The sequence below is a fragment of the Capnocytophaga sp. oral taxon 326 str. F0382 genome (assembly GCF_000318295.1).
Taxonomy (GTDB): domain Bacteria; phylum Bacteroidota; class Bacteroidia; order Flavobacteriales; family Flavobacteriaceae; genus Capnocytophaga; species Capnocytophaga periodontitidis.
In genome coordinates, this window is record NZ_KB291407.1 from 121,934 (window position 1) to 162,542 (window position 40,609).

Annotated in this window: 38 protein-coding genes; 11 read left to right on the plus strand and 27 right to left on the minus strand. The window is 39.9% G+C overall.

Annotated elements, in window-relative coordinates; genetic code table 11:
• Positions 1–61: 61 nt before the first annotated feature.
• The 8 genes from HMPREF9073_RS07460 to HMPREF9073_RS07495 form a co-directional block, all read right to left on the minus strand.
• A complete protein-coding gene (locus tag HMPREF9073_RS07460; RefSeq protein WP_009750856.1) occupies positions 62–1,015 on the minus strand; it encodes a hypothetical protein in 954 nt (317 codons plus the stop codon).
• Complete coding sequence (locus HMPREF9073_RS07465; protein ID WP_009750857.1) at positions 967–1,671, minus strand: YARHG domain-containing protein; 705 nt, start codon at positions 1,669–1,671, stop codon at positions 967–969. Before HMPREF9073_RS07465 ends, HMPREF9073_RS07460 begins: the two co-directional genes overlap by 49 nt.
• A 128-nt stretch (positions 1,672–1,799) precedes the next feature.
• On the minus strand, positions 1,800–2,783 hold the full coding sequence (locus tag HMPREF9073_RS07470) for an alpha/beta hydrolase (protein WP_009750858.1): 984 nt from the start codon (positions 2,781–2,783) through the stop codon (positions 1,800–1,802).
• A gap of 33 nt (positions 2,784–2,816) precedes the next feature.
• Positions 2,817–3,656 (minus strand): type II CAAX prenyl endopeptidase Rce1 family protein, encoded by an 840-nt coding sequence (locus HMPREF9073_RS07475; protein WP_009750859.1) that lies wholly within the window; start codon positions 3,654–3,656, stop codon positions 2,817–2,819.
• Positions 3,657–3,668: 12 nt separating this feature from the next.
• A complete protein-coding gene (locus HMPREF9073_RS07480) occupies positions 3,669–4,193 on the minus strand; it encodes a TetR/AcrR family transcriptional regulator (RefSeq protein WP_009750860.1) in 525 nt (174 codons plus the stop codon).
• A 118-nt stretch (positions 4,194–4,311) separates the two neighbouring features.
• Entirely contained in the window at positions 4,312–5,058 is a 747-nt protein-coding gene (locus HMPREF9073_RS07485) for an ABC transporter ATP-binding protein (protein WP_009750861.1), read from the minus strand.
• Positions 5,059–6,288, minus strand: coding sequence for an efflux RND transporter periplasmic adaptor subunit (locus HMPREF9073_RS07490; RefSeq protein WP_009750862.1), 1,230 nt, complete (start codon positions 6,286–6,288; stop codon positions 5,059–5,061).
• 71 nt (positions 6,289–6,359) lie between these two features.
• Positions 6,360–7,691 (minus strand): TolC family protein, encoded by a 1,332-nt coding sequence (locus tag HMPREF9073_RS07495; protein ID WP_009750863.1) that lies wholly within the window; start codon positions 7,689–7,691, stop codon positions 6,360–6,362.
• A gap of 291 nt (positions 7,692–7,982) precedes the next feature.
• Between HMPREF9073_RS07495 and hemC the strand changes: the two genes are divergently transcribed.
• Both hemC and asnS read left to right on the plus strand, forming a co-directional pair.
• Positions 7,983–8,864: a hydroxymethylbilane synthase gene (gene hemC / locus HMPREF9073_RS07500; protein ID WP_009750864.1), complete on the plus strand. Its 882-nt coding sequence runs from the start codon at positions 7,983–7,985 to the stop codon at positions 8,862–8,864.
• Between the two features lie 13 nt (positions 8,865–8,877).
• Complete coding sequence (asnS, locus tag HMPREF9073_RS07505) at positions 8,878–10,308, plus strand: asparagine--tRNA ligase (protein WP_034555604.1); 1,431 nt, start codon at positions 8,878–8,880, stop codon at positions 10,306–10,308.
• A 64-nt stretch (positions 10,309–10,372) separates the two neighbouring features.
• Here the strand turns inward: asnS and HMPREF9073_RS07510 are convergent, their stop codons facing one another.
• Entirely contained in the window at positions 10,373–10,954 is a 582-nt protein-coding gene (locus HMPREF9073_RS07510; protein ID WP_009750866.1) for a hypothetical protein, read from the minus strand.
• Positions 10,955–11,105: 151 nt separating this feature from the next.
• A complete protein-coding gene (locus tag HMPREF9073_RS07515) occupies positions 11,106–11,474 on the minus strand; it encodes a DUF1573 domain-containing protein (RefSeq protein ID WP_002681708.1) in 369 nt (122 codons plus the stop codon).
• Between the two features lie 168 nt (positions 11,475–11,642).
• On the opposite strand from HMPREF9073_RS07515, the gene HMPREF9073_RS07520 reads away from it, so the two are divergent.
• The 3 genes from HMPREF9073_RS07520 to HMPREF9073_RS07530 are packed head-to-tail and all read left to right on the plus strand — an operon-like array spanning position 11,643 to position 15,259.
• The gene (locus HMPREF9073_RS07520; RefSeq protein WP_034555605.1) at positions 11,643–12,497 is read left to right on the plus strand and encodes a hypothetical protein; all 855 of its coding nucleotides are present in this window, start codon (positions 11,643–11,645) and stop codon (positions 12,495–12,497) included.
• Positions 12,490–14,778: a DUF5682 family protein gene (locus tag HMPREF9073_RS07525; RefSeq protein ID WP_009750868.1), complete on the plus strand. Its 2,289-nt coding sequence runs from the start codon at positions 12,490–12,492 to the stop codon at positions 14,776–14,778. The genes HMPREF9073_RS07520 and HMPREF9073_RS07525 overlap by 8 nt, the downstream gene beginning before the upstream one ends.
• Positions 14,779–14,782: 4 nt before the next feature.
• Positions 14,783–15,259 (plus strand): DinB family protein, encoded by a 477-nt coding sequence (locus tag HMPREF9073_RS07530; protein WP_034555607.1) that lies wholly within the window; start codon positions 14,783–14,785, stop codon positions 15,257–15,259.
• Between the two features lie 109 nt (positions 15,260–15,368).
• On the opposite strand, the gene hisS is transcribed toward HMPREF9073_RS07530, so the two are convergent.
• The 9 genes from hisS to HMPREF9073_RS07575 form a co-directional block, all read right to left on the minus strand.
• Positions 15,369–16,745, minus strand: a complete 1,377-nt coding sequence (gene hisS / locus HMPREF9073_RS07535) for a histidine--tRNA ligase (protein WP_009750870.1) — start codon at positions 16,743–16,745, stop codon at positions 15,369–15,371.
• 5 nt (positions 16,746–16,750) lie between these two features.
• The gene (locus HMPREF9073_RS07540; RefSeq protein ID WP_034555610.1) at positions 16,751–17,416 is read right to left on the minus strand and encodes a nucleotidyl transferase AbiEii/AbiGii toxin family protein; all 666 of its coding nucleotides are present in this window, start codon (positions 17,414–17,416) and stop codon (positions 16,751–16,753) included.
• Positions 17,364–17,675 (minus strand): hypothetical protein, encoded by a 312-nt coding sequence (locus tag HMPREF9073_RS07545; RefSeq protein WP_034555612.1) that lies wholly within the window; start codon positions 17,673–17,675, stop codon positions 17,364–17,366. The genes HMPREF9073_RS07540 and HMPREF9073_RS07545 overlap by 53 nt, the downstream gene beginning before the upstream one ends.
• A gap of 12 nt (positions 17,676–17,687) precedes the next feature.
• Complete coding sequence (mazG, locus tag HMPREF9073_RS07550; protein WP_009750872.1) at positions 17,688–18,455, minus strand: nucleoside triphosphate pyrophosphohydrolase; 768 nt, start codon at positions 18,453–18,455, stop codon at positions 17,688–17,690.
• On the minus strand, positions 18,452–19,666 hold the full coding sequence (locus HMPREF9073_RS07555; RefSeq protein ID WP_009750873.1) for an ROK family transcriptional regulator: 1,215 nt from the start codon (positions 19,664–19,666) through the stop codon (positions 18,452–18,454). The genes mazG and HMPREF9073_RS07555 overlap by 4 nt, the downstream gene beginning before the upstream one ends.
• A 173-nt stretch (positions 19,667–19,839) precedes the next feature.
• Positions 19,840–21,084: an NAD(P)/FAD-dependent oxidoreductase gene (locus tag HMPREF9073_RS07560; protein WP_009750874.1), complete on the minus strand. Its 1,245-nt coding sequence runs from the start codon at positions 21,082–21,084 to the stop codon at positions 19,840–19,842.
• Between the two features lie 22 nt (positions 21,085–21,106).
• A complete protein-coding gene (locus tag HMPREF9073_RS07565; protein WP_009750875.1) occupies positions 21,107–21,541 on the minus strand; it encodes a PepSY-like domain-containing protein in 435 nt (144 codons plus the stop codon).
• A gap of 77 nt (positions 21,542–21,618) precedes the next feature.
• Positions 21,619–22,047, minus strand: coding sequence for a PepSY-like domain-containing protein (locus HMPREF9073_RS07570; RefSeq protein WP_009750876.1), 429 nt, complete (start codon positions 22,045–22,047; stop codon positions 21,619–21,621).
• 2 nt (positions 22,048–22,049) lie between these two features.
• Complete coding sequence (locus HMPREF9073_RS07575) at positions 22,050–22,496, minus strand: PepSY-like domain-containing protein (protein WP_009750877.1); 447 nt, start codon at positions 22,494–22,496, stop codon at positions 22,050–22,052.
• 136 nt (positions 22,497–22,632) lie between these two features.
• Here HMPREF9073_RS07575 and HMPREF9073_RS07580 point away from each other — a divergent pair, with 136 nt between their 5' ends.
• Positions 22,633–24,015 (plus strand): DUF5723 family protein, encoded by a 1,383-nt coding sequence (locus HMPREF9073_RS07580; RefSeq protein ID WP_009750879.1) that lies wholly within the window; start codon positions 22,633–22,635, stop codon positions 24,013–24,015.
• A 98-nt stretch (positions 24,016–24,113) separates the two neighbouring features.
• On the opposite strand, the gene groL is transcribed toward HMPREF9073_RS07580, so the two are convergent.
• The 8 genes from groL to HMPREF9073_RS07620 all read right to left on the minus strand — a co-directional run bounded on the left by groL (position 24,114) and on the right by HMPREF9073_RS07620 (position 32,354).
• Positions 24,114–25,748: a chaperonin GroEL gene (gene groL, locus HMPREF9073_RS07585; protein ID WP_009750880.1), complete on the minus strand. Its 1,635-nt coding sequence runs from the start codon at positions 25,746–25,748 to the stop codon at positions 24,114–24,116.
• 25 nt (positions 25,749–25,773) lie between these two features.
• Entirely contained in the window at positions 25,774–26,052 is a 279-nt protein-coding gene (gene groES / locus HMPREF9073_RS07590; RefSeq protein ID WP_002673428.1) for a co-chaperone GroES, read from the minus strand.
• A 201-nt stretch (positions 26,053–26,253) separates the two neighbouring features.
• Positions 26,254–26,637, minus strand: coding sequence for a preprotein translocase subunit SecG (gene secG / locus HMPREF9073_RS07595; RefSeq protein ID WP_009750881.1), 384 nt, complete (start codon positions 26,635–26,637; stop codon positions 26,254–26,256).
• Between the two features lie 5 nt (positions 26,638–26,642).
• Positions 26,643–27,482, minus strand: a complete 840-nt coding sequence (locus HMPREF9073_RS07600) for a hypothetical protein (RefSeq protein WP_034555630.1) — start codon at positions 27,480–27,482, stop codon at positions 26,643–26,645.
• 41 nt (positions 27,483–27,523) lie between these two features.
• Positions 27,524–28,015 carry an LptE family protein gene (locus HMPREF9073_RS07605; protein WP_009419020.1) on the minus strand — a complete coding sequence of 164 codons (492 nt, stop codon included), beginning with the start codon at positions 28,013–28,015 and terminating at the stop codon, positions 27,524–27,526.
• Positions 28,016–28,085: 70 nt separating this feature from the next.
• The gene (ruvA, locus tag HMPREF9073_RS07610; RefSeq protein ID WP_009750883.1) at positions 28,086–28,670 is read right to left on the minus strand and encodes a Holliday junction branch migration protein RuvA; all 585 of its coding nucleotides are present in this window, start codon (positions 28,668–28,670) and stop codon (positions 28,086–28,088) included.
• 677 nt (positions 28,671–29,347) lie between these two features.
• Entirely contained in the window at positions 29,348–31,711 is a 2,364-nt protein-coding gene (gene pbpC, locus HMPREF9073_RS07615) for a penicillin-binding protein 1C (RefSeq protein ID WP_009750885.1), read from the minus strand.
• Positions 31,712–31,739: 28 nt separating this feature from the next.
• Entirely contained in the window at positions 31,740–32,354 is a 615-nt protein-coding gene (locus tag HMPREF9073_RS07620; RefSeq protein ID WP_009750886.1) for an alpha/beta fold hydrolase, read from the minus strand.
• 269 nt (positions 32,355–32,623) lie between these two features.
• Here HMPREF9073_RS07620 and HMPREF9073_RS07625 point away from each other — a divergent pair, with 269 nt between their 5' ends.
• From HMPREF9073_RS07625 to HMPREF9073_RS07645, 5 genes are all read left to right on the plus strand, one after another.
• Positions 32,624–33,415: a hypothetical protein gene (locus HMPREF9073_RS07625; RefSeq protein ID WP_009750887.1), complete on the plus strand. Its 792-nt coding sequence runs from the start codon at positions 32,624–32,626 to the stop codon at positions 33,413–33,415.
• A 151-nt stretch (positions 33,416–33,566) separates the two neighbouring features.
• Positions 33,567–34,259, plus strand: a complete 693-nt coding sequence (locus tag HMPREF9073_RS07630; protein ID WP_157453505.1) for a hypothetical protein — start codon at positions 33,567–33,569, stop codon at positions 34,257–34,259.
• A 164-nt stretch (positions 34,260–34,423) separates the two neighbouring features.
• Positions 34,424–38,881: a DNA polymerase III subunit alpha gene (gene dnaE, locus HMPREF9073_RS07635; RefSeq protein WP_009750890.1), complete on the plus strand. Its 4,458-nt coding sequence runs from the start codon at positions 34,424–34,426 to the stop codon at positions 38,879–38,881.
• 72 nt (positions 38,882–38,953) lie between these two features.
• Positions 38,954–40,057, plus strand: a complete 1,104-nt coding sequence (carA, locus tag HMPREF9073_RS07640; protein ID WP_009750891.1) for a glutamine-hydrolyzing carbamoyl-phosphate synthase small subunit — start codon at positions 38,954–38,956, stop codon at positions 40,055–40,057.
• 2 nt (positions 40,058–40,059) lie between these two features.
• Positions 40,060–40,530, plus strand: a complete 471-nt coding sequence (locus tag HMPREF9073_RS07645; RefSeq protein WP_009750892.1) for a DinB family protein — start codon at positions 40,060–40,062, stop codon at positions 40,528–40,530.
• Positions 40,531–40,609: the final 79 nt, after the last annotated feature.

The following is a 40,609-nucleotide window of genomic DNA, read 5'->3' on the forward strand; positions in this document are numbered from 1 at the left end:
TTTTTTAACTTAGCTAAAGTTTTAAAGATGAGTTATATTGGGATATTTATATAAATACTCTCTACTCTTCCTCTGCTGCCCAATCATAAAAACCGCTTTCTCGCAATTGGGCTTCATACTGCTGAATAGTTTTCTCATCGTACTTTTCTCTTTGGATAAACTTTCCTATTTCAAAATAGATGTCTATTGGGTTCAGTCCATAAAGGTGAGCGATGAGGGTTGCTAAGTTTCTATCAGAGTAATGCTCATAAAGCACATAAGTCATTAGCCTAAAATCTGTTTCCTCTATCTTTGGGAAAGCCTTTTTGATAAACTGAAGTGATTTCTCAAACCACACTTTTTCAGGGGCTACTACCTTATTCAGCCAGTCGGTATACCACATCTCAAAGGTGAGTTTTTCTCCTTTTTCATTAAATTCAGGCGACAGTCCGCCATAATCCTGACGACTATCGAGCCATATATAGCCTTTTTCTTTACCATTCACCACCAAAAGATAAGAAGCGCCGTGCCCTATATGGCATATTTGCAAGCAACCGCTAATGCGCTTTGTATCCATATAGGATTCCACCTCCTCTGGCGTAGGGCGCTCACCACCGTCCCAATCAATACTATTAAGCCATTCCTCTTCATTCCAATGTTCGGTGTAAGGGAAAGGCGTAAAGAGGTCTATAGTCCGGTCTTTCCACATCAAATCTTCCGTTGCTTCTTTAAGGGAACGCAGTCCGTAATCGGGACCCACACAGCCATTGGCGATTTGGGTGATGAAAGTGCGATAATCTGCAGGGAGAGTGATACGATTTTCTTTCTCTATTTTGGCTACTTTTGCTTCTTCCAATACGGGATTCATATATATACCGCCAAATCGTTTTAGCTGAGGAACTTCTAAGATGATTTGTATTTTCTTTTTGATTTCTTCTATATTTATACTATGCTGAATTGTGTGAATAGTGCTCGCTGTTATTCTCTTTATCCTGCTACTCCAGACTCTATAAACACCAATTTTTGATTTTTCCATTTGAATCTCCAATAAGTAGCGCTTTCTATAACTTCGTATTCACCAATATCGTATACTTCTTTGATTTTATCTTCAGATACTTTTTCAGAATAGCCATCTTCAAACCACACAATCTCTATCTCATTGCCTTCTATAGATATAGAATATTTGTTACTCCCCTTAAAATTATCAACCTTTATACTATAATATCCTTGATTTTTAATCCAATGAATATCATCTATATCTATTTTAGCAATGGTTTTACTAAAATATTCATTATAGTTGTCTTTAGGAATAGGACTATTACCTTTTTGAGCTTCTGCTTTTAAACTTCGCAATGCCTCTAATAGTTTTTCTCTATCAGCTTTTAGTATTGCAGTGCGTTCTTGAAATAGCTTTACATTTTGTTCTTCCACTGCGTTGAGTTTCACCTTACTATTGTCACTCATAGGCTTATACCACGGTTTTTCATTAAAGTAATTGCTTATTTCGTAGTCTTTAAACTTATAGCCTTTGCGAGCGTAGAGGTCGTTGGTGAGGAAGCGCAATTCATCTATGCTCAATTTGCTGATTTGTTGTTCCTTAATCACTTTGGTGGCACAAGTGGCGCAATCTTTTAGCTGTGCCGTAGCGTTTAGTGAGAACAACACTATTGATAAGAAGTATAAGTGTTTCATTGTAAAGTAATTTTTCGCAAATATACTGATTTTTTTTAACTTAGCTAAAGTTTTAAAGATGAGTTGCGAGAAATGAGTTGAAGGCTATATATCAAAGACATTAGCTTGAGACTTGTTTTTTATACATTTTATTGAAGATGCTCACTAAAAAACGCCTCCAACTTATCAAACGGAATTACTCCAGCTTGATTGTCGTAAAAATCGGTGTGACGTGCATTAGGGACAATTAGCAGTTCTTTTTTCTCAGTTCCAATTAACTTGTAGGCATCTTCACTCATATAGCGAGAATGGGCTTTTTCTCCTGCAATCATAAGGGTTGGCACCTCAATTTCGTTGGCATACGACAGTAGTGGAAAATTCATAAATGAAAGCAGGGTAGTAGCTGTCCAAACGTGATTAGAAACTGAACGCTCGTGGAAACCTCGTGGCGTTTTGTAAAACTCAATATAATCATTCAAGAATTCAGGTACTTTATCCGATGGGGTGTCGGGCATAGGGTAACCTGGAGTAGGGGTTACTGCCTCGGCATCCTTCCAACGGATAGCATTGAGCGAACGTTTCATTTCCAAACGTATTTCGGGTGTATTGGCATCAAAATAACCTTTGCTAAAAACACGTGACATATCGTACATTACCATAGTGGCAACAGCCTTGATACGTGTATCGATAGCTGTAGCATTCAGTGCAAAGCCACCCCAACCACAAATGCCGATGATTCCTATTTTTTCTCTATCGACAAAAAGTTGAATTCCTAAGCAATCTACCGCTGCCGAAAAGTCTTCGGTATTGATATCAGGCGATGCTACATTGCGAGGTTTTCCACCACTTTCTCCCGTATAAGAAGGGTCGAAAGCTAAGGTTACAAAGCCTCTTTCAGCCATCGTTTGGGCGTAAAATCCTGAGGCTTGTTCTTTTACAGCTCCAAAACCACCGCAAACAGCAAGGGCAGCAAGTTTTTTATCTTCGCTGTTTTTCGGGAAATACAAGTCGCCAATAAGGGTGATACCATAGCGGTTTTTGAATGACACTTTTTTGTGTTCAACTTTATCGCTTTTAGGGAAAATCTTATCCCAAGAAGCAACATTTACAGGGTTTTCAGTGTTTGAACTCATATTATTGAAATTTTAGTTTATACGATTTATTTATTATGAATGAAGACACTCTTTACTTTTGCGTATTCTTCTTAAATACAAGCCTATAACCAAGTATATCAATGTTGGAATAAGACCAAAAAGAGGGGATACTAAAAGTGTTTTATCGGGTGAAATAACAGTAAATCCTTCTGAAATGAGAGGGTTAAGAGCGTCTTTCATTGAGTGCATCAAAACTACCAATAAAAGTGAACGCGAGAGAAAGAAAATTTCGGTGTACATTATTGTCCAAACAGCAATAACCACAAAACTCACAAAAACAAATAACACTTTGCTATAAGGGAAAAAGGTTGCCTGATAAGCATCGTCTAAGAATATGAGATTGTATGGCAGGTGCCATATTTGACAGACGAATGCCACCACTACATAAATCACCCATTCGTTTTTGGTGAGTTGTTCCATTTTTACAGTGAGATAACCTCGAAAAGCCGTCTCTTCTAAGATATTTTTGATAAAAATGGGTAAGAATGCAGTAGCAAAAACAGGGAGATAGGTAGCAACACTGAACTTGCTCACATCTACCCAACCTAATAGCTTACCAACAAACAGTGTTATACCAATAACCACGGGATAGACTGCAATAGCAAAGATATACCAGCGAGTGTTTTGCTTGAAACGAGGTTTTAAAGGGAAATCTTTCCAACCATCGCCACCCAAAAGGCGGAGCAAAATCATACACACAATAGGAGAAGCAATAAAAATCCCTGATCCCAAAGACTCTAAATTAGAAGGTTCGCCAAGCAACTGGTTTACTCCAACGCCTATCCATCCGCAAGAGATGGCTACCAAGCTAAATAGGATTACATTCCGAAGTGTTTTTTTATTGGTTCTCATATTAAGGCAGATTTATTTTAATATTTCTAAAATTTTATCTTCGTCGTAAACAAGCATACCCACTGCGACCAATGAAGCGATACCGTGTGCTAACATCCAACCTTTAGCAATGTCATTCTTCAGCTCTTCATCGGATAGATTTTTGCATTCCTCACTATTTTTCATTATTTCTACCACTCGCTCACTTTCTGGAAAAATGTCAGTAAGTTTTACATTGGTAACATTATCCATATAAAAAGCCTTGAATAGGGCAGGCTCGGTGTATGCCATCCGCACGTATCCAAGTCCTAAATCCAAAAGAGTATTGCCTGTTTTTGAGTAACTGAGTACTACACTTTGCAGGAAGGGCAGTGCCTTTTTGCAGATTTCGGCTTTAAGGTCATCCATATTTTTATAGCACCAATAGATGGGCTGAGTGGAACAACCTATTTGCTTAGCAATATTTCGGGCTGAAAGCACTGCAAAACCCTCTTTTCGCACCATCTCAAAAGCAGTTTCTATAATTATTTCCTGAGTTATTGTTGTTGATTTCGGCATAAAACTTTGTTATAACATCTGTAATATAACACCTGTTATTTTTTTTGCAAAAGTAGTACAAATTTTCAAACCTGCAAATTTTTAATCAAAAAAGATTTATCCTATACGGCTTGCACCGTCATTCGTCATTCGTATTTCGCAATTGCGCCAACTGTTCTTTGGCGTTTAGCCTATTAGTTACTTCCTTATCACTGATGATATGTCCGTCTTTCAGCACTACGGTGCGTTTGCTAAATTGGGCAATATCATCTTCGTGGGTTACGAAGCCTATGGTGCTACCTTGGTCGTTGAGGCGTTGAAAAAGCTCCATTACTTCATAGGAAGTTTTGGTATCGAGGTTTCCAGTTGCCTCATCGGCGAGAAGGATTACGGGGTGATTTACAAGGGAGCGCGCAATGGCTACCCGTTGTTGCTGTCCCCCTGAGAGCTCACTGGGCAAGTGGTTCAATCGGCTTTCTAACCCCACACTGATAAGGGCTTCGATAGCGCGCTCACGGCGTTCTTTGGCTGATACTTTAGGGTTGTACATCAGCGGGAGTTCTACATTCTCAATGGCTGAGGTACGGGCTAATAGGTTATACGACTGAAAGATAAAACCTATTTTCGTGTTGCGTATATGTGCCAAATCGTTCTTGCTCATATCTTTCACCGAGATACCATCTAAAATGTAATCACCAGAAGAGGGGCGGTCTAAGCACCCTAATATGTTGAGCAAAGTTGATTTACCCGACCCACTCGGTCCCATAATGGTTACAAACTCGCCTTCTCTGATGGTCAGGTTGATGCCTTTCAGGGCGTGTACCGTCTCGTTGCCCATCTGGAAGTTGCGCTTCATATCGCGTATATCTATAATGGCTTTTTTCATCTATTTAGCTTTTGAATTGTTTCTATTAGGGCGTTTTGGCATAAACGGACTGCTGCTATCGCTGTTCTTACTGTCGCCTCCAGCCACTTGCGGGCGGTCGCCTTGCAGGTTAGTGGCTACTTTCTCACCAACGTTGAGTCCACTCACTACTTGTACGTTGATACCATCATTACTACCTATGGCTATGGCTTTTTGGGCAAGACTACCATCGGTGTTCACTACCCATACGTATTTTTGTTTGCCCTTGCCGTGTTGTACTTTAGGAACTTCAGCTGTAATACCTTTTTGAGCGTAATATTGTAGTAACACATCGGTATCAGGAGTGAAGTTGATAGCTTTGGCAGGGACAATAGTTACGCCTTTCAGTTCATTAGTATAAATAGCAATGGTCGCGGTAAGTCCTGGTTTGAGCTTTTCATCAGGGTTTTCAGCCTCTACTATCACTGTATAAGTTACTACGTTTGATGAGGTGGTAGGCGATAAGCGCACTTGGGTTACCTTCCCCAAAAACTCCTCTTGAGGGTAAGCATCTACGGTGAAACTCACGCGTTGTCCTACTTTCACTTGTCCTATATCGGCTTCATCTACATTCACCTCCACCTGCATACGCTTGATGTCTTTGGCTATTTTGAAGAGCGTAGGCGCACTCATTGAGGCGGCTACAGTTTGTCCTTCTTCAACTTCTTTGCTGAGGATAATTCCATTGATAGGCGAATAAATATTGGCATACCCCAAATTGGTTTTCGCCTGATTGAGGGTCGTAAGGCGTTGTGCTACATTGCTCTTCGCATTGTTAAACTGATACAACGCTTGCTCGTAGTCCGATTTGCTAATCACTTGGGCATTGTACATTTTTTGCTGACGCTCGTAATTCTGACGGTAATAATTCAGCTCATTGAGTGCTGAATTGTAGTTAGCCGTAGCATTGATAACGTTCTCTTGTAGATTGGTCTTGTCGAGTTCCGCTAATAGCTGTCCTTTCTTTACTTGGCTGTTGTAATCCACATAGATTTTGCTCACCAACCCTGATACTTGCGTACCTACTTCTACCTCGTCTACCGGTTGCACACTACCCGTAGCAGTTACTTCGGTAGTAACATCACCTTGGGTAACCTCATCGGTTTGGAGGAGAATAAGGGTAGGTTTTTCCTTCATAAAAAATTGATATGCCGCAAAAGCCACTACCGCTAATAGCGCAATAATAATAATTTTTTTGATGTGTTTTTTCATTGTATTTAGTTGTTAGTCATTAGTTGTTAGACAAAGTTCTTTAGATTATTTTTTCAGAAATATGAGCATCGCTACATTCCCTCTCCTTGGGAGGGGGTTAGGGGGAGGACTCCCATATAAAACTTCAGCAACTGTACATATAATGCCGACATATATTTGTTTTGCAAATACGTTTGTTCGGCAGTGAGGTAGGCGTTTTGGCTCACGAGAAGTTCAGTATTAGTGAGTCCGCCGAAATCGTGTTTTTTCACTGCCAAATCGTAAGCTAATTTAGCATTATCGCGAGCCGTACGCGAGGCTGCTTGTTGCGCTTGGTGAGTGGTGGCATTCTGCCAAGCAGTTTCTATCTTGGCATACAATTCTTTTTCAGCTTGTTGTTCTTCCAAAATAGCTTGTTGCTGGGTAATCTTGGCGAGTTTCACATTGTTCTTGTTTTTGTTTTGTGAAAAGATAGGAATATTAAGTGTAGCTCCTATCGTCTGACCGAAATTACTATCTAATTGCGTGCGATAACTCAAATCGTTGAGGTTTGAATAACCAGTGTTTACGCCTGCTTGTAGCGATAGGGTAGGGGCATAACCCGCTTTAGCTATTTTGATATCCTTTTTAGCTATCTTTTGCTGTGATTGATAGATTTTTAAGTTAGGGAGCGTTTCTTTGGCTTGAGCAAATACCTCGTCTTTATTAGGGATAATCGTTGTATCCTCATCGTTAGGAAGGTCGAGAGCAATAGCAAAGTCGCTATTAGGAGGGAGCTCTAAAAGTTGTTTGAGCGTTAGCACACGGTTAGCATACTGATTCTCCGCCTGAATGATAGCGTATTCATTGTTGGCGTGACGCGTTTCTATCTCTGCTAAACTGAGTTTAGCTATCGAGCCATTGGCGAACTTAGTTTGTGCTTGCTTGAGTTCTTCAGCCGAGGAGAGCGCTGTGTTTTTGGCTACTGCAATCCCTTCATAGCTGTAAAGCACTTGCAAGTAGGCTTCCAGCACACTCAGGGTGATGTTGTTCTTCGCTTCTTGCACATAGAGTTCGTTCTGCTCAAGCAACAGCTTGCTGCGGTCTATTTGTAGATTCAGTTTATTCCCTTGATAGAGAGGCACAGAGGCTGATACCCCAAAGTTGTTGGAGAACGTACGGCGCGATACCCGTTCGTTAGAAATCTGGTTGATTGCAGACCCGTTGTTGAGGTTTGCCGATGCCGACCCGCTCACCGTAGGTAAGCGGTTATCCTTTGCCTGACTGAGGTTGATTTCAGCCGTTTGCTGGTTGAGTTCTGTTTTCTTTACAGAGATGTTGTGCTGTACCGCATAGTTGATACAATCATTTAGCGACCATTGTTTGGATTGCGCTGTTGTCCATAAAGGGAGAAATAAGAGAGATATGTATAAAATTCTTTTCATAGTCTTTAGTTTTTTTAGATGAAAGAAGAAGGTGAAAAAGATATTAGGATAGTACGATGAAAATTATCACCCTCTTCTTTACAGTTTAATAACCATTTTTTATCATTTAGCTGATGCAAAGATAGCTTGTAAAGATAGGGGAAAACAAACTTTATCGACGAAAAGGTTAATTTTGTCGACGAAAAGGTGAAATCTCTCTATCTCGAAAAAATCTCTTATGTAATTTGCTAATTATCAAATTGGCTAATTGACAAATTATTGCTACCTTTGCCCCCGATAAAGAAATATGTAATGAAAACAATTCGTATAGGTACGCGTGATAGTGAGTTGGCTCTTTGGCAAGCTAAAACCGTACAACACCAATTAGAAGTTTTAGGATACTCCACTGAAATAGTTAGTACTAAGTCTCACGGCGATATAGAACTCAGCAAACCACTCTACGAAATGGGAGTTACAGGTATCTTCACTAAAGCCTTGGATATTGCCCTGCTCAACGGTGAGATAGATATAGCAGTACATAGTATGAAGGATGTGCCTACAGCTTTACCCAGCGGGATTGTAGTAGGAGCAGTACTCAAGCGCGGGAATCCTCACGATGTGTTGGTCTACAAAGGTGATCTTTCGTTTTTAGATGCCGAAATAGCAACCATCGCTACCAGCAGTTTGCGACGCAAAGCACAATGGTTGTACCGCTATCCACATCACAATATAGAAAACTTGCGCGGCAATGTGAATACTCGCTTGCAAAAACTCTCCGATAACCCTTGGAATGGGGCTATCTTTGCAGCAGCAGGCTTGGAACGCATTAATAAACTACCTGAAAATCACTTGCGACTCAATTGGATGCTTCCCGCTCCCGCACAAGGGGCTATAATGGTGGTTGCACGCGAAGACAGCGTGCCGTTGCAAAATATACTCTTACGCATTCACGATGGTAATACATATACAGCAACACAGGTGGAACGCGCTTTCCTCCGCGCTTTAGAAGGCGGTTGTACAGCACCTATCGGAGCTTTTGCTCAGTACGACGGACAACAAAAAGTGTATTTTAAAGGCGGATTGTGGAGTGAAGATGGTAAAAAAGCGGCTGTAATAGAAGAAATTCTCACTCAAATAAACGAACATACGGGTGAGCAACTCGCCGAAAAAGTAAAATCCAAATTTGAAAATTGATAAATTAATTATTATGTTATATATCAAACAATTATTACAAAACGGAAAAAGCATACACGAGGAAATTACCCTCAAAGGTTGGGTGCGTACCTTTCGCAGCAACCGATTTATAGCCCTCAACGATGGCTCTACTATCGATAACCTCCAAGTAGTAGTAGATTTTGAAAATACAAACCCCGATATACTCAAACGCATTACCACAGGGGCAGCTATTGAAGTAAAAGGGAAATTAGTAGAAAGTCAAGGTAAAGGTCAATCGGTAGAGTTACAAGCTACCGAGGTAGTGATTTTAGGTGATAGCAATCCCGAAGAATATCCTATCCAGCCTAAAAAACACTCATTGGAGTTCTTGCGCGAAAATGCTCACTTGCGTGTGCGCTCTAATACTTTTAGTGCTGTGATGCGCGTGCGTTCTACTTTGGCTTTTGCTATACATAAATACTTTCAGGACAACGGATTTTTCTATGTGAATACACCTATTATCACCGGTAGTGATGCCGAAGGTGCTGGAGAGATGTTCCGTGTAACTACTTTGGATGCTAAAAATCCACCACTTACCGAAAATGGTGAAGTAGATTATAAAAAAGATTTCTTTGGTCGTGAAACAAACCTCACTGTATCTGGTCAGTTAGAGGGAGAAACCTTTGCAATGGCGCTCGGCAAGATTTATACTTTTGGTCCTACTTTCCGTGCCGAAAATTCTAATACTTCACGTCACTTAGCTGAATTCTGGATGATAGAACCCGAAATGGCGTTCTACGATCTTATTGACAATATGAATTTAGCTGAAGATTTTATCAAATACGTACTCAAATATACTTTAGAAGTGCGTCGTGACGACCTTGAGTTTCTCGATAAACGTTTCTTAGAAGAAGAAAAAACCAAACCGCAAAACGAGCGCAGTTCTATGTCGCTTATTGAAAAACTCGAATTTGTAATTCACAATGAGTTTAAACGTGTGAGCTATACTGAAGCAATTGATATTCTCAAAAATAGCAATCACAACAAAAAGAAGAAATTCCAATATCCTGTAAACGAATGGGGAGTAGATTTGCAAAGCGAACACGAGCGTTACTTAGTAGAAAAACACTTCGAGTGCCCTGTAATTCTCTACGATTATCCAGCGAATATCAAAGCGTTCTATATGCGCTTGAATGAAGATGGTAAAACAGTACGCGCTATGGATATCCTCTTCCCTGGTATTGGTGAAATAGTTGGAGGTTCGCAACGTGAAGAGCGTTACGATGTACTCAAACAAAAAATCGCCGACCTCAATATGGATGAGCAAACGCTCTGGTGGTATCTCGACCTTCGCAAATTTGGTACAGCTGTACACAGTGGTTTTGGTCTTGGTTTTGAACGTTTGGTACTCTTTGCTACAGGAATGACTAACATTCGAGATGTGATTCCTTACCCACGTACTCCACAAAGCGCCGAGTTTTAAAAAATGATTATAATAAAAAAGAGGGTTATCGCTGCGATAACCCTCTTTTTTAGTAAAAAATATCTTACATAGAGTATTTGTTTACTTTTTCTTTAGCTTTGATAAGATCAAGACCAAGACTGTTGATTTTTTGCTGTTTGTCAAGCAATTTACCTTTTAGCTTAGCTTCGTCTTGAGGAGAAAGAGTACCTTTAGCTTTCTTCATATCAAATTTAGATTGCTCTTTCGCTAAATCAGTTTTAGCTTTTGCTATTTTAGTTTCTACTTTAGCAACTTCACTGTTAGCTTTGTTCAAATTTTCTTTTTTCTTTTGAGCTTCTTTTTCTGCCTTAGCTTTAGCTTTTTCAGCTTTTTCTTGTTCTCTTTTAGCTTTTTCTTGAGCTTTTTTAGCTTCTTTTTCAGCTTTTTCTTTTTCTTTAGCAGCTTTTTCTTCAGCTTTTAGCGCTTTTTCTTGTTCTTTTTGTAATTTTTGTTGTGCTTTAAGCTGTTCTTTTTGAGTTTTAAGGTCTGCTTCAGAAGTTGTTTGCTCAACATTGGTTACTACTGGAATAGTAGTATCGGTCATAGTGCCCATTTCGTCTACTTGGGCTAAAGATACCTGAGCTACTAAAAGCCCAGCAAATAAAGTGATTGTACGTAATTTCATATTTGATAATATTATTTAGTTTTACAGTGCAAAAGTAAATAAAAAATATTTACAATTGTCTTTTTTACAAAAGTTTAACACAAAAAAAGTCGCCTACTAATGAGGAGTGGCAGGCGACTTAGGGAGTAATTAAAATATAAATAGTTATGGATTATTGAACATTTCCTCTGATACGCAAACCTTTTACAGGCTCTTTTTTAGCGTTAGAAGTTACAGTAATCGTTTTGCTGATTGGGCCAACACGATTAGTGTCGTATTTTACTTCAATTTTCCCTTTAGCTCCAGGTGCTACAGGTTGATTTGTCCAAGAAGGAACAGTGCAACCGCAAGAAGAAGCTACGTTAGTAATTACGAGCGGTGCTTTACCAGTGTTAGTAAATTCGAACACACGCACGCCGTCGGCACCTTGTTTGATGTTACCGTAGTCAATTTCTTCAGATTTGAAAGAAATCTCAGCGTCTTGGGCATAAGCCATTACACCAAAAAATGCTAAAAATACAAATGTTAAAAACTTTTTCATAGTATAAAAATTAAAATAAATAAGTTTGTTTTACGAATAAAATAGTCACAATAACCGTGCCAAAACACTATCTTCTAAATCCTATTACCTAAATTATATCTCCTAAATCCTTATTTGCATAATAATAAATTAATTTGTACCTTTGCACAACTAAAAACTAAAAAACTGATGAAATATCTAATAACTTCTATGCTATTGGTAGCTACAGCTACTCTCTTTGCTCAACAGCAAAACCCTACCGATTGGGAACTCTCAGGACTCAAAGCTAAGGTGAAAACGATGCGAAGTATTCCTTATTTAGTAACTGCTCAAGGGAAATCTTTTGTCAAATCTGCTGTCGATGCCGATTTGGATACGGTAAACAAAATCGCTAACCTCGAAAACCTTCAAAAAGATTTTAACCCTAAAGGTTTCCTCTCCCAAACTCGTTTCTTCTTCAAGAACGGTGACCTTTATAGCCGTATGGACTACTACTATAATCCTCAAGGTCAATTGTTTGAAACTCGCTACAACTCCGATAAAACCCTTTATGTCTACAACCCTCAAGGCTACCTCATCAAAGATGCTACCTACTCTCCTGGGGGCTTCCTCAAATCACATTACACTTATCAGGTAAATGCTGAAGGACAAATACTCAAAGAAGAAACTTATCGCGCTAATCAGTTAGAATCTGTGGTAACTTATACTTATAACAAACAAGGTGATCCTCTGGAAATGCGCTATAGCGATGCGCAAGGTAACTTGTTGCAAATAGTAAAGAATAAGTTTAACAAACAACACCAACTCTTGAGCAATCGTGTGTATGATAAAGATAATAACTTAGTGAGTACCACTACAAAAAAATACAACGCCAAAGGAGATTGTGTGAAACTACAAGCAGAAACCAAACTGCCTAAAAAACAGAAAAATGTAGCAACTTATGAGTATAAATACGATACTCAAGGTAATTGGATTGCCAAAACGACCTTCATCAATGGCGACCCCCGACAAATTATAGAACGTACTTTCACTTATTATGAATAATCTTCACTTCTTCGGTGTACGACACTTGTCGCCATCAGCTGCCTATCACCTCTTGGATTTCTTAGAAAAAAATAAACCTAAATGTATCCTTATCGAAGGTCCTGCTGATGCCACCCCTCTGATGCCTCAAATCGCTCAGAAAGGGGTGAAACCGCCTATCGCAATGTTGGGGTATACCACCGAACTACCCATAGAAACGGTGCTTTATCCTTTTGCTACTTATTCTCCTGAGTACCAAGCGATATGCTGGGGCGTAAAAAAGAAAGTCACCCTTAGGTTTATCGACTTGCCTACCGAAAATATGCTCAAACTCCGCCAAGAACAACCCTCCGACGAGGAAGGCGAAAAAGCACGTGAGTTCTATAAGTATCACAATACACTCTACAAACAACTCGCCGAACAGGTTGACGAAACCGATTACGAAAACTATTGGGAACGCCATTACGAACACAATCTCAATACCGATACTTTCGCCCCCGCTTTGGCATTGCAGTCGGGCGAAATGCGCCAAATGGTAGTAGATAAAGAATGCGAAGAAGCACCGTTTGACTTTTCGTATAACCTTATTCGCGAGGCGTATATGAAACGCGAAATTGCCAAAGCTTGCACCGAGTTCAAACCCGAAGAAATAGTAGTGATCGTTGGAGCTTACCATTTGTTAGGTATCCAAAATAACCTACCTCTAATGACCGACGACGAGCTTAAAAAACTCCCCAAAGCTACTGCTCAACTTACTCTAATGCCTTATTCCTACCTCCGCCTCAGCAACCGTACGGGGTACGGAGCAGGCAATATGGCGCCTTACTACTTTGAACTGATGTGGTGCGCGATGCAAACCAATACAATGGATAAACTCGCGGCAACCTATCTTACCAAGGTAGCCAAAATACTCCGCAATCAAGGACAAAATGCCTCTTCTGCCAGCGTAATTGAAGCCGTGCGACTCGCCAATGTGCTCTCCGCGATGAAAGGCGGTACTTATCCCGTACTCGAAGACCTCCACGATGCAGTAGTAACTTGCTTTGGTGGCGGTGGACTCTCCTTGGTAGCCGAAGCTATCAACAAAGTAGATATAGGTACAGCTATCGGGGCATTGCCTGAAGGGGTGAGCCAAACGCCCGTGCAGGAGGATATGAATCAGGAGCTGAAACGCTTGAAACTCACCAACTACAAATCGGCAGTAGCACAAGACCTCTCTCTTGACCTCCGCGAAAACCTCAAAGTAAAAACCAAATACGCTGCTTTCATCGACCTAAATCGCTCTACTTTCCTCCACCGTTTGGAAGTCTTGGGAATTCACTTTGCTACCCAACAACGCATACAACAAGACAAAGCCTCGTGGGCAGAGAAATGGGTGTTGCAATGGAGTCCTGAAGTAGAAATAGAAATCGTTGAAGCTAACCTCAAAGGTGAAACACTTGAAATTGCAGCTGCCTTTATACTCAAAGAACAACTGAGCGAAGCAACCGATCTTTCGGTAGTAGCCAAAATCATCAGGCAGGCTTGCGAATGTCAGCTTACGCATATTTTTGGCAATGCACTCAGCACTTTGCAAAGCCTTTTGGTAGATAGTAATAATTTTGCCGAAACTGCTTTTGCTGCTCACGAACTCTCAATGCTCATTCAGTATGGCGATTTGCGTCAGTTTAACCTCGAACCGCTGAAACCTATCTTGCAACAACTCTTTTTGCGCGCTTCTCTATTATTGATAGATGCTTCATCTTGTGATGATAAAGCCTCTAAACCAATCGTAGAAGCGATAAATACAATGGAGTTCATCTCCGAACAACAATACGAGCTTGTAGATACCGAAACGTGGCAAAAAGAACTTACTCACCTTGCGTGGCGCGACGATGTAAATACCAAATTATCAGGGGTAGCCTTTGCAATATTGTTAGAACACAATTTAACAACTGAAGAAGAATGCGCACGTGAGGTATCACGCCGCCTTTCAGCAGGTGTTCCCGCCGATTTAGGAGCATCGTGGTTTGAAGGATTTTCTGGAAGAAATAGATACGCATTGTTATCGCGTACAATTATATGGCAAGAGTTAGATAATTATGTACGCCAATTAGACGAAGAACAGTTTATGCGCTCAGTAGTGTTCTTGCGCCGTGCTTTCGCCGATTTTGAGCCTAACCAAAAGAATAGTATAGCTGAATTATTAGGAGACCTTTGGGGGACTGGAAAAGAAGCAACAGCCGAACTTTTGCAAGAAGTGCTTACGGAAGAAGAAAATACCAAATTAGACGAACTTAACGACTTTGATTTTGATTTTTAAATATATGAAAGAAGTATTTACCTTATACCGAAAATTGCGTGAGCGACAACTCAAATTGCTCAATAGCTTTACCCCAGAAGAATTGGCAATCATTCCTGCGGGCTTTAAAAATAATATCTTGTGGAATCTCGCTCACTGCGTAGTTACCCAGCAAAATTATTGTTATGCCAATAGCGACCTGCCTACTTATCTCACCCCTGAATTTGTAGAGCGTTATCGCAAAGGCACCATCCCCGATGGGCATATTCCTACTGCTGCCGAGATAGAGGAACTACAGCAACTCCTCATCCGCACTGTAGATTTACTCGAAACGGATTATCACAAAGGAATTTTTAAGCATTATAACCATTATGTAACAGGTATAGAGTATGAACTCAATACCATTGAAGAAGCGATTTACTTCAATATTTCGCACGAAGGGGTACATTTGGGAAGCGTATTAGCTTTAAAATGTGCCATCAATACAATGAAAAATAAATAAAATTAGTCTGTGCGACTTACACAAAAAAAACTTTGTCAAAGTCCTTAAAGCCTACCGAGCTACGGTCTTTGACAAAGTCTATAAAATTTTCTAATTGTTTGTCGTACTACTACTGAAATAAAGCATTGCTTACTTCATTGAGGCTACATTCTTTTTGAGTGCCCTCTAACATATTTTTCAGTACAAAAGTACCTTTAGCGAGTTCGCTTTCGCCTATAATCACCACATAAGGAATATTACGCTTGTTAGCATACTCCATCTGTTTCTTTATCTTGGCGGCATCGGGGTAGAGCTCTGCAGTTTTGCCAAGTTGACGCAATGCTTTAAGCAGTTTCATACTCTGTAGCGCTTCAGCATCGCCAAAGTTGATACAAAGCACCTCTACAGTACTGTTGAGCGATTCAGGGAAAAGATTCAGATCTTCCATCACCAACCCGATGCGGTCTAACCCGAAAGAAATACCTATCCCACTGATACCTTTGAGTCCAAAAATACTGGTGAGGTCGTCGTAGCGTCCACCGCCACCAATAGAGCCCATTTGCACACCTGCAGGAGCTCCAATTTCAAAGATAGCTCCCGTGTAGTAATTGAGTCCGCGAGCGAGGGTAACATCGAGGTCTAAGATAGCTGTTTGTAAACCGAGTTGGGCTATTTGTTGGGCTATAAACTCTAATTCTTCTACACCTTTCAAACCTGTTTCCGAGCTTTTGAGAATCTCTTTTAGGGCAGATAGTTTTTTGGTAACTGTTCCTTTGAGAGTGAAGATAGGTTGCAATTTTGCAATAGCTTCCTCACTAATACCTCTTTCTTTCATTTCTTTGATCACACCCTCTTCGCCTATTTTATCAAGTTTGTCGAGAGCAACCGTAAAATCGGTGAGTTTATCGCTTTCACCTATCATTTCGGCAAAGCCACTAAGGATTTTTCGGTTGTTCATTTTGATAGTTACCCCTTTGAGATTGAGGGCTGTGAATACAGTGTCGTAGAGTTGTACGAACTCCACTTCCTGCCACAAACTGGTGCTGCCTACTACATCGGCATCACATTGGTAGAACTCTCTAAAACGTCCTTTTTGTGGACGGTCAGCACGCCATACAGGTTGTATTTGATAGCGTTTGAAAGGGAAAGTTAGTTCGCTTTGGTGTTGTACTACATAGCGAGCAAAAGGAACTGTAAGATCATAGCGAAGGGCTTTTTCGGAGAGTTGAGGAGTGAGTTTTTGAGGGTTTTTAGCCTCCCAATCTTCTTGGTTTACTCCTTGTGTAAAATCGCCTGAATTGAGTATCTTGAAGATAAGACGGTCACCTTCTTCGCCATATTTGCCCATTAGGGTATTGTAGTTTTCAAAACTTGGGGTTTCTATAGGTTGAAATCCAAAGGTATTGAAAGCATTTTTGATAGTGTTAATAATAAAGTTGCGTTTAGCTACTTCAGTAGGTGAAAAGTCGCGAGTACCTTTCGGTATGCTTGGTTTTTGTATTGCCATTATAATTATATTAGTGGAGTGCTTTTTTTTAGTAATTTGTTATAGACGGTTCTTATATTTTTTTTGATAATATTCCAAGTTTCTTTCTGAAGACTAATGACATTATTGTTTTCAAATTCTTCATTATCGGCATCATCAAAATAAATAAGAGAACGCATTATCATTTGCATATTATTGATGTTATACTTCCTTTTATATAATTCAAGTATTTCATCAAGATTATATTCTTTTAATAGTTGATGTAAATCATAAAAGTCTTTTTTAGACCCCCTACCTACGATAGCATTCATTTTCATTGCACAAATATCTTCTTTAGAAGCTAAACGAATTCCATCAATAGTTTCAATATTGAAAAAAGAGTAAGGATATTCTATAATATCAACTTTGATATGATCAATATACATAAAAACTCCTATTTTAGAAATACTATTTAAATAAACATTATCTCCAAAAATATTTTTAATCTCTCCAAAAAGAGCAGTATTAGCATCTTTACTTGAATTTTTGTTGTATCTAAAGATGTCTAAGTCAACTGAAATACGATGTTCATATCGAAAAGCTAAATTAGTACCCCCCACTAAACAATAATCAGAGAGAAGTTCTAACTCCATCAGTTTTCTAAGCAGTTTTTTTTGAGGCTCTTCTATGGCTTTGCTGTCTTTTAGTAACATAATTATAAATATATCTGTAATAATTTCTACATACAGCATCAACTTCAGGAGAGCGTTCTACTGCTTTTAGAATATCATCTAGAGAAAAAAGACTTTCGATGAAATGTATTTCCTTATCAGTGCCACGCATTAGGGTGCGAGCAATCATAAAGTACTTGTTTTTTTTTAAGCTAAGATCTTCAAAGCGGCAGTCCCAAAATACACGGGGATGAATATTGGCTTTGAACTCTTTGTCTAAGATGTCTAAATCTGTGGTCATAGTTTTGTTGTTTTATAGGTTTTTGGCTTCTTGCCAATAGGTCTCCATTTCTTGCAAGGTCATATCTTTGAGCGATTTGCCTTGTGCCGTAGCTTTTTCTTCTAAGTACTGAAAACGTGCAATAAACTTGCGATTGGTGCGCTCTAAGGCATCTTCGGGGTTTACCTTTAAAAAACGAGCATAGTTGATGAGGCTAAACAGCACATCGCCAAACTCACTTTCTATATTGCTTTGCTGTTGGGCTTTTACTTCAGAGTGTAGCTCATCTATTTCTTCTTTTATTTTTGCAAAAACATCGTCGATATTGTCCCAATCAAAACCTACACCAGCAGCTTTATCTTGTATGCGAGTGGCTTTTACTAAGGCAGGCAGACTCTTGGGAACACCACCCAAAACACTCTTGTTGCCTTCTTTGAGTTTTATTTTTTCCCAATTGCGCTTTACATCCTCCTCGTTGTTTACTTGCACATCGCCGTAGATGTGGGGGTGTCGCTCAATGAGTTTTTCGCATACGCCATTAGCTACATCGGCGATGTTGAAACTGTTGGTTTCACTACCGATTTTGGCATAGAAAACGATGTGCAAGAGCAAGTCGCCTAATTCTTTTTTTACTTCTTGGAGGTCGTTGCTAAGGATAGCATCGCCTAATTCGTAAGTTTCTTCAATAGTGAGATGGCGCAAACTCTGCATTGTTTGCTTTTTGTCCCACGGACATTTAGCGCGTAGGTCGTCCATTATGTTGAGGAGTCGCTCGAAAGCTACTAATCGTTCGTCTTTCATATCAATCCGATGAATTTACTTCGGGCGAGGAGGCTGGCGCCTAAAAGTCCTGCTTTTTCACCCAATTTAGATACTTTAATAGTGGAATCTTGACTTACTAAGTTTAATGAATATTTTCTAATGGCACTTCGCAAGGGGAGCATTAGGTAGTCGCCGGCGTAGGCGAGTGTTCCTCCAATAACAACCAATTCGGGGTTGAAAAGGTTGATGAGCCCCGCGATATGTTTGCCTAAAGAGTTTCCTATTTCTTCAATCAGCTCAATGGCGAGCATATCTTCTTGTAGGGCAACCTCTATGATGTCGTTCAAACTTACGGGTGCTTTGGGGTCGTATCCGTTTTTTTGAGTAAGCAAAGAGGAGTGTCCGCTGTGCAGTTTTTCCAAGAACTTGCGGTGTAAGGCTAAGCCAGAAGCTTCTGTTTCTAAACAACCTTTTTTGCCACAATGGCAGAGTATTTCGTTGCCAAAGGCTGGAATATGTCCAAACTCTCCTGAAAATCCTGATTTTCCATAGTATAGCTGTCCGCCTACGATAATGCCGAGCCCTAAGCCCCAACTAACGTTTACATACAAGATGTTTTTCTCGCCGTTTACACATCCTTTGATATATTCACCGTAAGTCATTGCACGAGAATCATTATCGATAGAAACATTGATATTCAGTTCGTTCTCAAACATTTCGGTAAGAGGGCGTTCATCGAAATAGAAACTGCTATAACTATGCCCCGTGAGGGTGTTTACACGTCCGGAGATATTGATACCCATACTGAGGATTTTGTGTTTGGGTACTTTTGATTTGTGAATAAATTGATTGATGATTTCACAGAGTCTTTGAAATCGTTCTTGAGGCTGAGATTCGGTGAAAGGAATAGAGAGTTCTTCACAGATGAGTTCACCTTTGAAGTCGGTGACACCTATATTTACGTGAGAATGGCATATATCTATCCCGATGAAGTAGCCAGAGCTTTGGTTGAGCCCATAGATATTGGGGCGACGACCTCCAGAGGTTTCTATTTTACCAAAATCCATTACGATGCCGTCGTCAATGAGTTCACCTACCATTTTGGTAACGGTGGGCACGCTGAGATCTAATTCTTTACCAAGGTCGGCAAGAGTGTTGTCGCCATTGTTGATGTAGTAGCAAATGATATCCTTTTTAAGGGAAGCACTGCGAATGCCTGCTTTTATATCATCTAAAAATTTAAGTCCCATAATTTGCTATTTTATTATATATTAATTACGATGGCAAAGTTAAGGATATTTTTTTGAATTGAAGCAAGAATTAGAGATTATTTTTTTGTGTTGAGAATTGATTATAAGTTAATTTTACTTTGCAAAAGTCTTTAAACTTTGATAAAGTTTGTGATACAAAGATGATTTTGAGTCTATTTACTGTTTTTTACTACAAAATTTTCAGCGATGATATAGCCTCCCGTCCAAGCGTTTTGAAAGTTGAAGCCTCCTGTAATAGCATCGATATCGAGTACTTCGCCAGCTAAATAGAGATGAGGGTGCAGCTTGCTCTCATAGGTTTTGAAGTTGATTTCGGAGAGTTTTACCCCTCCAGCTGTTACAAATTCTTCTTTGAAAGTAGCTTTACCTTCTATAGGAAAACGGCATTGGGTAAGTATTTTGGCAAGATGGTGCAGTTGCGATTTGTTGAGCTCTGCCCATAGTTGTGCAGGAGCAATACCAGCGCTATCTAAAAGGGAATTCCACAAGCGTTTAGGGAGTTCAAACAATGTGAAATTTTGCATCGTTTTGCGTCCGTTTTGTTGTTTGCAATCTTGTAAAAAGAGAAGCGTTTCGTCGTAAGTAAGTGTCTCGCTGTTGTGAGCAGTGAAGTTCACTTCCATCAGGCATTGGTAGTTACATTCTGCTAATATGCGAGCTCCCCAAGCTGAGGCGCGCAACACCGCAGGGCCACTAAAACCATTGTGTGTGAAGAGCAGTGGAGCGGTTTCGGTGATTTTGAGCGATTTACCTCCTTGGCTAAACAAGTGTACTGTAGCATTTACTGCAATTCCTGAGAGCTCTTTTGCCCATTGAGTAGAAGTGTTAAAAGTGAAAAGTGAGGGAACAGGGGGGATAATTGTATGCCCTAAAGAAGCTAACAGTTGCCATATTTTAGGGTTGCTGCCCGTGCTAATTACCAAATTACGAGTCTTATAGGTTGAGTTAGATGTAGTGATTTTCCAACTTTCGGAAGTAGGGGAAAGGGCTTGTACGTTCTGTTGAGTGAAGACTTGAATGTGGTGTTTTTTGATTGCGTTGAGAAAGCAGTTTACAACGCTTTCCGAAGAATTAGAAGCGGGAAATACACGACCGTCTGGTTCTGTTTTGAGAGAAACACCGTGTGCTTCAAACCATTCCATAGTATCACCGCACATAAAGCGATGAAACGGACTAAGGAGTTCCTTACTGCCTCGCGGATAGTTCTTTACGAGTTCTTGAGGGGTAAAAATAGCATTGGTGAGATTGCAACGCCCCCCACCCGAAATTTGCACTTTGTGGAGCACATTTTTACTTTTTTCGAGGATAGCAATTTTAAAATCAGGACGGTTTTCGGCGGTATTAATAGCGGTGAAGAAGCCTGCAGCTCCTCCACCGATAATGATTAGGTCATACATTCAATTAATAATTAATGGGAGATTATTTTACTCCAATAAAATTGAATTTATCGTCGAATTTGAGTTCTTGATCGTCAGTAAGTTCGGCTTCGTATCTCTTTTTGGTGAGATTGCGGGATACTTCTTTGATAGATTCAAAAGGGAAGGTGGCGCGTACGTGAGCCAATATTTTTTCGGGTACTACGTGATCAGGTACTTTGCCGTGACGCGCTTTGAGTTCTTTCCAATCGCCGTTGCCATTGAACTCTATTTCAAGTCCGTCGCGGAAGATAACAGTGTACTCCTCGTCGTTGTAATCAGTATCTTTCCAAACAGAAGCGATATGGTCTACCAGAAAATGTTCACGCACGAAGTTGATAGCATCGGCAGGAAGGTCGTTAAAAGTTACTTTAGAGTCTTGAGCAGATGCAGCGCTAAAGCTAAGTGTAGCAGCGATGAGTAATAAAAAACGTTTCATTTGAGTTGTCTATTTTTTAAGTGTTTAACTGTTTAGTTTTAAGAAAGTCAATAGGGATTGAACAATCAATAGAGAAATTATCTAGCTTTAACAAAATTGAAATTTTCGTCAAAATTAAGTTCTTTTTTATTAGAAAGTTCAGTTTTGTACCCTTTTTTATCGAGATTGCGTGATACTTTTCTGACAGACTCAAGAGGGTAATTAGCTTGTATATAGCCTAATACTTTTTCAGGAACTAAGAATACTGAAAATTTTTCATTGTTTATTTTAGCTTCTTTCCATTCGCCGTTGTTATTAAACTCGATTTCAGTTCCATCATTAAAAATAACAGTGTATATGTTGTCATTGGTGTTTTTCCATACTGAAGTAATATCATTAGCTAAGGAGCGATTATCTATATAGTTGATAGCTTCAGACGGAAGATCGTTAAAAGTTATTTTTTTGTTTTGAGCAGAGGCTGCACTAAAAGTAAGTGTAGCAACGATGAGTAATAAAAAGTATTTCATATTTAGTCGTCAATTTTTAAGAAATTACCATTTAAGTTAAAGAGAAGTTCTACGTTGTTAGTAAGGTCGATTTCGTATTTGGTACGCCCTTTTTTGATTTCTTTAATCATTGCTTTAGGGAACTTTTTGTGTACGTATTTAGCTATTTTAACAGGAACGATTTTAGGTGATACTTGTCCGTTACGGGCTTTTACTTCTTTCCAGTTGCCATCAGCGTGAAATTCTACTTCAGTGCCGTCGGCAAAAAGTACAGTATATTCTTCTACTTTACCTTTTTCAGTATCTTGCCATACCGAAACGATATCGTTAGCAGAAAAATATTGATTTACAAAAGTTTGTGCGTTGGCAGGCAAGGCGCTGGCAGGCACAAGTCCTTCGTCCTGAGCAGTAGCTATTCCAAAAACTAATAATGAAAAAGCTATTGTTGATAGTGTTTTAAGTGTATTCATCTTTTTTAGAATTAAAATGTTTATGGCGACAAAAGTAGATAAAAATATTAAGAGAGCAAAATGAATTACATTTTTTATTTTTTATTTGATAAAAAGTTGTACATTTGCGCACAAATTTTAATGTTCTTTTTATACAATGAAAAAAGTAATTTTATCAGCTTTGTTTTTAACGACAATAGCGATGGAAGCTCAGCAATCGTTTGCAGGGCTTAGAGAGAGTTATTACTCTGGAGTGATACAAACCACAGCAAATCCTGCTTATATGATTAGCAGTAAGCGCCCTTGGGATGCTAGTTTGTTTTTGGTAAATTTTGGTTTGGCGAATAATGCTATCAAAATGGATACCGACATTACTAAAAGTTTTAATGACTTTACACGTAATGATGCAAATAATCCTTTGCTTAGAGAGCGTATTGATGCTAAAGTAAATGTAGATGTGATGGGGCCTTCACTTTATGTGAAAATCAACGACCAACACACTGTGGGAGTTTTTTCTCGTGTACGTGCATTAGGTAACGTGAGAAACTTTGATGCTAAACTGTTGCAGTCAATCTTTACTGATGCTGAAAAATTAGACTTGGATCAGTCTTATCAGTTAAATTTGAACAACCAAGAAATAGCAGCGCATATTTTTTCAGAAATAGGATTTTCTTGGGCAGGTGAGCTCTATTTTGATGGGCATAATGCTATCAAAGCAGGAGCAAGTTTAAAAATAATACAAGGCTCAGGTAATGTGTATGCAGGTTTTAGAAACTTTGAAGGGGCTACGGCTTCACTTACAGTGGATAGATCTACTAAAAGTACCATACTTAATATCCAGTCTCACAATGGGGTAGTAGAAATACTTAATGGAGGAACAAGTTTAGTAGATACTGATAATATCAATGCGAGCGATTTGTACTTTAAGTCTAAAGCGTCTACTGTAGGATTTGATTTAGGGGCTACTTATGAGTATAAAAAGGATGGTTGTCCTCGTTGTCATAACAATTCTCACGATTTGAGAGTAGGGGTTTCTATAATGGATATTGGAAGATTGCAATATACACCTACTAAAGATTCACAACGTTATCGTATGCCAGCTTCTGGTGTAGCTAGCCTCACAATGGATGACTTATCAGAAGAAAAACTAAAAAATACCTTTGGAGATAACGCTGCAGTTACCGAGAAGATAAAAGTATCTTTACCTACTTCTTTGAACTTGAGTGTAGATTACCGTATAGCGCAACCTTTCTTTGTGAATTTAGCTACCCGTTTCAATCTTACTAATAAAAGCAATGCTTATACAGCGGCTTATGCTAATGAAGTTTCGCTTACACCACGTGTAGAAACAGAGTACTTAGGGGCTTATTTACCTCTTTCGTATAACCAAATTTCAAAAACAAATATCGGTCTTGCTTTGCGTTTAGGTCCTTTTGTAATAGGTTCTAACACTATATTGAGTAATCTTACTAAATCAGCTAAAGATTTGAATTTCTTCTTTGGAGTGAGATTTGGACACAGAGCTTATCAAAGTATTTAATCATTTGATATCAATTATAAAATCGGGGAGAGTTTCTTGTGAAACTCTCCCCGATTTTCGTGTTAATAAAATATGATAATAATGCTATGAATTTATAATTACATCATTCCTGGCATTCCGCCGCCCATTGGAGGCATAGCCATTGCTTTATCGTCTTTGATATCAACTAAAGCGCATTCGGTAGTGAGAATCATACCAGCTACTGAGGCAGCGTTTTCAAGGGCAACACGAGTTACCTTTTTAGGGTCGATGATACCAGCTTTGAACATATCGGTATAAGTACCTGTTTTGGCATTGTATCCGTAAGCATCTCTTGAAGCATCGAGTACGCGAGCTACGATTACAGAACCTTCAACACCAGCGTTTTCTACGATAGTGCGCAAAGGAGCTTCCAATGCTTTGAGGATGATTTTAATACCAGTTTCTTCATCGGCGTTAGCAGGTTTAAGTTTTGCTAAAGCGTTTTTAGCACGGAGAAGAGCAATACCACCCCCTGCTACGATACCTTCTTCAACAGCGGCACGAGTAGCGTGAAGCGCATCGTCTACGCGGTCTTTTTTCTCTTTCATTTCTACTTCTGAAGCAGCACCTATATATAATACAGCTACTCCGCCAGAAAGTTTAGCTAAACGTTCTTGTAGTTTTTCACGATCGTAATCGGAAGTTGTATTTTCGATTTGAGCTTTGATTTGGGCTGCGCGTGCTTTGATATCTTCAGATTTACCAGCTCCATTTACAATGGTAGTGTTATCTTTGTCGATGCTTACTCTTTCGGCAGTACCGAGCATATCAATAGTAGCATTTTCGAGAGTAAATCCTCTTTCTTCAGCGATTACAGTACCCCCCGTAAGGATAGCGATATCTTCGAGCATAGCTTTGCGACGGTCGCCAAAACCAGGAGCTTTTACAGCAGCGATGCGAAGAGTACCGCGCAATTTGTTCACTACTAAGGTAGCCAAAGCTTCCCCATCGATATCTTCAGCGATAATCAAAAGTGGTTTGCCAGATTGTGCTACAGGCTCTAATACAGGAAGCAAGTCCTTCATAGTGGAGATTTTCTTGTCGTACAACAAGATGTAAGGGTGATCGAGTTCAGCTACCATCTTTTCAGAATCGGTAACGAAGTAAGGAGAGAGGTAACCGCGATCAAACTGCATACCTTCTACTACGTCTACGTAAGTATCAGTACCTTTAGCTTCTTCTACGGTGATAACCCCTTCTTTACCAACTTTCTCGAATGCTTGAGCGATAAGTTCTCCGATAGTATCATCGTTGTTAGCTGAGATAGAAGCTACTTGTCTAATTTTTTCAGAAGAAGAACCTACTTCTTTAGCTTGTTTAGCCAAGTGTTCTACGATTTTTACAACAGCTTTGTCGATACCGCGTTTCAAATCCATTGGGTTAGCGCCAGAAGCTACGTTTTTGAGTCCTTCTTTTACGATGGCTTGAGCCAAAACAGTAGCGGTAGTAGTACCATCACCAGCGAGGTCGTTAGTTTTAGAAGCTACTTCTTTTACCATTTGAGCGCCCATATTTTCGAGAGCGTCTTCTAATTCAATTTCTTTAGCAACGCTCACCCCATCTTTAGTTACTTGAGGAGAACCGAATGATTTGCTAATAATTACGTTACGTCCTTTAGGACCTAAGGTTACTTTTACTGCATTAGCTAATGCATCAACGCCGCGTTTAAGACCTTCGCGAGCGTCTATATCAAATTTAATGTCTTTTGCCATTTTTTCTAATTTTTAATGTTTAAGATTAGATAACTGCTAATACGTCGTTTTCACGCATAATGAGGTAGTCTTTACCTTCTAATTTGAGTTCAGTACCAGCATATTTGCCATAGAGTACAGTATCACCTACTTTTAGGGTAACAGGGTTATCTTTAGTACCTGCACCTACGGCTACAACGGTACCTTTTTGAGGTTTTTCTTTTGCAGTATCAGGGATGATAATACCTGATGCAGTAGTAGTTTCGGCCACTGCGGGCTCAATCACTACTCTATCAGCTAAAGGTTTGATATTCAATTTTGCCATTATTGTTTAGTTTTTAAATATTTGTTTACTTAGAAAGTTAGGGATAAGAAGTTAGGTGTTAGAAAACTTTGACAAAGTTTTAAAAACCTTGTCAAAGTTCTGTTTTCAACCTTTTGTTTAGTATTTTAATTCCCTTTATAAAAAATCGAAGAGGATATTTCAGAAAGTGTGCCAATCTGAAATAACTGACTTTTTGTCAGTTTAGTTTCCTGTATTAGAAGATGTGGCAGGAGTAGCAGGCACTTGTTGAGTAGCGTTGTTGTTAGCGGGTGCTTGCTGATTGAGTTGGTTTACTGGAGCAGCGGGGGTGCTGCCATCTAATAATTTAGAGTCGCCAGTCACACCATTATTATTGTTGGCTATTAAGGTGTTAGCAATAAGGATAAGCACAGCTAAAGCAGTAGCAAAAGTCCAAGTACTGCGTTCGAGGAAGTCGCCTGTTTTCTTTACGCCTCCTACTACTTGGGTGTTACCTCCAAAAGTAGAAGAAAGTCCGCCTCCTTTAGGGTTTTGTACCATAATAACCAAAGCGAGTAGTAAACATACTATCACAATGAGCACTAAAAAGATGTTAAATGTTGTCATTTTTCTTATAAATTATTTTGCTGTAATTTTTTAATATTTTCTATTTGGGCTGCAAAGTAAGCACTTTTTTTTGGATTTTTCAAAATTAATATTTCATAAGCCTGAATAGCTTGTTTGAATTTGCGCTGATTTACATATACTTGCGCCAATGTTTCGGTCATTAATTGTTTAGGGTCAGACTTTACTTCATCGGCTAAATTTACGTTGGATACATAATCTCTTGAGGCTTCAATCTTGGGATTGCTTTCTAAGAACTTATCGATGAGTTTAAATTTCTCGGCTACTTTATCGTCTTTGTAGGCGACTTCATTATGCTCTTCAGAGATGTTTTCTAACCATTGAGAGATGTTGTCAGCATCGGTTTTTGGTTTTTCTTCAGGTTCTTTAGCGATAAAAACATCAGCTAATTCTTGGTGATTTACCAAATCTTCAGGGAAGATAGGTTCTTCAAAAATTGATTTATTGGGTAAGTCGGGGCGGTAAGATCGTGGTTCGTGGTCGATATAACTTACTTTTGGTGGGGTGTTTTCAGTTTCTTCAGCTTCTTTGCGTTCACGGGCTTTGCGAATGCGCTCAAAATCACGGCGCAATGCTGAAAAATCAGGAATAATAGTTTTAGAGTTGATAAAATCAAACAATACTGATCGGTCGGTTACGTGTACAGCAGCGAGTTTTAGAGCTTTGTTGTATTTGTAATTTCCTTCAGAATGCAATATTTTGAGTTGTAACACCCTTGCTGCTTGAAAATAGGGATATTCCTTCACTATTTCATCGAGTTCATATACTTGATCATCGTTGATAGTGTAGGGATGTCTAATAATCTCTATGAATTCCTTTACAGTCAATGTGCTAATTTGTCGATTTATCAATATGCCGATTTGTTGATTTACCAATCTGCTAATGAGGCGTTGAAAATATCTTGGGTGATACGCTCGAATATCTGTGGGATAGCTTCGCCTTTTACTGAGTTGAATTGCGTAGCAGCAGGATAATCATAGTAAAAAGAAAAGCGTTTTTCAAAGTCTTTTTTATCTTCTTTATGATTAGTAAAGCGCACATTTACGCCTATGGTTACACGGTTTTGGGCAGCGGTTTGTCCTGCGGTAGCCGTCATAGGGGTAATGTTAAACTCTACGATTTCGCCTTCGTACACCAGGTCGCCATTGCGATCGGTAAGGCTGAGGTTGGTTTGGTTGTTAATCAAATCTTGTAGGGCGATGGTAAAATCGCGGTCGAGGCCAGGTTCTACCAAGGGAGCATCGTTGCGAAAGAAGTTTACTTGAAAAGTCTTTGCATCGCCTGTACTTCCTCCTGTAAAGTTGTAGATGCCACAACTTATAGCGGTGAAAGCCAAGAGTATATATAAGATATATTTCATTTTACCAATCAATTAGCGGGCAAAGATACGAAAATAATTACGAATGACAAATTACGAATGATGAATTTTTTTACAAGCGTTTGAGGGCTTGCTTGATAATTTCTTCTACTGAAAGCTCTTCGCTACTCGATTTGATAATGATATCGACTACTTTTTCGGCTTGTTTGCGCATAAAGCCCAATACTTCTAAGGCAGCAAGCGCTTCTTCTTTGTGGGAGCTTACAGCGTTCATCGGCACCTCTTCAAAGTCTTGGAGCTTGAGCATTTTATCTTTTAAGTCTAATATTACCCGTTGGGCTGTTTTAGCACCTATACCTTTTACTGCTTGAATGGTAGCAACCTCGCCATTGATGATAGCACTGCGCACTTGTGCAGCGGTAAGTGCTGAGAGCATCGTACGGGCAGTGCTAGCACCTACTCCCGATACCGAAAGAAGCAATACAAACACTTCGCGTTCGGCTTTGGTGAGGAAACCATAGAGTGTATGGGCATCTTCTTTTATTTGCAGATAAGTGTATAGCTTAATGGCTTCGCCTTCGGGTAGCGCTGAATAAGTATTCAGACTGATATTTACAAAATAGCCCACCCCGTGGCAGTCGATCACTACGTGAGTAGGGTTCTTTTCTACGAGTTTTCCTTGTAATTGTGTAATCATTAGTTCAAATTGTCGATTGAGTAGTGCAAAAGTACAAATAATTAGAGAATTAGCAAATTAGAAAATGAGAGAATTAGAAAATTAGCAAATGGGGTGCGAGTTACAAGCTTGAACTAGAAGAGATTAACTTTGCCAAAGGTGCGAGCCGCACAGGCAGTGTGAGCCACACGGGCTGTTAAATTAGCAGATTAGCAAATGTAGAGGGTTGAGGGATTCGGAAGATATCGGAGAAGTTCGGAAGAAGGGAGGGAGAGTTTTTAATAAAAAAAGGCTATGAGAAGGGTGGGGGTAGCTTATAGAGAGCTTATAGGAAGCTTATACGAATCTTGGACGATTGGTATAGGAAGGGTATATAAAAGGTTGATTCATAATATGATACAACAGTGCAAAAAATGTTAAAAACGGGGTTTCGAGGCGAAAGAAAGAGAATCCTCACCCCGTCCCTCTCCCAAGGAGAGGGGGAATGTAGTGATGAAAAAGTCGAAGGTAATGTGGTGAAAATATCTTCCTTCTCACATACTCAGCTGTTGCTGGTTATCTTCAAAGGGGGAATTAGTGACGGAAAGGTTAAATGTATTTAACTTTGCCAAAGGTTGTAGGACAACAGGCAATTAAGGAAAGACGGATATAAATTGGTAAATTGATAAATTAGCAAATTAGAAAATTAGTAAATTGGGCTATCGGCATATAATGGTAATGGCTCTTTCTTCGCCTTTTTCGTTGATGATACGCAGGGTGTGATTGCCTTTGGGGGCAAAGATATTCATTTCGTGAAAGGTTTCGGTGGTGCCGAGAAAAGCATCGTCTAAATACCAAAAAACCTTGCCTTCGCGATTGGCAGCCTTCGCTATAAAGGGTTGTTGCTCGCCTCCAAAAGTTTTAGTGGTGTAGAGTACGCTTTGGTGTTTGGGGTAAACGAAATCCAAGCCCCTTTGCAGATTGCCTTGTGTGCAATCGGGACGTAGGGGAGGAAGTGGCTTGTAGTGAATGTGTTGCTGTTTGTAATACCATTCCATTACGGGAGGTAACACGAACCACGCTTTGTTTACAATGTTTTGTGGAGACTCACACGAGGTGTTTACTTGGTACTGCTCGTCACGGTCGAGGTGTACGAGCTTATGATAAGGACATTGTCCTACTTCCTTAGGAGCGAGATTGCTGAGTACTGTTTGCTTAGTGCATTCGGGTTTGGCAAGGAAACCAGAATTGGCACAGACGGATACCTCGCGCAGGTCGTCTAAGGGTTCTGAAAACCACGAAGTAGGAGGGAGGGCGTTGAAGATACTGAACATTACCGGAGCGGCATAGGTAGCCCCTGTGAGGGTGGGACGTCCTTCGCCTGTGGCATTGCCTACCCACACAGCCACCACATATTGAGGTGTAGCTCCAATCGCCCACGCATCTTTATTGCCAAAGCTGGTACCCGTTTTCCACGCTATCTTGCGCGACGACTCGTAGTAGCGCCACGCTATATCATCGGTAGGGCGGTTCACTTCCTTCATTGCACTAAACATCTTGTAGAGCGCTCCCGCCCTGAGTGTAGGTAGTTCGCGAGTGTTTTTTCCGAAATCTAAGGGGGCAGTATCGGTATAACGCAAGTGCTGAAATTCCTTAGTACGATAGTGCTGGGTGCGCGCAAAGACTTCCGTTTCCGAAGCTAAATTGGTATACGCCTGTGCCAAATCCCACAGATTGCTCTCGGCACCTCCGAGGATAATGGAAAGACCATAATGGTCGGGGTGGCGGTTGATGTTTTTCAGTTGCAAGTGTTGTAACACATCGTAGAAACGATAGGTAGTAAACTGCTTTAAGAGCCATACAAATGGAATGTTTAGCGATTTGGCTAAAGCCATATCGGCAGAGACAGCACCTTCAAAACTATTGCTAAAATTCTGAGGTGAATAACCTCCTATTTGAGTAGGAACATCGGGTACTAACTGGGTGGGGAGGAGTTCTCCCTCGTGCAACATCGCTGCATAGAGAAAAGGTTTGAGCACACTACCCGTACTGCGAGGTGCGTGCACGATATCCACATCTTTTTGATGGTCGGTATCGGTAGGGGTATTGCCTACGTAGGCGAGCACTTTTCGTGTTTTCACTTCTACCACCAAAGCTGCCATATTATAGATTTCGGATTGCGAGTAGTGGGTGTAATACCCTGCTACAAGGCTGTTTACCTTCTCTTGCAAGTTTAACGACACCGTAGAGCTAATACGCTCGCCTTCTTGGGTTTTAGAAGCAAAAATAAGCAGGTGAGGCGCAAGTTGTGGAATAGGGTGAGGTTCAGCAGGAAGAGGTTCGAGAAGTGCCAAATCGTATGTTTCTTTATCGATGATATTTTTAAGGAGGAGTTTGTAAAGCAACGCATTGCGTTTCTGCAAGAGACGTTCTTGGTTCTTACCAGGAAAGATAAGGCTGGGTGCATTAGGGAGGACTGCCAATGTAGCCGATTGTGCCCACGAGAGCTGATGAGGAGCGACACCAAAGTAACGCCAGGCTGCCATATCGAGTCCCACAACGTTGCCACCAAAGGGAGCGTGAGAGGCGTAGAGTTTGAGAATGCTCTCCTTAGAATAGCGGAACTCCAACCGGGTAGCCCATATCATTTCAATGAGTTTCTCGAAATAAGTGCGCTGTTGGTGCTCACGAGCGATGCGTATCACCTGCTGGGTGAGCGTACTGCCCCCGCGCTGTACTTTACCACTGCTCACATTGCGATAGAGAGCCTTGACTACCGATATGGGATTTACCCCCCAATGGTAATAAAAATGAGCATCTTCGAACTGCAATACCGACATTTTAAAGCGGTAGGGCACACTGTCTACTTCAGGAAAACGCCATTGTCCGTCGTTTGCAATCTTAGCCCCAAGTAATTTACCCTCGCTACTTTCCAACACCGTGGCATAAGGTTGTGGGAAGAGCTGACGAGGTAGACAGAAAGCATACCAGACAAGGCAGCATAACAGTATTGCTGTTTTGATAGGGTGCTTGCGGACTTTTTGTTTTAGAAAATGAAAGGTATGTAAAAGACGTTTTTTCATAAAATCGCGCAAATATAAGGAAAAGTTTTTATATTTTGCACAAAGAGAGCACCATTGAGTGTCCGCCACCTACCACTTGCTGTGCGTTTTTAATATATCTAAAAGGAAGTATATGGTCGTTATCGCCGTGGTAGTGAACAAAATTCGTAGGGATTTCAGTATTTTGCCATCCTATAATAGCATTTATCGCCCAACGCAAAAAAGAAGTAGGAGTCTCTTCTAAAATACTTTTTAGCAGGGCTTTATCTTCAGGAATATCTACTCCAAACAGCCAATAAGTGAATGCATTAGCTCTTTTCATCAGTGAATAAGGCAAAAATTTGTGTAAGCGCAGTTTTCCTAAAAAACGGTACGATGGAGGCAATTCATCACGTGTTTTTGCTGAGGAAATCAAAATCACTTTTTTCACGGGTAATATTTTAGCGATTTCTACAGCCACCATCCCCCCGAAAGAGAGTCCTACAAGCACAGGATGAGGATACGTAATTCGTTGAGCGATGCGCTGGGCGTATTGAGCAAGTGTTTCAGTAGCCAAAGGCGGTATCCATTGGATATGTTCTACTTCAGCATCGCCGAAAGATAGGTTTTTAAAAACTCTTTCATCAGCACCCAAACCACTGAAAACATAATATTTTTGAGCCATAGAAAAACGATTTAGATAGGCAAAGGTAAAGAAAAGTTTGGTAATATCTTATTTATCTAATAATCTCTTCTTACTTTTATTGTTAAAAATATATAAGAGAGAAAATGTATATTGATAATGAAGTAGTTAATTTTCATATGTAAAAATAAATATCAAAATATTTGTGTAGTGTGAAAAAATGTTGTAATCTTGCCCTAAAATTAAGCAATTGTTCCACACTCTTATATTTAAAAAATTGATTCAGTAACTCATTTTAATTCTTATATACAATGAAAGTAAAATATTTTATAATTCTTATACCCCTTATAGGACTAATATCTCGTTGTTCCTCTCAAAATAAGGGTAATATTATTTTTTACGATACTGAAACGCTTTTTAAAGAAAGAACCTATTTGTCAGACAGTGCTTATGCTTATTATGCACATCACTATTATCTACTTCCCTACGTAGAAGAAGTTCACAAGTACAACACCAAAGTTCCTAAAGAAGAAATACTAAAGGTGATGAAAAGTATTGTTCCTAACACATTCGACCCTCAATATATAAAAAAACTCCAAAATGCATCAAGCAAAAATGAATTTGAACAGCTTTTAAAAGAAGCTATTAGTATAGAGGATTCTGAATATCAGTTTGAAAAATGCTATAGTGGAGAAAAAACTATAAACACACGCTTTTACGAAGTGGTAAATACAATGGGAAGTAGTGGATATGCCGAAGAATTTCCTTTTGAGCTAAAAAACGGGAAGCTTATTGCTTTAGAAAATTTAGAAGTTGTTGCCAATGCTATAGAAAAAAACTTAACTCAGCTTTTTAAACAAAGAGTAGCTCGTTCTCTAAGTTCTAAATACGGAGCTACTTTTATTAAAGGTAAAGAGTATCTATTGTTTAGTTATTGTAGGAATAGTAATAATTGTCCTGGTTATCAATTTGATATTGCAGTTGCTTATGATGTGGATTCTGGAGATCTATATTATGCGATAGGTGATTTTGGAGGAGAAAAAACTTCAGTACCAGCAGGAAATATATTTTGGAAGTATTTAGGGGTGTATTCTAAATCCTAAACTTTTATTGTTTAACTAAAAATTTATTTAAAAAATGAAATATTACATTACACTATTAATCTTTTTATCTATTTCACTATGTCTTGCTCAGAGCGATTGTAAAGCTATTTTAAAAAGTGTAAATACTTTGCAAAATCAAACAATTGCTCAAATGAAAAAGAATACAAATAAGGCTAAAAATGATACTTTGTTTGAACAATTTTACAAAGAAGCATATAACAAATTATCAGCAATAAGTACTGGAGATACTTATGAATTACCAACTTGTTTACAACCTTATGTAGATGAGAATACAAATACCTTTACTCCTGAATTTCAAAAATTATTAGATAATTATGGTTTGACGGATGTTTGGAACGGAGGATTTATAGGGTTTTATTTCCAAAAGGATTATTTGAATAATACTTTTAAAAACTATCTTTCAGAAGAAATGTTACTCTATTTGAAAACTACACAAATACGTCCGTTTATGTATGCCGATGCAGCTCTAATAATGAGTTGGAAAGAATTAGGTGTTTTAGTTTTCAACGAAAGTACTTTTATTAAGAAATTCCCTAATAGTAAGAAGATAGCAGAGGTAAAAGAAAATTACACTTCTGATGTAACAACTTTTATATTTGGCATAGATAACACTCCTTCTTCTGAAATTCCCGAAGCAAGAAAGGCAATGAAAACTTTTGTCAAGCAATATCCACAAGCTTTAGCAACTCCTATTGTAAACTTGTACTTAGAAAAAACAAAGAACTTGGTAAACAAACAAGGTAATATTGTAAAGCACGATGAATACCAAAAATTGGGTTTGCAAGAATTAATAACAAAGCAAATAAAAAAACAAGTACAATAGTTGTCAATCTCTTTATTCCACTTTGCCAAAGATTGTAGTTCAATACACTACAGCCTTTGGCAAAGTTTTTATTACACCTCATTTGCTATCCATAATTATTTTGTACCTTTGCCCTCACAAAATAAACTCTTATCTCTTATCTCTTATCTCTTATCTAAACGAAAATGTATTTAATATTCGATACTGAAACCACGGGTTTACCCCGCCGTTGGGATGCTCCCCTTACCGATAGTGACAACTGGCCTCGTGCCGTGCAGATTGCTTGGCAATTGCACGATGAGTGGGGCGCACTCATAGAACATCAGGACTTTTTGATAAAGCCCGATGGCTTTGATGTGCCTTATGATGCCGAAAAAGTACACGGTATCTCTACCCAATTAGCAGAAGCACAAGGGGTACCCATCGCCGAGGTGTTCAAAGCCTTCAACGAGGCACTCAGCAAAGCGCAATATGTGGTGGGACAAAATATAGGTTTTGATATCAATATTATGGGGGCTGAGTTTTACCGTTATGGGGTGGAGAGTCCGCTTACGCAGATGCCCGTAATCGACACTTGTACTGAGGCAACTGCCAACCTCTGTCAGATAGCTGGCGGAAAAGGAGGTCGTTATAAGTTGCCCACCCTCACCGAGTTGCACTCTTTCCTCTTTGGCGTACCCTTTGCCGAGGCACACAATGCCACTGCCGATGTAGAGGCAACCACCCGCTGTTTCTTTGAATTGATACGACGCGGTGAAGGCTTTCAAGAAGGTACTTTTAGCAACGACTATATCAAAGAATTTCAAGGACATCACACCTCACCTATAGGGCTTATCGGACTCAAGCACGTGAACCTCAAAGAGGCTTCCGATGCCTTGCGAAAAAGCAGTAGCACTGCGCAAACTACCGAACCTCACGCCGATGCTTCATTGTTAGAAAATGCGGTGTTTGCCCACCTCCATAACCATACACAACACTCTATATTACAATCTACTACCTCTATAAAAGACCTCGTAAAAATCACCGCTAAAGAAAAGATGCCTGCCGTAGCACTTACCGATAGTGGCAATATGATGGCTGCCTTCCACTTTGTGCAAGCCGTACAAGGGCATAACAAAGAGGCGGACGCTAAAAACAAAGAGGCTCAAGAAAAGGGCGAAACCCCTACCGAAACACTCATCAAGCCTATTATAGGTTGTGAGTTCAATATCTGTGAAAATCACTTAGATAAAAGCCGACAAGATAACGGCTACCAAGTGGTGATTTTAGCTAAAAACAAACAAGGCTATCACAATCTTACCAAAATGGCTTCTATCGCTTCTACCAAAGGCTTTTACTATGTACCTCGTATAGATAAGGCGATTGTAGAGCAGTACAAAAGCGACTTAATGGTACTCTCAGGGGGTATGAATGGAGAAATTCCTTCTAAAATACTGAATATAGGTACCAAGCAAGCTGAAGAGGCGCTCTTGTGGTGGAAAGAACAGTTTGGCGATGACTTCTATCTGGAGGTGATGCGCCACAACCAAGAAGATGAAAACCGCGTGAACGAAACCCTTGTAGAGTTTTCTAAGAAATATGGGGTGAAACTCATCGCTACTAATAATACCTTTTATCTCCATAAAAAAGATGCCAATGCCCACGATATTCTGTTGTGTGTGAAAGATGGCGAAAAGCAGAAAACACCTATCGGGCGCGGTCGTGGCTATCGTTTTGGAATGCCTAACAACGAGTATTATTTCAAAACTTCAGCCGAAATGAAGGCGCTTTTTAGGGATATCCCCGAAGCAATTCTCAATATTCAAGAAATTATTGACAAGGTAGAACCCTATGGCTTGGCGCGTGATATCCTCTTGCCTAAGTTTGATATCCCCGAAGAATTTCAGGTGGAAGACGACCCTACAGGCAAAAAAGGAGAAAACAACTATTTGCGTCATCTCACTTATGAAGGAGCTAAACGCAAATACCCTGAAATTACCGATGAAGTGCGCGAGCGTTTGGATTTCGAGCTTTCCATTATCGAAAAAACGGGGTACCCAGGGTACTTCCTTATTGTACAAGACTTTATCGCAGCAGCGCGACGTATGGGGGTATCAGTAGGGCCTGGTCGTGGGTCGGCTGCAGGCTCGGCAGTGGCGTTCTGTTTGGATATTACCAATATGGATCCTATTAAGTACGATCTCCTCTTTGAGCGTTTCCTCAACCCCGACCGTGTGTCTATGCCCGATATCGATATTGACTTTGAGGACTCTGGTCGCCAAGATGTCATCAACTATGTGATTGATAAGTATGGCGAGAGTCAGGTCGCACGGATTATTACCTATGGTAAAATGGCTGCCAAATCGGCTATCAAAGATACGGCTCGCGTGCTGGATGTACCTCTACAAGAGTCAAATAGATTAGCGGGCTTGGTGCCTAATGGAGTGTCGTCTTTAGGGAAGATGTTCGGTTGGGACGATAAAACCCTCAAAGAAAAAGTGCGCAGTGAAGAACTGTCAAAAGTAGACGAACTGAAACGTCTTTTAGCAGGAGAAGGGGAGGAGGAGAGTACCCAAACCATTCAGCAGGCAAATATTATTGAAGGTTCGGTGCGCAACACGGGTATCCACGCTTGCGGGGTGATTATTACCCCCGACGATATCACCAACTTTGTGCCCGTAGCTTTAGCCAAAGATTCCGACCTATTTGTGACTCAGTTCGATAACTCGGTAGTAGAGAGCGCAGGGTTGCTGAAAATGGACTTCTTGGGGCTCAGTACCCTCACACTTATCAAAGATACTATTGAAAATATCAAACAAACGCATAATATAGAGCTCGATGCAGAGGCTTTTCCGCTCGACGATAAAAAAACTTACGAACTCTTCCAGCGTGGTGAAACGGTCGGGATTTTCCAATACGAGTCCACCGGTATGCAGAAATATATGCGAGAGCTTAAACCTACCGTCTTTGCCGACCTTATCGCGATGAATGCTCTCTACCGTCCAGGCCCATTGGAATATATACCGAGCTTTATCAAGCGGAAACATGGTATTGAGCCTATTGAGTACGACCTTCCCGATATGGAGGAATACCTCAAAGAAACTTATGGAATTACCGTATATCAAGAACAGGTGATGTTGCTATCGCAGAAATTGGCAGGTTTTACCAAAGGTGAAGCCGACGTGCTCCGTAAGGCGATGGGTAAGAAACAAATAGCCGTGCTAGCCAAGATGAAACCTAAGTTCATTACCCAAGCCTCCGAAAAAGGTCACGACGCCCAAAAACTCGAAAAGATATGGGCAGACTGGGAGAAGTTTGCTGCTTATGCGTTCAACAAATCGCACTCTACCTGTTATGCGTGGGTGGGGTACCAAACTGCCTACCTAAAAGCCAATTACCCTGCCGAGTATATGGCAGCGGTATTGTCTAACAATATGAACGACATCAAAACGATTACTTTCTTCCTCGAAGAGTGCCACCGTATGGGTATCAAGGTGTTACCTCCTGATGTAAATGAATCGTTGTACGAATTTACCGTAAATAAAAACGGCGATATACGCTTCGGGATGGGGGCTGTAAAAGGGGTAGGAAAAGCTGCTGTCGATACGATTGTAGAACAACGCCAAGAGCGTCCTTATACCTCTATTTTCGATTTGGCAAAACGCGTAGATTATAAGAGTATCAACAAAAAAGCCTTTGAAAGTATTGCATTGGCAGGAGGTTTTGACTCGTTCACTAATGTACACCGTGCTCAGTACTTCCACGCCGAAGCCGATGGTATTCCATTCCTCGAAAAAGCCATTCGTTTTGGTACTAAATACCAAGAGAGTAAGAACTCTGCCCAAATGAGTCTGTTTGGGGGTGAGAGTGAAGTAGATATCCCTGAACCTGCGGTACCTAAGTGTGAAACGTGGGGCAACCTCGAGCAGTTGCGCCGTGAAAAGGAGGTGGTAGGTATCTATATCTCAGGACATCCGCTCGACGATTTCAAACACGAATTACACAATTTCTGCAATATCAGTCTATCGGAATTACAAGACTTGAATCCCTTTATTAACCGCGAACTTACAGTAGCGGGTATGGTAGCCGATCTGCAACATCGTACGGCTAAGAACGGAAAAGGGTACGGCTTTCTCACCCTTGAGGATTACGACGGCTCTTACGAGTTTAAACTCTTTGGAGATGATTATTTGAACTATCAAAAGTATATGGTATCTGGAGCGTTTTTGTATGTCAAATTCAAAGTAGTAGAAGGATTCCTCAATAGAGAAACCAACCAAAGAGGCGAACCTCGTATACAGTTTATGCAAATGATGCAGTTACAAGATGTAATGGAAAGTCTTGCTAAGAAACTTACTTTGCACGTAAATATTAAGGATATTACCCCAAAATTCATTAGCGATTACAGAGAGTTACTGCAAAAACACAAAGGTAACCAGCCTATTTATTTTGTGGTACATCATCAAACAGAGAATATCCATCTCAATATGGAAAATGGCAATTTAAAAGTAGCAATTACCAAATCTTTCTTAGACGATTTAGACAATTTATTAGCTCAATACAATCTCAACGATCGCCGTATCGAGAAAATTGTAGCTAAAAAAGCTGAAGAAACTCACGACGACGAGGAAATCGCAATAGAAGATTTAGGACTTTCTGATTAAAAAAATCTTCCTCATTCCTTGCTATTTGTTAATTATTTTGTACCTTTGCGCTCAAATTAAGGAAATAGCACAATGAAGTATCAACAAAAGAAAAAAGCAGTATTACTCCTTGCCGATGGCACTGCCTTTTATGGCAAAAGTGTTGGTTATGAAGGTACTGCTTTTGGCGAAGTGTGTTTCAATACAGGTATGACGGGCTATCAAGAAATTTTTACTGATCCCTCATACTTTGGTCAAATTATGGTAACTACCAATGCTCATATTGGTAATTATGGGATTGCCGCCGATGATTACGAATCAAATGGTATGAAAATTGCAGGGCTGGTATGCAGAAATTTTAGCTATGAAGCCTCCCGCTCCCTTGCTGAGGAAACCTTAAAAGATTTTTTAGACCGTAACCACTTAGTAGCTATTTGCGAAGTTGATACACGTGCTTTGGTCAGCTACATTCGCGACAATGGATCAATGAATGCTGTTATTTCCACTGAAACTGATGATTTAGCACTACTCAAAGCTCGTTTACAAGAGGTTCCTAATATGAAAGGTTTAGAATTGGCATCAAAAGTGTCGGTTACTGAACCTTATTTTTTTGGCAATCCAGAAGCGAAGTACAAAGTAGCAGCACTCGATTTTGGCATCAAGCGAAATATCTTGCGCAACTTGGCAGCTCGTGATATGTACATCAAAGTATTCCCGTACAACACGCCTTTAGCTGAGCTTAAAGCGTGGAATCCCGATGGCTATTTCTTGTCTAATGGGCCTGGCGATCCCGAACCGCTTACCGAGGTCATTGCTCAAGTAAAACAAATGATTGATGAGGATTTACCTATTTTTGGTATCTGCTTAGGGCATCAAATTATTGCATTAGCCAACGGTATTAGTACTTATAAAATGCACAATGGTCACCGCGGTATCAACCACCCCGTGAAAAATCTGCTTACCGGTAAGGACGAGATTACCTCACAAAACCACGGTTTTGCAGTGAATAGGGCAGAGGCAGAAGCTAATCCTAATGTCGAAATCACCCATACCCACCTAAACGACAATACCGTGATGGGTTTGCGCGTAAAAGGTAAGAAATGTTTCAGTGTGCAGTATCACCCCGAAGCCGCTCCAGGCCCCAACGATGCTACCTATTTGTTCGACCAATTTGTAGAAATGATAACTAAAAAATAATAATGAAAGAATTACTTACACCACAAGCACTGCTCACTAACCTAAAAGATGTGCGTGCCCTCACCCGCAAGGTGATTGAGGCTTTTCCTGAAAAAGACCTCTTTGAGTTCAATATTGCAAACTTGCGTCCATTTTCAGGAATGGTAGAAGAGTTTTTGAGAGTTATGGACTATCTTTTTAAAGAGAGATTTCAGGAGCAACACACGCTTTTCTTAGAAGGAGACTTTCCTACTACCAAAGCGGAAGTATTGGCTTTATGGGACAGAGCTACTGAAATTCTCGACCGTGAATGGCAAAAAGTAGGTGATTATACCCAACCGTTTACTATTTATCAAATGACTTTTAGTTTTGCCCAATGGATATTATACTTCATTGAAAACGAGAGTCACCACCGCGGACAAGGCTATACTTACCTCCGCGCTTTAGGTATCGAGCCTCCTTTCTTTTGGGGAAGAGAGAGCTTTAGTAATTAGCAAATGAGAAAATTAGTAAATTAACATCAGTTCGATATAACAGAGCATTGATTTACAGTTTTGTCACATAATATATTCA

Bases quoted from the DNA above. Each gene is read 5' to 3' on its own strand.
- HMPREF9073_RS07490 (WP_009750862.1), bottom strand. From the start codon at position 6,288: ATGAAAAAACACATCAAAAAAATTATTATTATTGCGCTATTAGCGGTA.
- HMPREF9073_RS07605 (WP_009419020.1), bottom strand. From the start codon at position 28,015: ATGAAATATATCTTATATATACTCTTGGCTTTCACCGCTATAAGTTGT.
- HMPREF9073_RS07580 (WP_009750879.1), top strand. From the start codon at position 22,633: ATGAAAAAAGTAATTTTATCAGCTTTGTTTTTAACGACAATAGCGATG.
- dnaE (WP_009750890.1), top strand. From the start codon at position 34,424: ATGTATTTAATATTCGATACTGAAACCACGGGTTTACCCCGCCGTTGG.
- HMPREF9073_RS07465 (WP_009750857.1), bottom strand. From the start codon at position 1,671: ATGAAACACTTATACTTCTTATCAATAGTGTTGTTCTCACTAAACGCT.
- HMPREF9073_RS07545 (WP_034555612.1), bottom strand. From the start codon at position 17,675: ATGACCACAGATTTAGACATCTTAGACAAAGAGTTCAAAGCCAATATT.
- groL (WP_009750880.1), bottom strand. From the start codon at position 25,748: ATGGCAAAAGACATTAAATTTGATATAGACGCTCGCGAAGGTCTTAAA.
- HMPREF9073_RS07530 (WP_034555607.1), top strand. From the start codon at position 14,783: ATGAAAGAAGTATTTACCTTATACCGAAAATTGCGTGAGCGACAACTC.
- hisS (WP_009750870.1), bottom strand. From the start codon at position 16,745: ATGGCAATACAAAAACCAAGCATACCGAAAGGTACTCGCGACTTTTCA.
- asnS (WP_034555604.1), top strand. From the start codon at position 8,878: ATGTTATATATCAAACAATTATTACAAAACGGAAAAAGCATACACGAG.
- HMPREF9073_RS07475 (WP_009750859.1), bottom strand. From the start codon at position 3,656: ATGAGAACCAATAAAAAAACACTTCGGAATGTAATCCTATTTAGCTTG.
- HMPREF9073_RS07510 (WP_009750866.1), bottom strand. From the start codon at position 10,954: ATGAAATTACGTACAATCACTTTATTTGCTGGGCTTTTAGTAGCTCAG.
- HMPREF9073_RS07645 (WP_009750892.1), top strand. From the start codon at position 40,060: ATGAAAGAATTACTTACACCACAAGCACTGCTCACTAACCTAAAAGAT.
- HMPREF9073_RS07480 (WP_009750860.1), bottom strand. From the start codon at position 4,193: ATGCCGAAATCAACAACAATAACTCAGGAAATAATTATAGAAACTGCT.
- HMPREF9073_RS07525 (WP_009750868.1), top strand. From the start codon at position 12,490: ATGAATAATCTTCACTTCTTCGGTGTACGACACTTGTCGCCATCAGCT.
- HMPREF9073_RS07515 (WP_002681708.1), bottom strand. From the start codon at position 11,474: ATGAAAAAGTTTTTAACATTTGTATTTTTAGCATTTTTTGGTGTAATG.
- hemC (WP_009750864.1), top strand. From the start codon at position 7,983: ATGAAAACAATTCGTATAGGTACGCGTGATAGTGAGTTGGCTCTTTGG.
- HMPREF9073_RS07540 (WP_034555610.1), bottom strand. From the start codon at position 17,416: ATGTTACTAAAAGACAGCAAAGCCATAGAAGAGCCTCAAAAAAAACTG.
- HMPREF9073_RS07565 (WP_009750875.1), bottom strand. From the start codon at position 21,541: ATGAAACGTTTTTTATTACTCATCGCTGCTACACTTAGCTTTAGCGCT.
- HMPREF9073_RS07495 (WP_009750863.1), bottom strand. From the start codon at position 7,691: ATGAAAAGAATTTTATACATATCTCTCTTATTTCTCCCTTTATGGACA.
- HMPREF9073_RS07555 (WP_009750873.1), bottom strand. From the start codon at position 19,666: ATGGGACTTAAATTTTTAGATGATATAAAAGCAGGCATTCGCAGTGCT.
- HMPREF9073_RS07560 (WP_009750874.1), bottom strand. From the start codon at position 21,084: ATGTATGACCTAATCATTATCGGTGGAGGAGCTGCAGGCTTCTTCACC.
- HMPREF9073_RS07520 (WP_034555605.1), top strand. From the start codon at position 11,643: ATGAAATATCTAATAACTTCTATGCTATTGGTAGCTACAGCTACTCTC.
- secG (WP_009750881.1), bottom strand. From the start codon at position 26,637: ATGACAACATTTAACATCTTTTTAGTGCTCATTGTGATAGTATGTTTA.
- HMPREF9073_RS07570 (WP_009750876.1), bottom strand. From the start codon at position 22,047: ATGAAATACTTTTTATTACTCATCGTTGCTACACTTACTTTTAGTGCA.
- ruvA (WP_009750883.1), bottom strand. From the start codon at position 28,670: ATGATTACACAATTACAAGGAAAACTCGTAGAAAAGAACCCTACTCAC.
- pbpC (WP_009750885.1), bottom strand. From the start codon at position 31,711: ATGAAAAAACGTCTTTTACATACCTTTCATTTTCTAAAACAAAAAGTC.
- HMPREF9073_RS07630 (WP_157453505.1), top strand. From the start codon at position 33,567: ATGAAAAAGAATACAAATAAGGCTAAAAATGATACTTTGTTTGAACAA.
- HMPREF9073_RS07625 (WP_009750887.1), top strand. From the start codon at position 32,624: ATGAAAGTAAAATATTTTATAATTCTTATACCCCTTATAGGACTAATA.
- mazG (WP_009750872.1), bottom strand. From the start codon at position 18,455: ATGAAAGACGAACGATTAGTAGCTTTCGAGCGACTCCTCAACATAATG.
- HMPREF9073_RS07575 (WP_009750877.1), bottom strand. From the start codon at position 22,496: ATGAATACACTTAAAACACTATCAACAATAGCTTTTTCATTATTAGTT.
- HMPREF9073_RS07460 (WP_009750856.1), bottom strand. From the start codon at position 1,015: ATGGAAAAATCAAAAATTGGTGTTTATAGAGTCTGGAGTAGCAGGATA.
- HMPREF9073_RS07470 (WP_009750858.1), bottom strand. From the start codon at position 2,783: ATGAGTTCAAACACTGAAAACCCTGTAAATGTTGCTTCTTGGGATAAG.
- carA (WP_009750891.1), top strand. From the start codon at position 38,954: ATGAAGTATCAACAAAAGAAAAAAGCAGTATTACTCCTTGCCGATGGC.
- HMPREF9073_RS07485 (WP_009750861.1), bottom strand. From the start codon at position 5,058: ATGAAAAAAGCCATTATAGATATACGCGATATGAAGCGCAACTTCCAG.
- HMPREF9073_RS07620 (WP_009750886.1), bottom strand. From the start codon at position 32,354: ATGGCTCAAAAATATTATGTTTTCAGTGGTTTGGGTGCTGATGAAAGA.
- groES (WP_002673428.1), bottom strand. From the start codon at position 26,052: ATGGCAAAATTGAATATCAAACCTTTAGCTGATAGAGTAGTGATTGAG.